Consider the following 42778-nt stretch of genomic DNA (forward strand, 5'->3'; position numbering starts at 1 on the left):
GCTGGTCGTGGCCCTGGGGGCAACCGCCGGACGGGCCCTGCTCGGGCCCTCCTTCCGGGTCGGCACCGACCGGGGCGTGCCGAGACCGCTGCCCGACGCGGAGGACGGCACCCGGGTCCTCGCGACCGTGCACCCCTCGGCCGTACTGCGCGCACCGGACCGGCAGGAGATGTACGCGGGGCTGGTCGCCGACCTCCGTACCGCCGCGGACTCCCTCTGAGCCCCACGTCGCCGCAGGTCGCCCGCGCCGCGGGGCCGGCCGTCGGGGTCCGGCTGATTCGGCTCCGCGACATCGGGCAGTCGCGGAGTGAGGGGGTACGACCGGAAGGAGGCGGACCCCATGAGAGGGGACGTCGAGGGCAGAGGGACGGCTCGGGGCCGAGGACTCAGCGACGAGGAGTTCCGGTCGCTGATGAAAGAGGCGCACGCCGAGGTGCGGCGCCGCTTCCTGGGCCGGCCGCCCCGGGCGGAGCCCGATTTCGCCCTCCGTACCCAGCACGCCGAGTTCGGGGCCGCCGCCCACTGAGGGGCGGCTCCGGGGCCCGGTGCGCAATGCCGTGACGACGTGAAGGAGGCCGCAGCATGAGCAAGGTCGAACAGACCATCGACGTGGACGTTCCGCTGCGGAACGTGTACGACCAGTGGACGCAGTTCGAGGAGTTCCCGCGCTTCATGGAGGGCGTCGAGGACGTCCGGCAGATCGACGACCGGCACTGTCACTGGCAGACCAAGATCGCCGGCGTCAGGCGGGAGTTCGACACCGAGATCGTCGACCAGCTCCCGGACCAGCGCATCGCCTGGCGCACCATGGGAGGCGACGTCCGGCAGATGGGCGTCGTCAGCTTCCAGCCGCTGGACGAGGCGCACACCCGGGTACGGCTCGCGATGGACGTGGAGCCCGAGGGCATGGCGGAGAAGGCCGCCGACGCTATGGGCGTGCTCGACCGCCGGGTCAAGGGCGACCTCAAGCGGTTCAAGGGCTTCATCGAGGAACACGGGGACGCGACCGGCGGCTGGCGCGGCCGGATCCGCCCCGAGGACGCTGGCACCGCGCCGGCCACGGGCACCGGGCCCATGGGAACGGAACGGCCCATGGGAGACCGGTCCATGGGATCCGACCCGTCCATGGGGTCCGACCGATCCATGGGCACTGACCCGTCCATGGGCGACCGGTCCATGGGGACCGACCCCTCCATGGAGTCCCCCCAGAAGGGACCGGACGCGATGAAGGAGCCGCCCGGGCCGGTGGAGACGCCCGGACGGACGCGCCCCGCCCGGGAGACGGAGTCCTGGTCGCTGCCGCCGGACGACGAGCCGGGCGCGCGCTGACGACCCCCTCCCGCCCCGCGGTGGAAAGGGCCGGCTCCCCGGAGCCGGTCCTTTCCCGTTCCGCGTCGTTTCGGACCCCGTGGTCGCGGCAAGTCGCCGGACATGATGCGTATCGGATACACGATGATGACCGAGCAGGCAGGCCCCCGTGAGCTGGTCGGGCACGTGGTCGAGGCGGAACGGGCCGGATTCGAGTTCTCCGTGATCTCGGACCACTCCTTCCCCTGGCTGGCCGAGCAGGGCCACGCCCCGTACGCGTGGAGCGTGCTGGGCGCGGCGGCGCAGGCGACCTCCGACATCCCGCTCATGACCCTGGTGACCTGCCCGACCTTCCGCTACCACCCCGCGGTGATCGCGCAGAAGGCCGCCACCCTGCAACTCCTGTCCGAGGGCCGCTTCCGGCTGGGCCTCGGCTCGGGCGAGAACCTCAACGAGCACATCGTCGGCAGGGGTTGGCCGTCGGCGCGCGTACGACTCGAGATGCTGGAGGAGGCGGTGGAGATCATCCGCGACCTGTTCGACGGGGAGTACGTGACCCGTCACGGCCGCCACTTCCAGGTCGACGGCGCCAAGCTCTGGGACGTCCCGCCCACGCCCCCGCCCATCGGCATCGCCGTCTCCGGGCCGCGCTCCTGCGCGCTCGCCGGACGCCACGCCGACCTGGTGGTCGCCACGGAGCCGAAACGCGAACTCCTCGACGCCTTCGACGCCGAGGGCGGCGCCGGAAAGCCCCGCCTGGGCCAGCTCCCCGTCTCCTACGACCCCGACCGCGACGCGGCCATCGCCCGCGCCCACGAGCAGTTCCGCTGGATGCTGGGCGGCTGGCGCCTCAACGCCGAACTCCCCCTGCCGGCGGGCTTCGCACAGGCCTCCCAGCACACCCGCCCGGAGGACGTGGCGAAGAGCATCCCCTGCGGGGACGACGTGGACGCCGTCGTGGAGGCGGCCCGCGCCTACGCCGAGGCCGGGTTCACCGACCTCGCCCTCGTCCAGATCGGCGGCGACCAGCAACTGCCCTTCCTCCGCTGGGCGGAGTCGACGCTGCTGCCCGCCCTCCGCGACCTGTAGGGAGCCCCCATGGACCGCGCCGCGCTCTTCGACATCGACGGAACCCTCGTGGACACCAACCACCTGCACGTGGTGGCCTGGTGGGAGGCGTTCCGGCAGGGCGGCCACCAGGTGCCGACGCACGCCGTGCACCGGGCGATCGGACTGCCCGGCGAGCAGCTCATCGAGCACCTGCTCGGCCGTTCCCGCGACCCGTCGGACGACGACCGGCTCAGCACCGCCCACGACACCCTCTACGCCACCTTCTTCGAGCGGCTCCAGGCCTTCGACAAGGCCGGCGACCTGCTCCGCGCCCTCGCGGGCGACGGATGGAAGGTCGTCCTCGTGACCTCGGCCAAGGACCGGGAACTGAGCGCCCTGCGCCGCGCCGTCGACGCCGACGAGGCCCTCGCGGACACCGCCACCTCCGACGACGTCGAGGAGGGCAAACCCGCCCCCGACCCGATCGAACACGCCCTCTCGCTCGTCGGCGTCCCCGCCGACCGGGCCGTCTTCGTCGGCGACAGCGTCTGGGACATGAAGGCCGCCCGCCGTGCCGGAGTGGTGAGCGCCGGCCTGCTGTGCGGCGGCATCCCCCGCGCCGACCTCACCGAGGCGGGCGCCGCCGCCGTGTACGCCGACCCGGCCGACCTCCTCGCCCACCTCGACACCAGCCCCTTCAAGACCGTCCCGGCCGACGGCGCCCCCTCGGGCGCCGGCGGGCCGTAGGGAGATGAACACCATGACCGGACCGAGCAACCCGGACCCGGACCCCCGCCGCACCCCGGGCGTCGAGGCCGGCGGGGGAGTCCCCACGGGCGAGACGCCGCCGGCCGAGTCCGGGACGGGCACGGGCACCGGCCCCTACCGGCCGCCCAAGCGCGGCTGGGCCACGGGCCCGCTCCTCGTCGTGTGGGTGCTGGTCATCGCGTGCGCCCTGTTCTTCCTCGTGTACGCGATCGTCCTCGCGGCCCGCTGAGCCGCACCGGCCGGCCCGGCACGCCTGACCCACCCGACCCACCCCACCCGACCCACCCCACCCACCCCACCCGACCCACCCCACCCGACCCACCCCACCCGGCCCGACCCACCCGGCCCGACCCGACCGATACGAGCCACCCGAAAGGAACCGTCCATGGCCCGCAACGAGCCCGACCCGCAGGCGGCCCGCGGCGACGACGTCTACCAGCCCGCCCACTCCGACGCGGGCAACCGCCCCAGCGGCGAACTCGACCCCGAGAACGCGATCGTCACGGACCCGCTCGACGACCCGGACGCCCCCGACCACTCCCCTCCGGACCGCCCCAGGGGCGTCGACCGGTACGGCACCACCCAGCGGGAGCAGCAGGAGGGCGAACCGCTCGACGAACGGCTGGCCCAGGAGGTGCCCGAGGCGCGGCCGCCCGCCGCCGAGGGCGCCGTACCCGCGGAGGAGGCCGCGGTCCACGTGGAGACCGAGCCGGAGAGGACCGAGGAGGAAGTCGATGAACGAGCGTAGGAACGAGCGGGCGAACGAGCCCGTGGACGCGCGCCTGAGCGAGGAAGACCTGAAGGAGCATCCCGCCGACGACCCGGTGCACCCGCCGTCGGAGCGGCCCGGCGGGGACCGGTCCCGCCACGCGCGGGGACGGCAGGACATGGACGACGTGCGGGGACAGACCACCCCGTCCCAGGCCGAAGGCGAGCGCCGCCCGGACGACGGGACGTGACCGCCCCGGGCGGGCCGTCGCCCGGCCCGCCCGCCGCCCCCACCGCGCCGTTTGCCCGTCGAGGCGATGGGCAGCCGCCGCAGAGGAGCCGTACGACCCACCCCTCCCCTCCTGGAGGAGCACTCATGAACACCCCCGACCGTGGCAGCAACAAGTCCGGCCCCCGCCTCGACGACGAGCGCAAGAAGGAGGTCGAGGGCCAGGTCAGGTCCGGCCGCCCCACCCGCGTGGAGGAGTGGCACGACCCCGAGCCGCCCGTCGACGAGCCCGAGCAGGGCCGGGAACGGAGCAGCGACACCTGACCGCCTCCCGTGACCGCTTCCCACCCCCTGGGGGACACCATGGACCTCGACTTCCTCAAACCGCTCCTGGAACGCCCCGGCCCCTGGGCCTCCGTCTTCGTCGAGACGAGCCGGGAGACCGAGGACGCGACGCAGATCCAGAAGCTGCGTGACCGCGCCGTCGCCCGGCAGCTCGTCGACGAGGGGGCGGATCCGGCCACCGTCCGCGCGGTCGCCGAACGGCTCCGCGACGAGCCGGTCTCCGGAGCACCCCCCGGCCGGGCCCTCTTCGCCGAGGCCGGGGAGGTCGTGCTCGACCTCCCCCTGGCGACGGCTCCGCCCGGCGTCGAGGCGACGTGGTCGAACCTCCCGCACATCGCGCCGCTCCTGCGCCTGCGGGGCGACGAACCGGTCTGCCACGTGGCCCTCATCGACCGCACCGGCGCCGACCTCGAACTGCGCGGCCCCCTCGGGGTGCAGGACATGGGCCACACGGAGGGGAAGACGTGGCAGGGCCGCGGCCACCGCGGCCTCCCCGCCGACCGGTACGAATGGCACTACAACAACAAGGTCGAGAACGCCTGGGAGGAGACGGCCGACATCATCGCCGCCGAACTCGCCCGGCGCTGCCCGCCGAACGGCTCCCTGCTGGTCCTGGCCGGGGACGCCCGCGAGCGGAAGGCGGTACGCGACCGGCTCCCCCAGCACCTGCGGAACAACACCGTCGAGGTGGAACACGGCAGCCGGGCGCCCGGCGCGTCCGCCGAGTCCCTCGACCGGGAGATCGAGGAGGCGCGTGCACGGCACGCGCGGGAACGGATCCGCAGCGCCCTCGACGATTTCCGCAGGGCACGGGGCCGTCCCGGCGAGCACCGCGCGGGATCCGTGGACGCCGCTCCCGGTCCGGCCGCCGAAGGGGTTCCGGCGGTGCTGGAGGCCGTGCGCGAGCACCGGGTCGCCACCCTGCTGCTCGGGCTCGACGCCGCCGACGCGGGCCGTTCGGTCTGGGTCGGCCCCGGCGCGTACGACATCGCCCTGGGCCGTACCGAGGCCAGGAACTGGGGCTTCCGCCGACCGAAGGAGGCACGCGCCGACGACGCGCTGCTGCGCGCCTGCGTGGCCGCGGACTCGGAGGTCCTCGTCGTCCCGGAGGAGGTGAAGGGCCCGGCCGGCGGCCTCGGCGCGGTCCTGCGCTGGAGCACCTGACCTCCGGCACGGAAGGCGCCGCCGCCCCCGACGGCAGAGCGGACGGCGCCGCCCCCGCACGCCCCGGCGGGCTTCGCCCCGCACGGCCCGCCGGGCCTGCCTCCCGCTCGGCCCGGCGAACGCCGTCCCGGCGGACAGGGCCCTCACTCGACCAGGCGCAGAACCGCCCGTTCCACCGCGCCGCGTGTGGCCGGGTGGCCGAAGCCGCCGTCTTCGCCCAGGCGGCCCAGCGACGGGGCGATGGTGACGCCCTCCTCGAAGCGTTCGACGACGAGCGGGTCGATGTACGAGGCGCGGCAGACGGCAGGCGTGTTGCCGAGGTAGCCGCTGACCTCCAGGACCGCCCGTCGTTCCGCCTTCGCCCGCGCCGTGCGCGAGTCGTCGGCCACCGGTGCCGAGACGGCGAGCGCGACGGCGGCGAGGACCGTGGCGTGCCAGGTCCGGAAGTCCTTGGCGGTGATGTCGCTCCCGGAGTGCTTCCGCAGATAGGCGTTGAGGTCCTCCGCGTGGACCTCGTGCCAAGCCCGCCCCTCCCAGTACGCGAACAGCCGGTCGCCCCCGCCCCGCCGCCGCAGCAGCGCGCGGACGACCTCGTACGCCGGCTCGTCCACGAGGGCCCGGGTCTGCCGGCGGCCCGACTTCGCCGGATAGCCGAGGCAGACCTCCCCGCCCGCGCAGCGCGCGTGCTCGCGGAGCAGGGTCGTGAGTCCGTACGAGGAGTTGTCCCGCCGGTACCGCTCGCCCCCGATGCGGAAGAAGCCGAGGTCGAGGAGGCGCACCGCGCAGGCCAGCACCCGGTCCCGGCACAGGCCGCGCCGCTCCAGATCGCGGGCGACGGCCCGGCGCAGCCGGGGGAGGCTGCGGGCGACCCGGCGCACGTGCGCGTGCTTCGCCTCCTCCTGCCGGCGCCGGAACTCCTGGTGGTACAGGTACTGCCGACGGCCCGCCGCGTCCGTGCCGATGGCCTGGATGTGCCCGTTGGGCCAGGGGCAGATCCAGACGTCCCGCCACGCCGGAGGGATGACGAGCGCGACGATCCTGGCCCGGTCCTCCGCGCCCAGGGGCGCGCCACCGGCGTCCAGGTAGCGGAAACCCCGGCCGTGGCGGACCCGCCACCAGCCCGGCCGGTCCGGATCGCTCGTCCTGAGTCGCACCCCTCCACTGTGCCGCCGGAAAGAACGTCCTGCCGGTCGGACGGTCCGACTGCGGGCGCCGGCCCCGGGTAGTCGCCCCACGGGCCGGCGGCCGAGAGGAGCCATCATGTCCGCGAGCTCGTACTGGATGGAGTCGGCGCCGCCCGCCGCCGCCCGGCCTCCCCTGGAGGGCGACCTCGCGGCCGACGTGGTCGTGGTGGGGGACGGGGTCGCCGGGCTGTGCACCGCCCGCGAGCTGGCCCGCGCCGGGCGCGAGGTCGTCGTCCTCGAAGCGGACCGGATCGCGGCCGGGGTCACCGGACACACCACCGGCAAGCTGACCTCCCTGCACGGGCTGTGCTACGAGCGCCTGCGCGCGGGCCGGGGGGAGGCGGCGGCCTCGGCGTACGCCGAGGCCCAGGAGGACGCCCTGCGGCAGGTGCTGCGCTTCTGCGGGGAGCGGGGGGTCGACGCGGAGATCGAGCACCGGCCCGCGTACACGTACACCCTCGACGAGGCGCGCGCCGGGACCGTCCGGGCGGAGGCGGCGGCCGCCGCCGGGGCGGGCCTGCGGGCCACGGCGGTGACCGGCACGGACCTGCCGTACCCGGTCGCCGCGGCCGTCCGGGTCGAGGACCAGGTGCAGTTCCACCCCCGCCGCTTCCTGCTGGCCCTGGCGGACGACCTGGTCGCGCTCGGCGGCCGTCTCCACGAGGGCACCCGGGTCACCGGCCTGCGGGAGGGCGCCGACTGCCGGCTCGCCCTGGAGGGCGGCGGCACGGTCCACGCCCGGGACGTCGTCCTCGCCACCCATTTCCCGCTGCGCTGCCACACCACCCTCCTCATCCGGCTCTCCGTCCGCCGCGAGCTGGTCGTCGCGGCCCCCGTGGCGGAACGCCACGCGCCGTACGGCATGTACCTGACCGACGAGCACGGCACGCGGTCGGTGCGGACCGCCCCGCTCGGCGAGGGGCGGCGGCTGCTGATCGTCGCGGGCGAACCCTTCACCCCCGGGGCCGGGCGCGTGACCGGTCGGTACGAGCGACTGGAGGCCTGGGCGCGCGCCCGGCTGCCGGGCTTCGCCGAGGCGCCGAGGGTCCGCCGGTGGTCGGCCCAGGACGTCCACACCACCGACGGACTGCCGTGCGTCGGCCACGAGCACCCCGACACCCAGCACGTGTACGTCGCCACCGGATTCGGCGGCTGGGGCCTCGGCAACGGCGTCGCCGCGGGCCGGCTCCTCGCCGCGCACCTGACGGGCGGTCCGCGCCCGCCCTGGACGGAGCTCTTCGACCCGCGCCGCCGACTGCCCACCCGCGAACTCCCCGAGGTCGTCCGCCGGCAGGCCGGCGTGGCCCGCAGCTACGCGAGCGGCCTGCGGACCGGCCGGCGCTGCACGCACATGGGCTGCGAACTCGGCTTCGACGAGGCCGGGCAGACCTGGGAGTGCCCGTGTCACGGCTCGCGCTTCGCCTCCGACGGCACGCTCCTCCAGGGCCCGGCCACCCGCTCCCTGGGCGGCTGAACCTCCCGCGCGCCCGCACCCGCACCCGTCCGTACCGGTACCGGCATCCGCACCCGTCCCGCACTCGTACCGTCCGTACCCGTGCCCGTACGCGCGCGTGCCGCCACTCGGCCGTACGCGCGCGTGCCCCCGCGCCGACGGGGGTACCGGACGAGGCATGATCCGACTGATCGAGGACCTGACGGAGGACCGCACCGCCGCCCTGCTGCTCCAGGGGTACGCCTGGCTGCCCGACGCGCGCCGCCGGGCGGGGGACGGCGAGGCCGTCCGGACCCGGCTGCTCGGCCGGCCCGCCGTCGCCCTGCACGGGCCCGGGGCGGTGCGCTTCTTCTACGACGAGAGCCATGTGCGCCGCACCGGCGCCCTGCCGGGACCGGTGCTCGACACGCTCTTCGGCCGGGGCGCCGTCCACACCCTGGACGGCGCCGAGCACCGCGCCCGCAAGGCGCTCTTCGTCGCCCGGCTGACCGACCCGGCGGCCGTCGCCTCCCTCGTCGAACACGCCGGGGCCGCCTGGCGGACGGCGTTCGCCGCCCCCGCCCGGCGCGAGGCGGTGCTCTTCGACGAGGCGGCGCTCGTGCTCGCGCGGGCCGTCCGCGACTGGGCCGGGCTGCCGTACGACGACACCCAGGTCCGCGGCCTGGCGCGGGACTGCGTCGCCATGGTCGACGGCTTCGCCACCCCCGGCCCGCGCCACCTGCGGGCCCGCCGCGCCCGGGCCCGGCAGGAGGAGTTCCTCGCGGACGCGGTCGGGAAGGCGCGGGCGACCGTGATGTCCGCCGAGGACACGCCGTTCGGGGCCGTCGTCCGCCACCGCGGGGCCGACGGGGCTCCGCTCGACCTCCACACCGCCGCCGTGGAGCTCCTGAACATCGCCCGCCCGGCGATCGCCGTCGCCTGGTTCGTGGCGTTCGCCGGCCACGCGCTGCACCGGTGGCCCGGGACCCGGGAGCGCCTCCGCGAGGACGGCTCCGGCGCCTACGCGACGGCCTTCGCCCACGAGGTCCGCCGCTTCTACCCCTTCGTGCCGTTCGTCGGCGGCCTCGCCGCCCGCGACCTGGAGTGGCACGGGGAGCGGATCCCGGAGGGCGCGCTCGTCCTGCTCGACGTGTACGGCCAGAACCACGACCCGGCCCTCTGGCCGGGCCCGTACCGCTTCGACCCCGAGCGCTTCCTCTCCCGGCCCCCGGACCCGGACGTCCTGATCCCGCAGGGCGGCGGCGACGTCCGTACCGGCCATCGCTGCCCCGGCGAGGACATCACCGTCGCCGTCCTCGCGGCCCTCTCGGGCGCCCTCGCCCGGCAGGAGTGGACGGTGCCCCCGCAGGACCTGCGGATCCCCCTGCGGCGGGTCCCCACCGCGCCGCGCAGCGGCTTCCGGATCGCCCTCCGGCCCGTCTGACCGGAAGGTTTGCGCGGCCGTGCTCCGGGCACCGCACCTCGCAGAGCGGGGCGGACGTGCCGAGCCGAGGAGGACGTCATGACCGTGACGAGACGCCTGACGGAGGCCGAGTGGCGCGTCGTGGAGGAGGAGACGGCGCGCCGGCCCCAGGTGTCACGTCCGCCGGAGGGCGGCGGGAAGCCGGTCGGCAGACGCCCGGAAGACGTCGGGGAACCGATCAACAGACGTCCGGAGGGCGCCCGGGAGCGGGTCAACAGACGGTGGCAGGAGGTCCTCCAGGAGACGCGGGTCGCCCAGACCGGCGTGCAGATCCTGTTCGGCTTCCTGCTCAGCCTCGCCTTCACGGCCCGCTTCCGCGAACTGGGCGGCTTCGACCACGGGCTGTACGTCGTCACCATCATCCTCGCCGCCTCCTCGACCGCCGCCCTGATCGCCCCGGTCTCCCTCCACCGCTGTCTCTCCGGACTGCGGCTGAAGGAGGAGGTGGTGATCGCCGCCGGGCGGCTCATGGTCTGCGGCATGGTCCTCCTCGCCCTGACCGTCGCCTGCACCCTCATGCTCATCCTGAACGTGGTCCTCGGCGGCGCCCTGGCCGCCGGGATCGTCGTCGGCGCCGTGATGCTGTGGTTCGCGATCTGCTGGTACGTCACCCCCTACCGGCTGCGACGCAGGGCGCTGGCACGGACCCGGGAAGGAGGGCCGCGGTGAACGGCGGCGAGAGCGAGTACCGGATCGCCCGCTTCAGGGAGCGCCTCGCCCGCGAGGACGTGGCCGAACTCGGCGTCCGCGTCGAGGTGCGCGGCGCGAGCATCCTCCTGACGGGCACCCTCCCCTCGGCCGACCGCCGCGACGAGATCCTCCGCCTCGCCGGCACCGAACTGGCCGGCATCCCCGTCCACGCGGACCTCCTGGTCGCCCGCACCGACCCGCCCGACCGTCCCGAGGAACTGTCGTGACCCCCGGCGCCGAGCGGAACGGAGCCGTCGCCCGGGTGGCCGCCGTGGGCGACATCCACCTGAGCCCGGACTGCCGGGGCCTGCTGCGCCCCTCCTTCGAGACCCTGCCGGACTGCGCGGACGTGCTCCTCCTCGCCGGCGACCTCACCCGGCACGGCACCGTCCCGGAGGCGGAGGTCGTCGCGGAGGAGGTGCGCGACCTCGGCGTCCCCGTGGTCGCCGTGCTCGGCAACCACGACTACCACTCGGAGCGGGAGGCCGAGGTCACCCGGGTCCTCACCGAGGCCGGGGTCACGGTCCTGGAGGGGGACCGGGTGGTCCTGCCCGTGGCGGGCCGCAAGGTCGGCGTCGCCGGGGCGAAGGGCTTCTGCGGGGGCTTCGCGGGCCGCAGCGCCGGGGAGTTCGGCGAGCGGGAGATGAAGGACTTCGTCCGCACCGCCCGCCGCAGCGCCGAGGGCCTGTACCGGGCGCTGGCCGACATGTCGGCCGACGGCTGCGCGGCCAGGATCGCCCTCACCCACTTCGCGCCCGTCCCCGACACGCTCGCCGGCGAACCGATCGAGATCTACCCCTTCCTGGGCAGCTACCTCCTCGCCGAGGCCATCGACGAGGCCGGCGCCGACCTCGCGGTGCACGGCCACGCCCATCTCGGCACCGAACACGGCATGACGGCCGGCGGGGTACGCGTGCGCAACGTGGCCCAGCCCGTCATCGGCCGGGCGTTCGCGCTCTACCACCTTCCGCTCGCCGCGAGCTGAGCGGCGGTCAGCGCCCCCGCGCGGTCCGGCCGCCCGCGCGTCCCGTCAGTTGGTCGGGATTCGGTGAAACCTTGTGGCTCCCCTTACCGTCCTCTCACCAGGGAGATGATCGGAACACGGGGAGTGGGGGAATCCATGGGGCAGGGCAAGTACACCGCGCACATAGCCGTGGTGGCTTCGGCGGTGGGGCTGAGCCTGGCGGTGTGGGGTGCCGCGGCGCTGATGGACAACGAGACCGCTGCGGGGATGGGGAAGGCGCCGTCCTCGCAGGGGCCCGCCGGGAAGCCCGGACAGCCGGAGCGCGTGCGGCCGCAGAAGGTGCCCGAGAGCATCGCGCACGCGGCCGAGGCGGGCGGCTCGGCGGTGAACATCACCATCGACGACGGGCCCGACCCGCGCTGGACGCCGCAGATGCTGGACATCCTCAAGGAGAACGGCGTCAAGGCCGTGTTCTGCATGGTCGGTCCGATGGCCAAGGACCACCCCGACCTCGTCAAGAGGGTCGTGGCGGAGGGCCACAAGCTCTGCGACCACACCGTGTCCCACGACACGACGATGGACAAGAAGTCCGTCGCGTACCAGAAGCAGCAGATCTTCGACGCGAAGAAGATGATCGAGGACGCGGCCGGGGGAGCGGAGGTCGAGTACTACCGGGCGCCGGGCGGGGCGTTCACCCCGGACAGCCGGCGGCTCGCCGCCGCCGCGGGGATGCGGCCGCTCGGCTGGAACGTGGACACGAAGGACTTCGAGCAGCCGGGCACGGCCTCGATCGTCGACACCGTCAAGAACGAGCTGTCGAACGGGCCGACGATCCTCTTCCACGACGGCGGCGGCGACCGCGGCCAGACCGTCGCGGCCCTGCGGCAGGTGCTGCCGTGGCTCAAGGAGAACGGACACACCTTCAGCTTCCCCGTCCGCACGGCCCCTTGAGCCCCGGCGAGGCGGGACCCCCGTTCGGGCGGTGAGGACGGCGGGAACGGTGAGAGCGGGAGGCGGGCCGTGACCGGCGGCGGGCCGGTCCGTTGTGAGGGTGTGACCTCAACACGACGCATCTCCTCGATCCTCGCCGTCGCCGCCGCCTTCTCGTGCCTCGGCGCCTCCGCGGCGTCCGCCGCGACCGCCGCCGACGCCACCGGGCCGCTGGGCCCCAAGATCAACCCGATCAGCGAGCTCGACGAACTCACCATGACCGGCATCCCCGAGGAGTCCCGCGGGCGGTTCCCGGGCATCGCCGGGCAGCTGAACAACGGCCTCGACCGGCTCAACGGGCTGGGGCAGCTGCACCAGCTCACCGATCAGGCGGCCCCGGTGGCCGGGCTGCTCCCCGTCTCCGCCTGACCGGCCGACCCGACCGAACCCTCCGAAGGCCCGGTGCCCCGACGGCACCGGGCCTTCGCCGTCCCCGGGTCAGGGCCTGGCAGGGGTCTCCCGTACGGGGTGCCCGCTCAGGATCGAGACCCGGTTGAAGGCGTTGATCGTGATCGCGACCCAGATCACCGCCGAGATCTCCTCGTCGCTCAGCACCCGGCGGGCGCTGTCGTAGGCGCGTTCCCGGGCGAGGGCGTCGGAGGGGTCGGTGGTGGCCTCCGCGAGGGCCAGGGCGGCGCGCTCCCGGTCGGTGAAGAGCTCGGTGTCGCGCCAGGCGGGGAGGACCCCCAGGCGGCGGGTCGTCTCGCCGGCGCGCAGGGCGGCCCTGGTGTGCACGTCGAGGCAGTACGCGCAGCCGTTGAGCTGGGAGACGCGGAGGTTGACCAGCTCCACCAGGATGCGGTCGAGCCCCGCCTCGGCGGCGGTCGCGCGCACGGCGTCCGCCGTCTGGACCAGCGCGTGGTAGGCCTTGGGGCTCTGCTTGTCGACGTAGATCCGTCCGTCCGCCGGGGCTCCTGCCGTGTCGCTCACCGTACGCTCCTTCCGGGCCGTGCCGGCCTCGTCCGCGAACGGTGCGTGTCACCGTCGCAGGGGCTATCATCGTCCATGATTGTTGAAAATGGAACTATCCATGGAGGGGTCGGCATGAGTATCGCGGAGATCGAGGTCCTGACCGCACGGGACGTCCCGCTGGGCGGACCCCGGGCGATGACCGTGCGGCGCACGCTCCCGCAGCGCGCGCGGACGCTGATCGGCGCCTGGTGCTTCGCCGACCACTACGGCCCCGACGACGTCGCCGAGTCCGGCGGCATGGACGTCGCCCCGCACCCGCACATCGGACTGCAGACCGTGAGCTGGCTGTTCAGCGGCGAGATCGAGCACCGCGACAGCCTCGGCAGCCACGCGTACGTACGGCCGGGGGAGCTGAACCTCATGACCGGCGGGCACGGCATCAGCCACACCGAGGTCTCCACCCCGCGCACCACCGTCCTGCACGGCGTCCAGCTGTGGGTGGCCCTCCCCGAGGAACACCGGAACACCGCCCGGGACTTCCAGCACCACGCCCCCGGGACGGTCCGCGTCGACGGCGCGGACATCAGGGTCTTCCTCGGGTCGCTCGCCGGCTCGACCTCCCCGGTGCGGACCTTCACCCCGCTGCTCGGCGCCGAACTCCTCCTCGACCCGGGCGCGACCGTCACCCTCCCCGTCGACCCCGCCTTCGAGCACGGCCTGCTCGTCGACGCCGGGGAGATCCGCATGGGTGAGACGCTTCTGCACCCGGCCGAACTGGGTTACGCCCCCACCGGGGCCGGGACGCTCACCCTGACGAACGAGTCGGACACCCCCGCCCGCGCGGTCCTCCTCGGCGGAACGCCGTTCGAGGAGGAGATCGTCATGTGGTGGAACTTCATCGGCCGCAGCCACGAGGACATCGTCGAGGCCCGCGAGGAGTGGGAGAAGGCCTCCGACCGCTTCGGCGAGGTCGAGGGCTACCCCGGCGACCGCCTCCCCGCCCCGGCCCTCCCCAACGCCCGGATAGCCCCGCGCGGGAACCCCGCGCACCGCTGACCCGGGGCCTTCTCCGCCGGGCCGGGCCGAGGCGGGGCGGGCCTTCGCCGCCGGCCCGCCCCCCGGGTGGTGGTCAGGGGCCGACCCGCCGTCGCGGCGCCGAGAGGGCGGGAGACGAAGCAGGCGCGGAGGGTCCGTCGGAGGTTCGCCCTCCGCTCCGTCGCCGCGTCCACCACATCGCGCAGACCACGCCCCCCGCCGCCCCGTACGCGGCGGTCACCCCCACGGTGCCGGTGACCGGGCCGGCGAGGTACGCCACCGCGCCGGCCAGGGCGACGCCGAGCCACTCCCAGCGGCCGTCCAGGGCGACGAGGGCGACGAGCAGCAGGGCGTACCAGGAGTAGCCGGGCGTCAGCAGGAGGAACGTCGTGCCCGCGGTCGACAGGGCGCCGTGCCACGGACGTTCGGGATCGCCGCGCCACCACACCGCCGCCGACACCGCCGCGGTGCCGAGCAGCGCCGCGGGCAGTGCCCACGCGTCGGGCAGCACGAGGCGGAGCAGGGCGTAGCGGCCGCCCGCGCCCGCGTCGTCGTAACCCTCCTCCCGGGCGTATCCGCTCAGGTAGCCCAGGACCGAACCGTCGGAGAGGAGTACGTACGGCAGGTACGTCAGCGCCACCGTCGCCGCGGCCGTCAGCGCCACGGCCGCGACCGTACGGGGCCGCCGGATTCCGGACAGCGCGCCGGGCAGGAGCACGGCGGGCAGCAGCTTCGCGGCGACGGCCAGACCGAGCAGCACCCCGCCCGTGACGTGGCGGCGGCGTGCCACCAGAGCGAGCGCGCCGACCGACAGGAGCACCGCCAGGACGTCGACGTGGGCGTTGTTCACCGCCTCGACGGGGACCGCCGGGCACCACGCCCACAGGGCGGCCCGGCGCGGATCCCCGCGCCGGCGCAGAACGCCGAGCAGGAGGCCGCTGACGGTCAGGGCGAGGAGCGCCGCCCCCGCCTGAAGCCCCTTGTGGCGGACCCCGTCCGGTGACAGGGCCTGGACGAGGAGGAACCAGCCCTCGGCCACCGGAGGGTAGATCGTGTGGACGGCGGGCCTGTTGATCCGGGTGCACCGGCCGTCGCCGATCGGCGCGAGGGCGGCGCCGTCCCGCCCGCACACCGCGGCGCTCGGGAAGAGCCAGTCGTCCCGGAGTCCGGCGAGCGCCGGGTCCGCGGGCGCGTGGTCGTACGGCGAGACGCCGGACGCCTGGACCCGGCCGTCCCACGCGTACCGGTAGGAGTCCGTGCTCGTCCGCGGGGCCGCCACCAGGCCCGTCGCCGTCACCGCGACCGCCCCGGCGAGGACGAGCGGGACGACGTGCCGGCGGGGGACGCGACGCAGGGCGGCCGCGGCCGCCGCGAACACCGCCCACGCACCCGTGTACCCGGCCGGGAAACCGGTCCCGTGCGCGCCCGCGCGGAGCAGCAGCACCAGCGATGCGGTCAGGAGCGACAGCAGAAGCGTGGTGACGACGACGGGAAGCGGGAGACGGCGGTCGCGGGTCATGGGCGCAGACTGGCAGTGCGCACGGCAGCGGTGGAGCAGACCCGGCGGGGCGTTCGGGTTTCGTAAGGTGTCGGACCGTCCACGCCGCCGCTCGCGGCGGTGTCATGGACGGCATGACGTTCCGCATGCCCCGGCTGCCCCGCCCCGCGTTCCGGCCCCCGCCCGTTCGGCCGCCCACGTTCACCGGGCCCCTCCACGACGCCAGGACCGCGACGGCCGTCGGCCGGTGGCTCGGCGCGGCCTTCGGCGTCTGCCTCGTCACCGGCCTCGTCAGCCACTACCTCCAGCGGCCGCCGGACTGGCTCGCCGACCGTCTGCCCGCCCGGCCGGTGTGGGGGTACGCCTTCACCCAGGGCCTCCACGTCGCCACGGGGCTGGCGGCGATCGTGCTGCTCCTCGTCAAACTGTGGGCGGTGTACCCCCGGTTGTTCGTGTGGCCGCCGGTGCGGTCCGTGCGGCACGCCCTGGAGCGGCTGTCCGTCGCGGTCCTCGTGGCCTCGGCCGTCTTCGAGGTCCTGACGGGACTCCTCAACATCGTCGAGTGGTATCCGTGGCCGTTCTCCTTCGTCCCCGTCCACTTCGCCGTCGCCTGGGTGGCGACCGGATCGATCCTGCTGCACATCGCCGTCAAGGCCCCCGAGATCAGGGACCACTGGGGCCGGCGCTCGGCGGGGACCGGAACCCTGCCGGCGCGGGACGCCGTCGACCGCCGCTCGCTGCTCCTCGCCACCGGCACCGCCGTCGGCGTGGTGACGCTGACGACCGTCGGCCAGTCCTTCACACCCCTCGCGGCGCTCGACCTGCTCGCGCCCCGGCACCCCGACCACGGCCCGCAGGGGCTGCCCGTGAACCGGACGGCCGCCGCGGCCGGCGTGACGGCGCCCGGACCGGCGGGCTGGCGTCTGGAGGTCGTGGGACCCCGCCCGTACGTCCTCGATCTCGCCGCCCTGAGAGCGATGCCCCGGGCCGGAGCCCGGCTGCCGATCGCCTGTGTCGAAGGCTGGAGCGTCGACGCCGACTGGGGCGGGGTACGCCTCCGGGACCTGATCGGGCGGGCCGGCGGACGGCCGGGCCGGGACGCCGTGCGGGTGACGTCGCTGGAGGTGAGAGGTGCCTACCGGGTCATGGAGATGGGCGCGGAGTACGCGGACGATCCGCTCACCCTCCTCGCCCTCACCCTCGACGGGCAGCCCCTCACGCTCGATCACGGCTTCCCGGCGCGGATCATCGCCCCCGGCCGCCCCGGGGTCCTGCAGACCAAGTGGGTGCACAGGCTGGAGGTGCTGTGAGGACGGTGAGCGTGCTGCGGTACGGACTCGGGGTGTCGGGTGTCGCCCTCGTGGGGCTCGGAGCGTGGCTGGTGGTGGACCAGCCCGATCCGCTCGGTGTGTTCGTGTGGCTGGCGGGCGCCCTCGTCCTGCACGACGGGATCCTCGCCCCGCTCGTCCTGACCGTGGGGCTGCTGCTCGCGGGACGGCGCCGACGGGGCCTGCTGCGCGGGGCGTTGCTGGTCGCGGGCAGCGTGGTCCTGGTGACGCTCCCTCTCCTCGTACGGCCCGGGGCACCGCCCAACCCCTCGGCGCTGCCCCTCCCGTACGGGCGGAATCTCGCGATCGTCCTGGTGGCCGTGACCGTGGTGACGGGCCTGCTGATCGCCGTACAGCGGTGGCGGGAACGCCGTCAGGGGCGGGCGGCGGCGGACGGCTGAGGGGCGAGCGACAGGAACGTACGCCCCTCCAGGGTCCACTGCTCGGAGACCTCCCAGCCAGCACGTCTCGCGTGCACCGCCAGGGCGCGGCTGCCGGCCCGCGCCCAGGGGAACGGCGCCCCGTGTCCGCCCCGGCCGTCCTCCACCCGTACCTCGCAGCACTCGTCGACGTCCACGGGCGCGCATTCCGCGATGACGCGCCCGGAAGGCGACACGACCCGGCGGAGCCGGCGGAGCAGCGCGGTCGGGTCCCCTCCGATCCCTGTGTTGCCGTCGATCAGCAGCGCAGTGTCCCAGCGCCCCTCGGCGGGCAGCGGTTCGAAGACCGACCGGCACAGGGCCGACCCGCCCAGCCGCAGGGTGCGGGCGACGGCCTCGGGGCTGATGTCGACGCCCAGGGCGCGCCGGCCCTCGGCGGCCAGCGCGGCGACGAGCCGGCCCGGTCCGCAGCCGATGTCGAGGACGGTGCCACGACAGCGGTCGAGCACGGAGCGGTCGGCGCTGTCGGGTGCCGTGCACCAGCGCTCGATCTCCAGGGGCAGGAGCCAGCCGTCGTGCCGGCGCAGGAAGAGCGGGCCCCTGCCGGTGCGCAGGGCGCAGTCGTACGGGTCGGCCCGCCATGCCGTGGTCGTGGTCAACGGCCCGCTCCCGTGGTCGTGGAGGTCAGTTCGGCGTACCGGGCGGCGAAGCGGCTCCCGGGCGCGGCGGCCGCCACCTGCCGGGCGTCCGACGCGGTGTCCACGTCCCGCAGGACGGGCAGCTCTCCCACGCGCAGCCCGGCCGCCCGCAGCCGGGCGTACTGGACGGCGCCGGTGTCAGGCGTGGACATGGGGACGCCGAGCAGGAGGGAAGGGGCGGGACGAGCGAGGCCGAGGGCCCAGAAGCCCCCGTCGGCGGCGGAGCCGAACCAGGCGTCGTACGCGTCCCAGCGCAGGGCGGGGGCCAGCAGCTCCGGTGTGACGTGCGGGGTGTCCATGCCGATGAGCAGGGCCGGCCCCGGGCAGCCGGCGAACGCGGCCGCCAGGCGCACGTCGAGCCCGCCGCTCGCCTGGGGGACGACCTCGAAGCCCGGCGGCAGCCACGGGCCCGGCCGCCCGTCGAGCACGAGGACGTGCCGGTCCGCGGGGACGCGCCCTGCGGCCGAGAGCGTGTCGGCGAGGGCGGCCTCGGCGAGCGCGGCCGCCTCCTCGGGGGTGAACGGGGGAGTGAGCCGGGTCTTCACGCGGCCGGGCCGGGGCTCCTTGGCGATGACGAGGAGGGTGGTCACGGGCGGCCACCGCCCGCCGGCGCCGGTTCGTCCAGCACCCTGCGCATGTCGTGGACCGCCTGCCACGTGCCCTTCCACGTGCCCGTGACCTTCGACCGGCCCGTCCGGGGCAGGTACGGGACGTCGACCTCGCGCACCCGCCAGCCGGCGTCGGCCGCCCGCACGACCATCTGCAGCGGGTAGCCGCTGCGCCGGTCGTCGAGACCGAGGCCGAGCAGCGCCTCGCGGCGGGCCGCCCGCAGGGGGCCGAGATCGTGCAGCCGCAGGCCGGTGCGCCGGCGCAGCAGCCAGGACAGGGCGAGGTTGCCGGCCCTCGCGTGGGCCGGCCACGCGCCGCGCTCCGTGGGGCGCCGACGGCCCAGCAGGAGATCGGCGGAGCCGTCGGCCACCGCACCGACGAGGCCCGGCAACAGGCCGGGGTCCAGGGAGGCGTCACAGTCGCAGAAACAGACGAACTCGGCGTCGGAGGCGAGCAGCCCGGCGTGGCAGGCGGCGCCGAAGCCGCGACGGGGCTCGTGCACGACGGTGGCGCCGAGCGCGGCGGCGACGGTCGCCGATCCGTCGGAGGAGCCGTTGTCGACGACGATCGCCCGCCATCCGGCCGGAACGCGTGCCAGGACCCAGGGCAGGGCATCCGCCTCGTCGAGGCAGGGAAGGACGACATCTACGGTCATGGGTGTCACATGCCTCACCGTAGGAACCGCGGGGCCTCCCGGGGCCGTTCCACTCCTTACGAAACGCGAACGTCCTCCCTCGTACGCCCGGGTGGCCGTGACCGTCCGGCGGACGGATGCGACGCTGTGCGGCATGAGCGAGCACAGCGTCCCGCCGCCCCCGGCCAGGATCCTGGTGGTGGACGACGATCCGACCGTCGCCGAGGTGGTGACCGGATACCTCGGCAGGTCCGGCTTCGCCGTGGAGCACGCGGCCGACGGTCCCGACGCCCTGCTGCGGGCCGGGGAGCGGCGGCCGGACCTCGTCGTGCTCGACCTGATGCTGCCCGGTCTGGACGGTCTGGAGGTGTGCCGGCGGCTGCGGGAGGCCGGGCCGGTGCCGGTGATCATGCTGACCGCGCGGGGCGACGAGGAGGACCGGATCACGGGACTGGAGGTGGGCGCGGACGACTACGTCACGAAGCCGTTCAGCCCGCGCGAACTCGTGCTGCGCGTCGAGTCCGTGCTGCGCCGCAGCCGCGGAGCCGGGCCGACGGCCGTCCGGACGGTCCTGCGCGACGCGGACCTCACCGTCGACCCGGTCACCCGGCGGGCCACCCGTGCCGGTCGCGAGCTCGCCCTCACGCTCCGGGAGTTCGACCTCCTCGCGTACTTCCTGGAGCGGCCCGGCGCCGCGCACACCAGGGAGGAGCTGATGCGGCGGGTCTGGGGCTGGGACTTCGGCGACCTGTCCACGGTCACGGTCCATGTGCGGCGCCTGCGCGCCAAGATCGAGGACGATCCGGCGCGGCCCCGGCTCATCCGGACCGTATGGGGCGTCGGATACCGCTTCGAGCCCCGGAAGGACGGGGAGTGACATGAGGGACGTCCTGCTGATCGCCGGTTTCGCCCTGGCGGGAGCCGTCTGCGCCGGTCTCGCCGGAGCGATCGTCCTCCGTCTCGTACGGCACCGTTCGGTCGCGGTCTCCTTGACGGTGGTCGCGGCCGTCACGGTGACGGCGATGCTCGCGGGGACGCTCGCCGTCGCGCAGGCGATGTTCCTGTCCGCGCACGACCTGTGGGTGGTGACCGTCGTCGTCGCCATGGCGGCCCTCGTCTCCCTCGGCACCGCCCTCGTCCTGGGCCGCTGGGTGGTGGCCCGCAGCCGGGCCCTCGCCCGCGCCGCACGCGACTTCGGCGACGGCGGCCGCTTCTCCGCTCCCGGCGGCGCCGCCACCGCCGAACTCGCCGCGCTCGGCCGTGAACTGGCGGCGACCAGTGCCAAGCTCGACGCGTCCCGCAGGCGCGAGCGTTCCCTGGAGGCGTCGCGCCGCGAGCTCGTCGCCTGGATCTCCCACGATCTGCGCACCCCGCTGGCGGGGTTGCGAGCCATGGCGGAGGCCCTGGAGGACGGCATGGCCGACGACCCCGCCCGCTATCACCGGCAGATCCGCACCGAGGTCGAACGCCTGACCGCCATGGTCACCGACCTCTTCGAGCTCTCCCGCATCCACGCCGGCGCCCTGGTCCTCAGCCCGAGCCGCATGTCCGTGTACGACCTGGTGGGCGATGCCCTGAGCGGCGCCGACCCGCTGGCCCGCGAGCACAGGGTACGGCTCGTGGGAGAGGGGGTGGCGGCCGTGCCCGTCGAGGTGGACGGCAAGGAGATGACCCGGGTCCTCGCGAACCTCCTCGTCAACGCGATCCGTCACACGCCGGCCGACGGGACCGTCGCGGTCGCGGCCGAACGCCGCGAGGACGCCGTCGTCCTGTCCGTCACCGACGGCTGCGGCGGCATCCCCGACGAGGACCTCACACGCGTCTTCGACACCGGCTGGCGCGGGACCGAGGCCCGCACCCCGCCGGCCGGTGCCGGGCTCGGCCTCGCCATCGTCCGTGGCATCGTGGAGGCCCACGCGGGCCGCGCCGAGGTCCGCAACGTCCCCGGCGGCTGCCGCTTCGAGGTCACCCTGCCGGCGGCGGCGAGCTGACCCCGGTCAGGCGAGGGCCGCCGAGGCCCGTTGTTCCGCCCGGGCGAACTCCCTCATGCCCTCGGCGAAGCCGACCTCGGGCCGCCAGCCCAGCTCCCCGCGCAGTCGGGACGAGTCGGCGGTGACGTGGCGGACGTCGCCGAGGCGGTACTCGCCCGTGATCACGGGCTCGGGGCCACCGCACGCGCGGGCGAGCGCGAGGGCCATGTCGCCCACGGTGCGCGGTTCGCCGCTGCCGGTGTTGTACCTGCTGAGCGCACCGGCCGGCAGACCGTCGGCGGCCTCCAGCGCGACCAGGTTCGCCGCCGCCACGTCCCGTACGTGCACGAAGTCCCGCCGCTGGCCGCCGTCTTCGAACACGCGGGGCGCCTCGCCCCGGGCGAGGGCCGAGCGGAAGAGGGAGGCCACCCCGGCGTACGGGGTGTCGCGGGGCATCCCGGGCCCGTACACGTTGTGGTAGCGCAGCGAGACCGCCGTGCCGTTCACCGCACGGGCCCACGCCGCCGCCAGGTGCTCCTGGGCGAGCTTCGTCGTGGCGTACACGTTCCGGGGATCGACCGGCGCGTCCTCGCCGACCGGGCCGGGAGCGAGTGCGGCGCCGCAGACGGGGCAGCGCGGTTCGAAGCGGCCGGCGGCGAGGTCCTGGGGGAGGCGGGCTCCCGGTCGTACGACACCGTGCGCGGGGCACTCGTACCGCCCCTCCCCGTACACGACCATCGATCCGGCGAGGACGAGTCGCCGCACGTCGGCCTCCGCCATGGCGGCGAGCAGGACGGCCGTGCCGAGGTCGTTGCAGCCCACGTACTCCGGGGCGTCCGCGAAGTCCTTGCCGAGACCGACCATGGCGGCCTGGTGGCACACCGCGTCGACACCCCGCAGGGCGGCGCCGACCGCCGACGGATCCCTCACGTCCGCGTGGAGGAACTCCACGGCCGGCACCTCGGGAGCCACGCGGTGGGCACCGGGCAGCAGAGCGTCGAGAACCACCGGCTCGTGCCCTGCCTCCGTGAGCGCGGTGACGATGTGCGAGCCGATGAACCCGGCTCCTCCTGTGACGAGTACACGCATGGGCGCGAGGCTACGGACCGGAGCCGGGATCGGGAGGAGCCCGCGCCGGTCCGTAAGACTTCCGTCATCGGGCCGGGGCTGTCCGGCGGCGGGCGGATCGCCTTGGATGGCGGACGCAGGCGAACAGGAGCGTGGAAGGGGGGGGCGTCGTGGAGCGCGTCACGAGGAGGCGGCGGCGGGCCGCGGTGGTTGTCGCGGGTCTGGTGGCGGCGGTGGCCGGGTCGGTGTGGTTCGAACCCTGGGCGCTGTGGGTGGACGAGACGGTGAACGAGGCGCTGCCCTCCGCGAGCGCGACTCCCCGCGGGCCGACGACGGACGAACCCTCCTCCGCGTCGCCCGTTCCCGTGCCGTCCGGCCCGGTCACCGTCGCACGGGGCACCTTCGTCAGCCACGAGCACGCCACCACGGGTGTGGTGAGGATCGTCCGGCTCGCCGACGGCACCCACACGCTCCGCATCGAGGGCCTGGACACGAGCAACGGCCCGGACCTGCACGTCCGGCTGAGCGACGCGCCCGTGAAGGAGGGCAAGGCGGGCTGGGACGTCTTCGACGACGGGAAACACGTCGACCTGGCCGAGCTGAAGGGCAACAAGGGCGACCAGAACTATCCGCTGCCCGCCGGCTTCGACTGGTCGGCGTATCCGAGCGTCAGCATCTGGTGCGACCGCTTCGACGTCTCCTTCGGCGCCGCGGCGCTCACCCGCACCTGACACCGGGGCCGGCGGCCACCACACGATCGTCACCGGCCCGCGGGCCGGCCGGTGACCACGGGGTGGCCGCGCCCGGGCGCCCGGCAGGCGTGGAAGGGCAGGAGCGAGGCGTCTGCGCCGATGCCGGCCCCTTGCTGATCCCTGCCTGGCGCAAGGGTTGCTGACCTGCGATGATGCGGTGCCCACGCGGGTTGGGCGGAGCTTCGTCGGCCGCGGCCGCGAGGGCCTCGTCGAAGCCCGCGAGGAGTGGGGAGGGACTCCGACGGCTTCGGCGAGGTCGATGGCGACCCCGGCGACCGCCCCGGCGCCCGGATCACCCCGTGCGAGAACCCCGCGCGCCGCCGGCCCGTGACTCTCCCCTCACCGATCCACCCCTCGCCCGAAAGGCACTCCCATGACCGAACAGCAGGCCACCACCCCCGTCGTCCGCCGCGTGGACCCCCGGCACCGGTACGAGATCCTCGTCGACGGCGAGCGCGCGGGCCTGACGGCCTACCGCGACCGCGACGACCGGCGGGTCTTCTTCCACACCGAGGTCGACGAGGCCTACGCGGGCCAGGGCCTGGCCTCGATCCTCGTCGAGCAGGCCCTCACCGACGTCCGCGCCTCCGGGATGCGCATCGTCCCCGTCTGCCCCTACGTGGCGAAGTTCCTGAAGAAGCACGACGAGTTCGCGGACATCACCGACCCGGTGACGCCCGAGGTCCTCCAGTGGCTGGACGGACAGCTCAAGCGCTGACCCCCGGTCAACACGACGCACGCGAAGGCGAACACTTCCCCCGTACGGAGCAGTCGCGCGCGCCCGGGTCCGCGGGCTCCCCGTCCCGGGGAGCCGAACGGGTGACCGAGCCCGTGGATCTGTGGCGCGGCGATGGCCGACTCTCCGTCAGTTGGCCGGAACCGGGTCGATCACCAGGCTAAACATCATTTCGAGCAAGATCACTGCAAGGAGTTAATGCCCTCGGACTCTCTGAGCGAGGCGGGCTCGGCGGCCGTTACTGTTCCCCGAGATCTGGACGGATTCCCGGATCTTCGCCCCCCTTCATCTTCTTTCGCCGGTTTTCGGCGCATCCGTGTGCCGAAAACCGCCCTCGCCAAGGAGAGCTCGTCCGATGACCGTTGACGACCGCCCGGACGTACAGTCGGCGCCGCCCAGGCAGTCCAGTCTGAGCACCGCGGCCGCTCGCAACCTCGCCACCACCACCAAGTCCGCCCCCCAGATGCAGGAGATCAGCTCCCGCTGGCTGCTGCGGATGCTCCCCTGGGTGGAGACCAAGGGCGGCGCCTACCGGGTGAACCGCCGGCTGAGCTACACCGTCGGCGACGGACGCATCGAATTCGTCCAGGACGGCTCCCGCGTCCGCGTCATCCCCCGCGAGCTCGGCGAACTCGCCCTGCTGCGCGGTTTCGAGGACGTCGACGTGCTCAACGCGCTCGCCGACCGGTGCGTCCAGCGCGACTTCAACGCCGGCGAGGTGCTCGTCCAGCGCGGGACGCCCGCCGAGCAGATCCACCTGATCGCCCACGGCCGCATCAGCCAGACCTCCGTCGGCAAGTACGGCGACGAGGTCGCCGTCGCCACCCTCGCCGACGGCGACCGGTTCGGCGAGAACGCCCTGCTCGACGGCGACGCCGGCTGGGACTACACCGCGACCGCCGAGACCTCCGGCACCCTGCTCACCCTCTCCCGCGCCGACTTCGCGAACATCCTCGCCTCGGCGCCGAGCCTCCAGGCCCACATCCACGAGTTCAGCTCGCTGCCCGAGCAGCGGCAGAACAAGTACGGCGAGGCCGAGATCGCGATGTCGGCCGGCCACAAGGGCGAGGCCGAGATCCCCGGCGCCTTCGTCGACTACGAGCTCAAGCCGCGCGAGTACGAACTCTCCGTCGCCCAGACCGTCCTCAAGGTCCACACCCGGGTCGCCGACCTCTACAACGGCCCGATGAACCAGACGGAGGAGCAGCTCAGGCTCACCATCGAGGCGCTCCGCGAGCGCCAGGAGCACGAGCTCATCAACAACCCGGAGTTCGGCCTGCTCCCCAACGCCGACTTCAAGCAGCGGATCCAGCCGCACTCCGGCCCGCCCACCCCGGACGACCTCGACGAGCTGCTCTGCCGCCGCCGCAGCACCAAGCTCTTCCTCGCCCACCCGCGGACGATCGCGGCGATCGGGCGCGAGTGGAACCGCGCCGGCCTCTACCCGGACACCATCGAGCTCCAGGGGCACCGGGTCCCGGCCTGGCGCGGAGTGCCGATCCTGCCCTGCAACAAGATCCCCATCAGCAAGGAGAACACCAGCTCGATCCTCGCCATGCGCCTCGGCGAGGACAACCAGGGCGTCATCGGCCTGCGCCAGACCGGACTGCCCGAGGAGTACGAGCCGGGCCTGTCGGTGCGCTTCATGGGCATCAGCGAGCAGGCGATCATGTCGTACCTCGTCACCACGTACTACTCCGCCGCCGTCCTCGTCCCGAACGCGCTCGGCGTCCTGGAGAACGTGCAGATCGCGCGCCGACGCGACTAGATCTCCCCCCGCAGGCCACCACCACCCGGACCGACCGGGCCGGGTCGGCGTGCCCGGAACCCGGGACGGCCCACCCCTCTTCCCAAGGAGTCACGGATGCCCGATCCCGGGCTTTCCCCTCTGCAGTCCAGCCTGCCCGGCGCCGCGGCCCACTTCGGGACCCACGTCCTCGCCGCGGCGGCGGCCCGCGCCGAGGCCCTCGCCCTCGGGCACCCGCAGCCGGCCGCCGGCGACGTCCCGACCGGGACGCCCGCGGGAACCGGCACGGAAGCCCCCGTGGCCGAGCCCGCCGCCCGCCCGGCCCTGCCCTCCCCGCCCCCCTCGCCGTTCGGCACCCCGCCGGTCACGACGGCCGCACCCGTGGACGCACAGCCGCGCGTCCAGGGCACCGCGGAGCCCGGTCCCGGGTGGGTCCTGCGCGGCCCCACCGGGCTCGGCACGGCCGGCCTCTCCCTGGTCCCGCGCGACGAACCCCCGGCGGCGGGGCCGCGGTCGGCGCCCCCGGCCGCGGCGCCGGCGGACGCCCTGATCATCCCGGGCCTCTACTGGCACCCGATCCCGGAACCGGACCCGGTGCGCGTGGAGGAGGTCAGCGTCCGCATCAAGTCCTGGGCGCTCGACGAGATCCAGCTCTACCCCGAGGACTGGGAGGGCGACTTCGACGGCTTCCACGTGGGGCGCTACATGGTGGCCTGCCACCCGGACGCCCCGACCGTCGAACACCTGATGGTCGCCGCCCGGCTGATGGTCGCCGAGAACGCCGTCGACGACTGCTACTGCGAGGACCTCGGCGGTTCGCCCATCGGCCTGGGCGGCCGGCTCCTCCTCGCGCACACCGCCCTGGACCCGCTGCACTCCACGGCGGAGTACCAGCCGGCGTGGGCGGAGTCGCTCCACGCGGACGCGCCCCGGCGCTCCTACCGCTCCGCCATGGAGTACTTCGCCCGGCTGGCGACCCCCTCCCAGGCCGACCGGTTCCGGCACGACATGGCCCGGCTGCACATGGGCTACCTCGCCGAGGCCGCGTGGGACGAGACGAACCACGTGCCGGAGGTGTGGGAGTACCTGGTGATGCGGCAGTTCAACAACTTCCGCCCCTGTCCCACCATCACCGACACCGTCGGCGGCTACGAACTCCCCGCCGACCTGCACGCCCAGCCGGCCATGCAGCGGGTCCTGGCCCTCGCCGGCAACGCCAGCACCATCGTCAACGACCTGTACTCGTACACCAAGGAACTCGCCAGCCCCGGGCGGCACATGAACCTGCCCGTGGTGCTGGCCGACCGGGAGTCCCTCTCGGAGAAGGACGCCTATCTGAAGGCCGTCGAGGTCCACAACGACCTCATGCGCGACTTCGAGGCCGCGTCCGCGGAACTGGCCGCCGCCTGCCCCGTCCCCAGCGTCCTCCGCTTCCTGAAGGGAGTCGCCGTGTGGGTGGACGGCAACCACTACTGGCACCAGACCAACACGTACCGCTACAGCCTGCCCGATTTCTGGTAAGAACGGATTCATCTGTGACCAACACCGAGCTCCCCACCGTCAACGGCACCTCCGCGTTCGTCCCCGGCCCGGCGACGCCGTACCAGGGAGACATCGCCCGTTACTGGAACGCCGAGGCGAGGCCCGTGAACCTGCGCCTCGGTGATGTCGACGGGCTGTACCACCACCACTACGGCATCGGCGCCGTCGACCACGCCGCCCTCGGGGACGTCGAGGACAGCGAGTACGAGAAGAAGCTGATCGCCGAGCTGCACCGGCTGGAGTCGGCGCAGGCCGAGCTCCTCCTGGACCACCTGGGCCCCATCGGCCCCGAGGACACCCTCGTCGACGCCGGCTGCGGCCGCGGCGGTTCGAGCGTCATGGCCCACCAGCGCTTCGGCTGCAAGGTCGAGGGCGTCACCCTCTCCTCCACGCAGGCCGACTTCGGCAACAAGCGCGCCAAGGAGCTGGGCATCGAGAGCCACGTCCACGCCCAGGTCTGCAACATGCTCGACACCCCCTTCGAGAAGGGCAGCATCGCCGCCTCGTGGAACAACGAGTCGAGCATGTACGTCGACCTGGACGACCTCATGGCCGAGCACTCCCGGTTCCTCAGGGTCGGCGGCCGCTACGTGACCATCACCGGCTGCTGGAACCCGAAGTACGGCCAGCCCTCGAAGTGGGTCTCCCAGATCAACGCGCACTTCGAGTGCAACATCCACTCGCGCCGTGAGTACCTGAAGGCGATGGCCGACAACCGGCTCGTCCCGCAGGCCGTCATCGACCTCACGCCGGACACCCTGCCCTACTGGGAGCTGCGGGCCACGTCCTCGCTGGTCACCGGCATCGAGGAGGCGTTCATCGAGTCGTACAGGGACGGCTCCTTCCAGTACGTCCTGATCGCCGCCGACCGCGTCTGACCCGACGGCGGTACGCGCACGGGAAGGAGGGCCGGGCCCGTCGTCCGACGGGCCCGGCCCTCCTTCCGTCATGCCGCGGCGACCTTCTCCTTCTCGGCGGCCGGTGCGCTCACCCGCTCGGTACGGGGCGCCTGGCCGGCCCGCAGGCCGAGGCGGGCGATGACGGCGACGAGCGCGAAGGCGACGGCGCCGACCCCGAAGGTGAGGGTGAAGCCGGACTCGGCGGGCAGGGCCGGGACGCCGGCGGGCAGGTGCTCGATCGTCTTGGAGGCCAGGATCGTGGTGACCACGGCGCTGCCGATCGCGCTGCCGGTGGAGCGGGAGATGGAGTTGATGCCGTTGGCGATGCCGCTCTGGTGGTGCGGGACGCTCGCCATGATGACGGCGGGCATGGCCGCGTAACCGAAGCTGACGGCCGCGCCGACGATCACGCCGGCGCCGATCACCGAGGCGGTGTGGCCGTGGTCGAGGCCGAGCCAGCCGAAGCCCACGGCGCCCAGGACGGCGGCCAGGGTCAGCGCGGTGCGCGGACCGCGGTGCCGGACGATCCGGCCGCCGATCGGCGAGGCGAGCAGGGAGACGATCGCGCCGGGCAGCAGGAACTCGACGGAGGCCCGCAGGATGGACGCGCCGAAGCCGTAGCCGGTGAGGGCCTCGGGCATCTGGACGAGGTACGAGACGCCCAGGAAGTTCGCGAACATGCCGAAGCCGACGAGGACGCCGGCCAGGTTGGCCATGAGCACCGGCCGGTGCACGAACATCCGCATGTCGACGAGGGGCTCGCGGACCTTGAGCTCGGTGAGGACCCAGACGACGGTCACGACGGCCGCGCCGGCGAAGCTGCCGAGGGTGCGGCCGGAGGTCCAGCCCCACTCGTGGCCCTGCGAGATCGGCAGCAGGAGCAGCAGCAGGGTGGCGCCGAGGGTGAGCGCGCCGAGGAAGTCGGTGCGGCCGCCGGTCTTGTGGCGGGTCGCGGGGACCAGGAACACGACCGCGAGCAGGGCGATCACGGCGAAGACCGTGGCCATCCAGAAGGCGCTGCGGTAGTCGGCGTCGGAGCCGGAGGTGAGCAGACCGGTGGCGACGAGCGCGAGGCCGCTGCCGAAGGCCAGGGTGCCGCTGACGAGGGACATCGCGCCGGGCAGCTTCTGCGGGCGGACCTCCTCGCGCAGCACGGACAGGGCCAGCGGGAAGATCGCGGTGGCGGCGCCCTGGAGGACGCGGCCGAGGATCAGCAGGGGGAGCGAGGTCGCCAGGGCCGCGACGACGGAGCCGGCGACCATGACGCCGAGGACGGCGACCAGGGTGGGCTTCTTGCCGTGCTGGTCGCCGAAGCGGCCGAGCAGCGGGGTGAAGACGGCGGCGGAGAGCAGCGTGGCGGTGGTCACCCAGCTCACGTTCGCGGCCGAGGTGCCGAGGTCGGCGCGGATGAGGCCGAGGATCGGGACCGGCAGGGTCTGCATCATCGACACGACCATGGCGGCGAGGCTCAGTGCGAAGACGACGAGCGTCTCGCGCCGGGGATCGGCGGCGGGCGGGGTGGTCTCGTGACTCATGTGTGGGTGGCCTTCTCGGTGCTTCACGTCGTAGATCTTTGATGTCATCAAGTAATAGGACGAAGGTAGGCCGCGATGCTTGAGGAGGTCAAGTAAATGGTTGAGGTTCTTAAGTAAATAATTGATAATATCAAGGATCTTGAGTACGCTCGAAGCATGAGCGCGACCACCCCCGAGACGCCCACCAAGCTCCAGCTCCTCGAGCTCCTCGCCGCCATCGGCACGGCCCAGTGGCGCGACTTCGCCGCGGCCGCCGCCCACCACGGACTGACCTCCACCCAGGCCAAGGTGCTCGCCCAGCTGAACGGCCCGCTGCCGATGCGCGCCCTCGCCACGCTGCTGGTCTGCGACGCCTCGAACGTCACCGGGATCGTGGACCGCCTGGAGGGACGCGGCCTCGTCCGCCGCGAGGCCGACGCCTCCGACCGGCGCGTCAAGAACGTCGTGGCCACCGACGAGGGCCGGGACGTCATCCGACGGGTCCGCGAGGAGATGCAGGCGACCCACGGCGCCCTCGACACGCTCGGCGCGGAGGACAGCGCCACCCTGTACGCCCTGCTCGCGAGGCTGCGCCCGGGCATGGAGAAGGACGCCTGACGGGAAGTCCCGCACAGGCGTCCACGACGGAGCCCCGGAGGGGCCGGCGGCTCAGTCCCGGCGCTCCCCGAAGGCCCTCAGGATCTCCTCGGCGGCCAGCGTCGCCGTCAGCTCGCCGGCCCTGACCCGCCGCTCCAGCGCGGGCGCGGCCTCCTGGACCGCCGGGTCGGTGTGCAGCCGCCGCAGCAGCTCGTCACGGACCATCGACCAGGTCCAGTCGACCTGCTGGTCCTGGCGCTTGGCCGTGAGGCGGCCGGTCGAGTCGAGGAGCGCCCGGTGCTGCTTCAGACGGTCCCAGACCTCGTCGAGGCCCGCCGACTCCCGCGCGCTGCAGCTGAGGACCGGCGGTGTCCAGACCGCGTCGGCGCCGTGCATGAGGCGCAGGGCGCCCGCCAGCTCACGCGCGGCGGCGCGGGCGTCGCGCTCGTGCGGGCCGTCCGCCTTGTTGACGGCGACCACGTCGGCCAGCTCCAGGACGCCCTTCTTGATGCCCTGCAGCTGATCGCCCGTACGCGCCAGGGTGAGCAGCAGGAACGAGTCGACCATGTTCGCCACGGCGGTCTCGGACTGGCCGACGCCCACCGTCTCCACGAGCACCACGTCGTACCCCGCCGCCTCCATCACGACCATCGACTCCCGCGTCGCCTTCGCGACGCCGCCGAGCGTGCCCGCGCTGGGGGAGGGCCGGACGAAGGCCGCCGGGTCGACGGCGAGCCGCTCCATCCGCGTCTTGTCGCCGAGGATGGAGCCGCCCGTACGGGTCGACGACGGGTCGACGGCGAGCACCGCCACCCGGTGACCGAGCCCGGTCAGCATCGTCCCGAACGCGTCGATGAAGGTCGACTTCCCGACCCCCGGCACCCCGCTGATCCCGATCCGCACGGCCTTGCCGCTGTGCGGCAGGAGCTCCGTGAGGAGCTCCTGCGCCAGCGCACGGTGCTGGGGGCGGGTCGACTCGACGAGGGTGATCGCACGGGCGATCACCGCCCGCTTCCCGTCGAGCACGCCCTTCACGTACGTGTCGAGACCGATCACAGGTCGTGTCCGAGGTCGGCCGCCAGCCGGGTCACCAGGTCGTGGGCCGCGTCGGGGATCACCGTCCCCGGCGGGAACACGGCCGCCGCGCCCATCTCCAAGAGCGTCGCCACGTCCTGCGGGGGGATGACACCGCCGACCACGATCATGATGTCCTCGCGGCCCTCCGCCGCCAGCTCCTCCCGCAGCGCCGGCACGAGGGTGAGGTGACCCGCGGCCAGCGACGAGACCCCGACGATGTGCACGTCCGCCTCCACGGCCTGACGCGCGACCTCGGCCGGGGTCTGGAACAGCGGGCCGACGTCCACGTCGAAGCCCAGGTCGGCGAAGGCGGTGGAGATCACCTTCTGGCCGCGGTCGTGCCCGTCCTGGCCCATCTTGGCGACCAGGATGCGCGGCCGGCGTCCCTCGGCCTCGCCGAAGGCGTCGACCAGGGCCCGGGTGCGCTCCACGGAGGGGGACTCGCCTGTCTCGTTGCGGTACACACCGGAGATCGTACGGATCTGCGCCGCGTGCCGGCCGTACACCTTCTCCAGGGCCTCCGAGATCTCGCCGACGGTGGCCTTCGCGCGGGCCGCGTTCACCGCGAGCTCCAGCAGGTTGCCGTCGCCGCCCGCGGCCCGGGTGAGCGCGTCGAGCGCGTCCCGGCAGGCGGTCTCGTCGCGCTCCTCGCGCAGCCGCCGCAGCTTGGCGATCTGCTGGGCGCGGACGGAGGAGTTGTCGACCTTGAGGACCTCGATCTGCTCGTCGGAGGCCACCCGGTACTTGTTGACGCCGATCACCGGCTGCCGGCCGGAGTCGATCCGGGCCTGGGTGCGGGCCGCGGCCTCCTCCACGCGCAGCTTCGGGATGCCCGCGTCGATGGCCTTGGCCATGCCGCCGGCCTGCTCGACCTCCTGGATGTGCTGCCAGGCGCGCCGGGCCAGGTCGTACGTCAGCTTCTCGACGTACGCGCTGCCGCCCCACGGGTCGATCGTCCGGCAGGTGCCCGACTCCTGCTGGAGGAGCAGCTGCGTGTTCCGCGCGATGCGCGCCGAGAAGTCGGTGGGCAGCGCGAGCGCCTCGTCGAGGGCGTTGGTGTGCAGCGACTGGGTGTGGCCCTGGGTGGCCGCCATCGCCTCCACGCACGTCCGCGTGACGTTGTTGAACACGTCCTGAGCGGTCAGGGACCAGCCGGAGGTCTGCGAATGCGTGCGGAGCGACAGGGACTTGGCGTTCTGCGGGTCGAACTGCCTCACCAGCTTCGCCCAGAGCAGCCGCGCGGCCCGCAGCTTGGCGATCTCCATGAAGAAGTTCATGCCGATCGCCCAGAAGAACGACAGCCGCGGCGCGAACGCGTCCACGTCCAGGCCCGCCTCACGGCCCGCGCGGATGTACTCCACGCCGTCCGCCAGCGTGTACGCCAGCTCCAGGTCGGCCGTCGCGCCCGCCTCCTGGATGTGGTACCCGGAGATGGAGATGGAGTTGTAGCGCGGCATCCGCTGCGAGGTGTACGCGAAGATGTCGGAGATGATCCGCATCGACGGCCCGGGCGGGTAGATGTACGTGTTGCGGACCATGAACTCCTTGAGGATGTCGTTCTGGATGGTCCCGGCCAGCTTCTCGGCCGGCACGCCCTGCTCCTCGGCGGCCACGATGTACAGCGCCAGCACGGGCAGCACCGCGCCGTTCATCGTCATCGACACGGACATCTTGTCCAGCGGGATGCCGTCGAACAGCTGCCGCATGTCGTAGATCGAGTCGATGGCCACGCCGGCCATGCCGACGTCACCGGTGACGCGCGGGTGGTCGCTGTCGTAGCCGCGGTGGGTCGGCAGGTCGAAGGCGACCGACAGGCCCTTCTGCCCGGCCGCGAGGTTGCGCCGGTAGAAGGCGTTCGACTCCTCGGCCGTGGAGAAACCCGCGTACTGACGGATCGTCCAGGGCTGGTTGACGTACATCGTCGGGTACGGGCCGCGCAGGTACGGGGCCATGCCCGGGAGGGTGTCCAGGAAGTCCAGGCCCTCCAGGTCCTGCCCGGTGTAGAGCGGCTTGACGGCGATGCCCTCCGGGGTCTCCCACAGCAGGTCGTCACCGCCCGCCGCCTTCTTCACGGCCGAGCGCCACTCGTCGGGACCACCGGCGGCGGCCTGTGCCCCGAGCTCGATCCCGGAGAAATCGGGGATGGACATCAGGACACTCCCATGCGGTCGAGGGCGGTGGAGAGCAGGGCGACGGCGTCGCAGCCGGCGAAGACGTACGTGTCGACACCGGCGTACGCCCCGGGGCGCCCCGCGAGGAGGACGTGCTCGGCCCCGGCCGCGCGCAGCTCCCCGGCGGCGGCCTCCGCCTGCTCCTCGTACAGCGCGTCGCTGGAGCACAGGCAGGCCTCGCGGGCGCCGCTCTCCTCGAACGTGCCCTCGGTGACGGCCTCGATGCCGCCCGCCTGGAAGAGGTTCGCGGCGAAGGTGAGCCGGGCCGAGTGCGCGGCCGCCGGGCCGAGCGCGGCCAGGTAGACGCGGGGCCGGGCGCCGGTCGCCGCGAGGTGCGCGTCGGAACGGGCCCGCAGCGCCTCGTACGCCTCGTCGCGGCGCACGCGCGGCAGACCGCCCGACAGCGGTTCGGGCGCGGGCGCGCGGTCCACGGGCTTCTCCGCGAGGTGCGGGAACTCGCTGACGCCGGTGATCGGTTCGCGGCGGGTGGCGAGCTTCCTGCTGCGCGCGGCCCAGGTCTCGGCGAGCCGCTCGCCGAGGGAGCCGGAGCGCAGCGCGGCGGCCTGGCCGCCCTCCCGCTCGATCTCCTGGAAGAACTCCCAGGCGGCGTGCGCGAGTTCGTCGGTGAGCCGCTCCACGTACCAGGAACCGCCCGCCGGGTCGATCACCCGGGCCAGGTGGGACTCCTCGATGAGGACGCCGGAGGTGTTGCGGGCGATCCGGCGGGAGAACGCGTCCGGCAGGCCCAGCGCGTCGTCGAAGGGCAGCACGGTGACGCTGTCGGCACCGCCCACGCCCGCCGCGAGCGTCGCGATGGTCGTGCGCAGCATGTTCACCCACGGGTCGCGGCGCGTCATCATCACCGGCGAGGTCACCGCGTGCTGGCGCTGGGCGCCCGCCTCCGGGGCGCCGCAGGCCTCGGCCACCCGCGCCCACAGGCGGCGCGCGGCGCGCAGCTTCGCGATCGTCAGGAACTGGTCGGCGGTGGCCGCGTAACGGAACTCCAGCTGGCCGCACGCCTCCGTGACGCTCAGTCCGGCCTCGGTCAGCCCGCGCAGGTACGCGACGCCGGTCGCGAGCGAGCAGCCCAGCTCCTGCGCGGCCGAACCGCCGGCCTCGTGGTACGGCAGGGCGTCCACGGTCAGGGCCCGCAGCCCCGGGTACCGGTCGGCGCAGCGGCGCGCGAGACCGGCCACGGACGCGAGGCCGTACGCCGCGCGGCCGGTGCGGGCCTCGTGGCCCAGCGGGTCGGCGCCCAGGTTGCCCCGGGCCGCCTCCGGGGCGACGCCCCGCTCCTCGTACAGCCGCAGCAGCCGCTCGGCGGCCGCCTCCGTCTCGTCGCCCGCGTCGAGGACGACGGGCGCGAGGTCGAGGTAGACGCCCTCCAGGACGCCGTCGAGCGAGGAGACCGGGATGCCGGCGCCGCCGACACGGAGCCAGAGGGAGGTGACGCCGTTCTCCAGGTCGGTGAGGACGGCCTCGCCGTCGGCCGCCGCATGGAGCTGGCGCACGTCCCAGCCGTCGGTCGTGTTGCCCTCGGCGCGCCCGCCGCGCACGAAGGGCGCGAAGCCGGGCAGGCCGGGGTCGGGCGCGGAGTCGCGCGCGGTGTACAGCGGGCGGGTGCGGAGGCCGTCCTCCAGCAGAGTGGACAGGGCGTCCTCGGCGGCGTCGCCGGAGACCTCCTTGCCCGACTTGCGCAGGACGCCCGCCACGAGGTTTTGCCACTGCTCATGTGGCGCGTCTGGGAATTCGGACGCCAGGGAGAGCCCGTCGTCAGGCAGGACCGTCATGGCTCGGATGCTAGGGGAGATCCACAAAGGAGCAGGAGGGCGTACGACTGTGACCTTCTTCTCTTCCGCATCCCGAGACGGCCGCCCGAACGGCGAGAAACCCGCCGGCGGGGATCAGACGCCCCCGTCGCCGGGCCGATCGGGGCGCCGCGCGAAGCAGAACAGGTGCTCCTCCGGCACCGCGCTCTCGTCGTCCGGCCGGAAGACCGACACCTCGTGCCGCAGGACGTCCAGACCGCAGTCCTCCCGCAGCGTCCGCACGTACTCCTCGGCCGAGAAGCTGGAGACCCTGACCGGCCGGCCCATGAACTCGATCTCCACCCCGTCCACGTCCGCCGGCACCGTGGCGGACACCAGATAGCCGCCGGGCGCCACCCAGCCCGCCATCCGCTCCAGGGCGGCGGATGCCTCCGCCCGGCTCATCATCAGCAGCGGGAAGAAGGCGCACACGGCGTCGAAACCCCCCGGCGGGGCGTCGTAGTCACGCACGTCCACCTGCTCGAACACGGCCCCCGGCACCTGCGCGCGGGCCAGCCCGACCATCTCCCCGGACACGTCGATGCCCGTCACCACGCACCCGGCCCGCACCAGACGGTCGGCGACCGGCCGCCCCGTACCGCTGCCGACGTCGAGGACCCGGGCCCCCGCGCCCAGGCGCTCCGTGAGCCAGTCCACCGCCGCCGCCTGCTCCGGCAGACGCCCGAAGGCCCGCTCGTACGCCAGGCCCAGATCGTCGAACAGTTCCGCCGCCGACAGCGGCTTCCGCCCGGCACCCTCGTCCCGCATGCTGCTCCCCTTTCCCGGACGTCACGGGCCGACCGCCCGTCCCGGGCGGCTTCCTACCCGCTCGCCGCCCACTTCCCACCGCCCCCTCCGACCGGTTTCCCCCGGCTTCCCACCGGGCCTTCCCCGGCCGAGATGCCGGAGTGCGGAGCCGGGCGAAGAATGGACGAGGCAGGCCCGCACGACGCGGGTGCCGGAACCGCTCGGGGACTTCCCTATCCGGACACGGGCACGCCATGAACGCAGGAAGCCCGGCCCACGGCCGGCCAGCATCCCCCCAGGGCGCCCTCTACCGACTCGGCCACTGGTGCGCCCGCCACTTCCTCGTCGTCATCGCCCTCTGGCTGGCGGCCGTCGCGGGCCTCCAGATCACCGACCGGGCCGTCGGCGGAATGTTCTCCGACGACTTCGCGCTCCCCGGCGTGCAGTCGGCCGAGGGCCTCGACGTCCTCAAGGCGCACGATCCCGCCGCCGGCGGATACAGCGCCCAGGTCGTCCTGAACGACCCCTCCAAGCCCCTCACGCAGGAGTCGTCCGCGGTCAACTCCGCCGTCACCGCCCTGGGGAAGCTCCCCGACGTCATCGGCGCCCAGAACCCGCTGCCGCCGCCCGGCACCACGCCGCCCGCGCTCCCGGCCGGCACGCCCAACACCGGCCCGCTCTCCACGGACGGCAAGACCGCGTACATCACCATCCGCTTCAGCGTGCCCCCCTCCACCCTCGGCACCGACTACCTGAACGGCGTCGACAGCGCCGTGAAGCCCCTCCGGGACGCCGGCGTCACCGTCGAGTACGGCGGCTCGCTCGGCGAACTCGCCCGGCCGACGGCCGACGACCGCAGCAGCGAGGCCATCGGCTTCGCCGTCGCGATCGTCGTCCTCCTCATCGGCTTCGGCAGCGTCATCGGCGCCGTCATGCCGCTGGTCACCGCACTCCTCGGAGCGGTCTGCGGGCTCGCCCTGCTGGGCCTGATGGCGGCCGCCTTCACCTTCGGGACCGTCTCGCCCACCCTGGCCACCATGATCGGCCTCGGCGTCGGCATCGACTACGCGCTGTTCCTCATCACCCGCCACCGCCAGAACCTCATGCACGGCCACGATCCCGCCGACTCGGCCGCCCGCGCGACCACCACCAGCGGCCGCGCGGTCCTCGTCTCCGGCTGCACCGTCATCATCGCCCTCTCCGGGCTGTGGGTCTCCGGCGTCACCTTCATCGGCAAACTCGGCCTCGCGGCCGCCTTCACGGTCGTCACCGCCGTCATCGCCGCGCTCACCCTCGTCCCGGCCATGCTCGGACTCGTCGGCCACCGGATCGACCGCTACCACGTCCGCAAACCCGTGGCGGAGACCGACGCCGAGCCCGGCGCACCCGCGCACGGCACCTGGCACCGCTACGCGCAGCGGGTCGAGAAGCGCCCCTGGTGGTTCCTCACCGGCGGCGTCCTGGTCCTGCTCGTCCTGGCCTTCCCGCTGCTCTTCATCCAGCTCGGCCACATCGGCGACGGCGCCGACCCGAAGTCGTTCACCGACCGGCGGGCCTACGACCTGATCTCCACGGCCTTCGGCCCCGGCGCGAACGGACCGCTCACCCTCGTCGTCGACCAGTCGGCCGTGCCCGCCGCCGACCGGGCCGCCCTCGGCACCAAACTGCAGCAGTCGCTGACGGGCGTCCCCGACGCAGCCTTCGTCACCCCGCTGCAGACCACCTCCGACGGCGACGTCCTCGTCGGCACCGCCTACTCCGTGGCCTCCCCGCAGGACGAGAAGACGACACAGCTGACCAACCGCCTCGTCGACGACGTCCTCCCGCAGGCGGTGGCCGGCACCGACGCGCACACCTACGTCACCGGGAACACGGCCGCCCAGGTCGACTTCCTCGACATCGTCTCCAGCCGCCTGCCGCTGATCATCGCCGTCGTGGTCGCGCTCGCCTTCCTCGTCATCCTGATCGTCTTCCGCGGACTCCTCGTCGCGGTCAAGGCGGCCGTGCTCAACGTGCTCTCCATCGCGGCCTCGTACGGCGTCGTCGTGGCCGTCTTCCAGTGGGGCTGGGGCGGACCCGCGCTCGGCGTCTCCGGCAAGGTGCCCATCGAGAGCTACGTGCCGATGATGATGTTCGCCATCGTCTTCGGCCTGAGCATGGACTACGAGATCTTCCTGCTGTCCCGCGTCCGCGAGGCATGGCTGCGCACCGGGGACTCGAAGGCCAGCGTGGCCCACGCCCTGGAGATCACCGCCCGGGTCATCACCTGCGCCGCACTGATCATGGTCAGCGTCTTCGCCGCCTTCATCGTCTCGGACAACATCGTCGTCAAGATGCTCGGTCTCGGCCTCGCCGCCAGCGTCCTCATCGACGCCACCGTGGTGCGCCTGCTGCTCGTGCCCGCCGTGATGACCCTCCTCGGCCGCCACGCCTGGTGGACCCCCGCCTGGCTCGACCGGATCCTGCCCCACCTGGACACCGAGGGCGAGGAACCGGCCGGGACCGAGGCGGTGCCCCAGGGCGCGGGCAGGCGCTGAGCAGCCGTGTCAGGGCCCGCCCGGCGCCCCGGGCGACCGGACGGGGACGGGGGCGGGCCTCAGCCGCGTGACAGTTCGCCGAGGAGCTTCCAGGTGCGGCGGCGGTCGTCCTCGCCGCCCAGGTCCGTGGCGGTGAAGACCACCTCCGTCGCCCCCGCCTCGCGGTAGCGCCGCACCTCGGCGGCGACCGCCTCCTCGTCCCCGATCGCGGCCAGACCGGCCGCCCGGTCGGCGCCGGAGAGCTCGATCGCACGCCGGTACGAGGGGATCCGCTCGTAGAGCGCCAGCGCCTCCGCCGCCTTCTCCCGTACGCCCTCCGCGTCCGCCGTCACCACGCCCGGCACGAGGGCCACGATCCGGGGCGCGGGCCGGCCCGCCGCCTCGGCGGCGGCGGTCACGGCCGGCACGACGTGCTCGGCCAGCGCACGCGGCCCCGCGAGGAACGGCAGGATGCCGTCGGCGAGTTCACCGCTGACGCGCAGGGCCTGCGGGCCCATCGCGGCGACGAGCACCGGCACCGGCGGCCGGTCCGCCCCCGGCACCGCCGCCGGGTACGGGGTCGTCGCGGTCAGCAGCTCCCCGTGGAAGTCCGCCTCGCCCGTCTCCAGGAGCGGCCGCAGGGCGGTGAGGAACTCCCTGAGCAGCCCGATCGGCCGCTGGTACGGGAGGCCGAACGCGGTCTCGGTCAGGTGCCGGGTGCCGAGGGCGAGCCCCAGGTGGTAGCGGCCGCCGGTGGCGGCCTGCGCGGTCTGCGCCTGGCTGGAGACGAGCAGCGGATGGCGGCCGAAGACCGGGATCGCGGACGTCCCGACCTGCAGTCCGGGCACCTCGCGCCCGACGATCGCGGCGAGCGAGGGAGAGTCGTACGCGAAGGACTGGCCGAACCACGCCGAGTGCAGGCCGGCGTCGTGCGCCTCCCGCGCGAGCCGCACGGTGTCGTCGACCGGAAGCTGCCGGGAGGTCGAACTGAGCGTCACTCCAAGAGTCATGCATCCGGCAACCGGGGGCCGCGGGGCGGGCATTCCCGGTTCCGTGTGAACAGCGTGTGACGGCCGGCCGCGTCCACCGCCGGGCCCGGCGATGATGGGGGCATGAAGACCCTCGCCGAAGTGGACGAACTGGCCGACCGCGCGCACGCCGGACAGGTCGACAAGGCGGGCGTGCCCTATGTCGCCCACGTCCGGGCCGTCGCCGCGGGCCTGGAGCCGTTCGGCCCGCACCTGGCCATGGCCGGGCTGCTGCACGACGTCATCGAGGACACCGGGTGGACGGCGGAGCGGCTGCGCGCCGCCGGGATCCCCGCCCGGGTCGTCGCCCTCGTCGAAGCCGTCACCCATCACCCGGGCACGGCCTACGAGGAGAAGCTCCGCCGGATCGCGGAGGACCCCGACGCCACCCTCGTGAAGATCGCCGACAACGCGCACAACAGCCGCGCGGACCGGGCCGCCGCCCTGCCGCCCGCCCAGCGGGAACGGCTGGCCGCCAAGTACCGCGCGGCCAGGGCCGTCCTGTGGCCGGCGGCCGATCCCGGCGACATCGCGACGATCCTCCGGGTGGTCAACCCCGGCCTCCTGCGGGAACTGACCACCCGCTGACGGGCCGCCCGGCGCCGCTCAGCTCGTCCGGCCGGACGACCAGCCGCCCAGCTCGGTGGGACGGTTCGTGATGACGCCGTCCACGCCGAGCGCGTCCAGGGCCTTCCAGCGCGCCGGGGCGTCGACCGTCCACACGTTCACGGCGACGCCGGCCGCGTGCAGGTCGCCGACCAGCTGCGGACGGGTGGCGAGCGCGGCGTCCGAGACGTTGTACGCGGCGAGGTCCAGCTCCCGGGCGAGCGCGACGGGATCGGCGTCCAGGGTGCCGCGCAGCAGGCCGAGCGGCAGTTCGGGCGCCAGCTCGTGGGCGTACCGCAGGGACGGGATGTCGAAGCTCTGCACGAAGACCCGGTCCGCCATGTCCTGCTCCCGGACCTCCCGGACGATCCGGTCCACCTCGGCGCGACTGTGCCGGCCCTTGATCTCCAGGAGCAGCTTCCCGCCGCGCTCCCTGAGGTCCGCGAGCTGGGCGGCCAGGGTCGGGACCCGGGTGCCGGCGTAGGCGGGCGCGAACCAGGAGCCGGCGTCCAGGGCGTCGAGCTGCTCGGAGGTCAGCGAGCGGATCGGCCCCGTGCCGTCCGTGGTCCGGTCGACGGTGGTGTCGTGCAGGATGTACGGCACGCCGTCCTTGCTGGGCTGGACGTCGTTCTCGATCCAGACGGCCCCGCCCCGCCGGGCCACCTCGTCGGACACCAGGGTGTTCTCGGGAGCCGCGGACGGGGCGCCCCGGTGGGCGATCACCGTCAGCGGCGCCCCGGCCGCACGCATCCAGGGGCTCGCCGCCACCGTGGCCCTCGCCGCCGGGCGGGGCGCGGACTCCGAGGGCGGTGCGGCGACGACGAACGCGGTCGCGAGCCCCGCGACCACGGTGGCCCCGGCGACCAGTCCGACGGTCCTGCGACGACGGGACCGGGCGGCGGGCGGTTGAGCTTCTCTCATGGCCGACCACCCTAAGGGGTCCCCCACCGGGCGGGCCGGGCACGAGGCGACACGACCGGGCGCGCAAGCCCTTCGTCGTAATGGTCCGGTCTGCGGCATCGTGGACCCGTGCCCGCAGCCGCGCCATCGGGGGACCGCGGCCGGGCGTGGCGAATCAGGGGGATCCATCCATGGACACCGGAACGGCACGGAGAACGGGCGGCGTCGCGAAGACGGCCGCGCCGGAGCGCCAGGAGCGCGGCCGGGGAGTGCTGGAAGGCGCGTTCGCGCTGCTCGACGCCCTGCGCCGGAACGGCGACGAGGCGGGCGTGACCGAACTCGCGCTCGCCTGCGGAGTGCCCAAGGGCACCGTCCACCGGCTGCTCGACCAGCTGGTCGGAGTCGGCGCCGTCGAACGCAGGGGCAACCGCTACCGGGTCGGCCCGCAGCTCTACCGCCTCGGCCAGGCCTGGGAACCCCACCCCGGTCTGCGTCCCGCCGCCCGGCTGCCGCTCCAGCGCCTCCGGGCCGTCACCGGAGCCAGCGTCGTCCTCGCCGTGCTGCGCGAGGACATGGCGATCACCGTGAGCTCGGTGCCCGGCGACCTGGAGCCGCTCCTCCCCGTGCGCGACGGCATCGCGTTCCGCCTCGACACCGCCGCCGGGAAGGCACTGCGCGGACCCCTCCGCGGCGGACCGGTCCTCGACCGGGAGGACGTGATGGAGGGGGTGTGCTGCGCCGCGCTGCCCGTCCGCGCCCCGGACGGCCGCACGGTCGCGGCGCTCGCCGGCATGGTTCCCGCGGGCCGCGGCCTCGACGCGCTGGCCCAGGCCGTCGCCGAGGCGGGAGCCGCGGTCACCCGCGCGCTCGCCCGGGGCGGCCGGCGGACACCGGTCCCGACGACCGCCCTCGTCCTGTAGTTTCCCGCGCGTTCCACCCAGCGGAACGCGCGTAGAGGAAGGGCGGGGCCGCCGGGCACAGTGAATGTCGTGCCGAGGGGAAACGGCACACCGGGCCGCCGGGGAAGGCGGACCGGGCACCACGTCACACCAGTGACCCGATGTGTGGGGGGACCACATGCGCAAGAACCGAGTCGTCCGAGCCGCCGCCACCGCCCTGCTCGGACTCGGCAGCCTGGGAGCCTTCGCCGGCACCGCGCACGCCGAGCCGATCGACTACGTGAAGATCGAGCTGTTCGAGCTGCACTGCCAGCAGAACAGCGAGGGCGACCACGACGAGGCCTACCTCAAGATCACCGACGCCAACGGCAACGCCGTCAAGGTCTGGCCCGGCAACGGCATCAAGTACCAGACCATGGGAACCGGTTACGTCCGCTCCATGGCGGACGGCAACGGCAACGCCGCGCTCATCCTCGGCAAGGAGCAGGCCCGCACCCTGACCCTGTGGGACTACGACTCCACCAGCAGCGACGACAAGCTCGGCGCCACGCTCGTCACCGGCAGCGAGGTCGGCGCCGAGACCCAGTGGCGCACCGTCGAGGGCTCCGGCGGCGTCTACGTCATCGGCTACCGCGTCGTCGACATCTGACGGGTGACCAACCCCTGAGGGGAGGGGGGGGGGGGGGGGGGGGGGGGGCGCGGCCCCCCCCCCCCCCCCCCCCCCCCCCCCCCCCCGAACCCCTACTCCGCCGACCGCAGCACCGGGAAGCTGCCCGTGTTCGTCGGCGCGTG

At 74.0% G+C, this 42778-nt stretch carries 45 protein-coding genes and 1 pseudogene (1 of these 46 only partly in view); 32 read left to right on the plus strand and 14 right to left on the minus strand.

Features of this window, described 5'->3' with window-relative positions; all coding sequences use genetic code 11:
• The 10 genes and pseudogenes from ACIGW4_RS13520 to ACIGW4_RS13565 all read left to right on the plus strand — a co-directional run.
• Positions 1–220, plus strand: partial view of a UdgX family uracil-DNA binding protein gene (locus tag ACIGW4_RS13520; RefSeq protein WP_399580302.1) — the 3' end only. It extends 437 nt beyond the left edge of the window; only the last 220 of its 657 coding nucleotides appear in the window; the start codon falls outside the window, past its left edge; it ends in the stop codon at positions 218–220.
• Positions 221–340: 120 nt separating this feature from the next.
• Positions 341–526 carry a hypothetical protein gene (locus ACIGW4_RS13525; protein ID WP_398709248.1) on the plus strand — a complete coding sequence of 62 codons (186 nt, stop codon included), beginning with the start codon at positions 341–343 and terminating at the stop codon, positions 524–526.
• 56 nt (positions 527–582) lie between these two features.
• Positions 583–1041 (plus strand): annotated as a pseudogene (locus tag ACIGW4_RS13530) (SRPBCC family protein); the annotation flags it as partial.
• Positions 1042–1431: 390 nt separating this feature from the next.
• Positions 1432–2397, plus strand: coding sequence for an LLM class F420-dependent oxidoreductase (locus tag ACIGW4_RS13535; protein WP_398709246.1), 966 nt, complete (start codon positions 1432–1434; stop codon positions 2395–2397).
• A gap of 9 nt (positions 2398–2406) precedes the next feature.
• Positions 2407–3105, plus strand: a complete 699-nt coding sequence (locus ACIGW4_RS13540) for an HAD family hydrolase (protein WP_398709245.1) — start codon at positions 2407–2409, stop codon at positions 3103–3105.
• 13 nt (positions 3106–3118) lie between these two features.
• Positions 3119–3355, plus strand: a complete 237-nt coding sequence (locus ACIGW4_RS13545) for a DUF6480 family protein (protein WP_398709243.1) — start codon at positions 3119–3121, stop codon at positions 3353–3355.
• Positions 3356–3511: 156 nt separating this feature from the next.
• Complete coding sequence (locus ACIGW4_RS13550) at positions 3512–3874, plus strand: hypothetical protein (RefSeq protein ID WP_398709241.1); 363 nt, start codon at positions 3512–3514, stop codon at positions 3872–3874.
• The gene (locus ACIGW4_RS13555; protein ID WP_123456438.1) at positions 3861–4085 is read left to right on the plus strand and encodes a hypothetical protein; all 225 of its coding nucleotides are present in this window, start codon (positions 3861–3863) and stop codon (positions 4083–4085) included. Before ACIGW4_RS13550 ends, ACIGW4_RS13555 begins: the two co-directional genes overlap by 14 nt.
• A 125-nt stretch (positions 4086–4210) precedes the next feature.
• Complete coding sequence (locus ACIGW4_RS13560) at positions 4211–4387, plus strand: hypothetical protein (protein WP_185094695.1); 177 nt, start codon at positions 4211–4213, stop codon at positions 4385–4387.
• Positions 4388–4396: 9 nt separating this feature from the next.
• Positions 4397–5572, plus strand: a complete 1176-nt coding sequence (locus ACIGW4_RS13565) for a hypothetical protein (protein ID WP_311319321.1) — start codon at positions 4397–4399, stop codon at positions 5570–5572.
• Between the two features lie 143 nt (positions 5573–5715).
• Here the strand turns inward: ACIGW4_RS13565 and ACIGW4_RS13570 are convergent, their stop codons facing one another.
• Positions 5716–6726, minus strand: a complete 1011-nt coding sequence (locus tag ACIGW4_RS13570; RefSeq protein ID WP_398709239.1) for a DNA topoisomerase IB — start codon at positions 6724–6726, stop codon at positions 5716–5718.
• Between the two features lie 106 nt (positions 6727–6832).
• Here ACIGW4_RS13570 and ACIGW4_RS13575 point away from each other — a divergent pair, with 106 nt between their 5' ends.
• From ACIGW4_RS13575 to ACIGW4_RS13605, 7 genes are all read left to right on the plus strand, one after another.
• Positions 6833–8230, plus strand: coding sequence for an FAD-dependent oxidoreductase (locus ACIGW4_RS13575; protein WP_399580308.1), 1398 nt, complete (start codon positions 6833–6835; stop codon positions 8228–8230).
• A gap of 157 nt (positions 8231–8387) precedes the next feature.
• The gene (locus ACIGW4_RS13580; protein ID WP_398709237.1) at positions 8388–9632 is read left to right on the plus strand and encodes a cytochrome P450; all 1245 of its coding nucleotides are present in this window, start codon (positions 8388–8390) and stop codon (positions 9630–9632) included.
• Between the two features lie 78 nt (positions 9633–9710).
• Positions 9711–10340: a DUF6328 family protein gene (locus ACIGW4_RS13585; protein ID WP_399580309.1), complete on the plus strand. Its 630-nt coding sequence runs from the start codon at positions 9711–9713 to the stop codon at positions 10338–10340.
• Positions 10337–10588 (plus strand): hypothetical protein, encoded by a 252-nt coding sequence (locus ACIGW4_RS13590; protein ID WP_123456442.1) that lies wholly within the window; start codon positions 10337–10339, stop codon positions 10586–10588. The genes ACIGW4_RS13585 and ACIGW4_RS13590 overlap by 4 nt, the downstream gene beginning before the upstream one ends.
• Complete coding sequence (locus ACIGW4_RS13595; protein ID WP_123456443.1) at positions 10585–11346, plus strand: metallophosphoesterase; 762 nt, start codon at positions 10585–10587, stop codon at positions 11344–11346. The genes ACIGW4_RS13590 and ACIGW4_RS13595 overlap by 4 nt, the downstream gene beginning before the upstream one ends.
• A 135-nt stretch (positions 11347–11481) precedes the next feature.
• Positions 11482–12276, plus strand: a complete 795-nt coding sequence (locus ACIGW4_RS13600) for a polysaccharide deacetylase family protein (protein WP_123456444.1) — start codon at positions 11482–11484, stop codon at positions 12274–12276.
• A 102-nt stretch (positions 12277–12378) separates the two neighbouring features.
• Positions 12379–12684 carry a hypothetical protein gene (locus tag ACIGW4_RS13605; RefSeq protein ID WP_123456445.1) on the plus strand — a complete coding sequence of 102 codons (306 nt, stop codon included), beginning with the start codon at positions 12379–12381 and terminating at the stop codon, positions 12682–12684.
• 69 nt (positions 12685–12753) lie between these two features.
• Here ACIGW4_RS13605 and ACIGW4_RS13610 read toward each other — a convergent pair whose 3' ends face one another.
• A complete protein-coding gene (locus ACIGW4_RS13610) occupies positions 12754–13245 on the minus strand; it encodes a carboxymuconolactone decarboxylase family protein (protein WP_123456446.1) in 492 nt (163 codons plus the stop codon).
• A 114-nt stretch (positions 13246–13359) separates the two neighbouring features.
• Here ACIGW4_RS13610 and ACIGW4_RS13615 point away from each other — a divergent pair, with 114 nt between their 5' ends.
• Complete coding sequence (locus tag ACIGW4_RS13615; RefSeq protein ID WP_399580312.1) at positions 13360–14283, plus strand: pirin family protein; 924 nt, start codon at positions 13360–13362, stop codon at positions 14281–14283.
• Positions 14284–14356: 73 nt separating this feature from the next.
• Here the strand turns inward: ACIGW4_RS13615 and ACIGW4_RS13620 are convergent, their stop codons facing one another.
• On the minus strand, positions 14357–15781 hold the full coding sequence (locus tag ACIGW4_RS13620; RefSeq protein WP_399580313.1) for a glycosyltransferase 87 family protein: 1425 nt from the start codon (positions 15779–15781) through the stop codon (positions 14357–14359).
• A gap of 113 nt (positions 15782–15894) precedes the next feature.
• On the opposite strand from ACIGW4_RS13620, the gene ACIGW4_RS13625 reads away from it, so the two are divergent.
• Together ACIGW4_RS13625 and ACIGW4_RS13630 are read left to right on the plus strand one after the other, a co-directional pair.
• The gene (locus ACIGW4_RS13625; protein WP_399580315.1) at positions 15895–17070 is read left to right on the plus strand and encodes a molybdopterin-dependent oxidoreductase; all 1176 of its coding nucleotides are present in this window, start codon (positions 15895–15897) and stop codon (positions 17068–17070) included.
• Positions 17067–17489 carry a hypothetical protein gene (locus tag ACIGW4_RS13630; protein ID WP_399580317.1) on the plus strand — a complete coding sequence of 141 codons (423 nt, stop codon included), beginning with the start codon at positions 17067–17069 and terminating at the stop codon, positions 17487–17489. Before ACIGW4_RS13625 ends, ACIGW4_RS13630 begins: the two co-directional genes overlap by 4 nt.
• On the opposite strand, the gene ACIGW4_RS13635 is transcribed toward ACIGW4_RS13630, so the two are convergent.
• Genes ACIGW4_RS13635 through ACIGW4_RS13645 form a run of 3 tightly spaced genes read right to left on the minus strand, consistent with a single transcriptional unit; the run spans position 17462 to position 19430 of the window.
• Complete coding sequence (locus ACIGW4_RS13635; RefSeq protein WP_399580319.1) at positions 17462–18127, minus strand: class I SAM-dependent methyltransferase; 666 nt, start codon at positions 18125–18127, stop codon at positions 17462–17464. The genes ACIGW4_RS13630 and ACIGW4_RS13635 overlap by 28 nt on opposite strands.
• On the minus strand, positions 18124–18756 hold the full coding sequence (locus ACIGW4_RS13640) for a DUF2064 domain-containing protein (RefSeq protein WP_399580321.1): 633 nt from the start codon (positions 18754–18756) through the stop codon (positions 18124–18126). Before ACIGW4_RS13640 ends, ACIGW4_RS13635 begins: the two co-directional genes overlap by 4 nt.
• A complete protein-coding gene (locus ACIGW4_RS13645; RefSeq protein WP_123456451.1) occupies positions 18753–19430 on the minus strand; it encodes a glycosyltransferase family 2 protein in 678 nt (225 codons plus the stop codon). Before ACIGW4_RS13645 ends, ACIGW4_RS13640 begins: the two co-directional genes overlap by 4 nt.
• Before the next feature lie 133 nt (positions 19431–19563).
• Between ACIGW4_RS13645 and ACIGW4_RS13650 the strand changes: the two genes are divergently transcribed.
• Together ACIGW4_RS13650 and ACIGW4_RS13655 are read left to right on the plus strand one after the other, a co-directional pair.
• The gene (locus ACIGW4_RS13650) at positions 19564–20286 is read left to right on the plus strand and encodes a response regulator transcription factor (protein ID WP_398709219.1); all 723 of its coding nucleotides are present in this window, start codon (positions 19564–19566) and stop codon (positions 20284–20286) included.
• Between the two features lies 1 nt (position 20287).
• Positions 20288–21400: a sensor histidine kinase KdpD gene (locus tag ACIGW4_RS13655; RefSeq protein WP_123456452.1), complete on the plus strand. Its 1113-nt coding sequence runs from the start codon at positions 20288–20290 to the stop codon at positions 21398–21400.
• A gap of 6 nt (positions 21401–21406) precedes the next feature.
• On the opposite strand, the gene ACIGW4_RS13660 is transcribed toward ACIGW4_RS13655, so the two are convergent.
• Complete coding sequence (locus ACIGW4_RS13660) at positions 21407–22468, minus strand: NAD-dependent epimerase/dehydratase family protein (RefSeq protein WP_399580325.1); 1062 nt, start codon at positions 22466–22468, stop codon at positions 21407–21409.
• Between the two features lie 149 nt (positions 22469–22617).
• Here ACIGW4_RS13660 and ACIGW4_RS13665 point away from each other — a divergent pair, with 149 nt between their 5' ends.
• From ACIGW4_RS13665 to ACIGW4_RS13685, 5 genes are all read left to right on the plus strand, one after another.
• Positions 22618–23178, plus strand: a complete 561-nt coding sequence (locus ACIGW4_RS13665; RefSeq protein WP_399580328.1) for a DM13 domain-containing protein — start codon at positions 22618–22620, stop codon at positions 23176–23178.
• A gap of 394 nt (positions 23179–23572) precedes the next feature.
• Positions 23573–23917, plus strand: a complete 345-nt coding sequence (locus tag ACIGW4_RS13670) for a GNAT family N-acetyltransferase (protein WP_359590360.1) — start codon at positions 23573–23575, stop codon at positions 23915–23917.
• 373 nt (positions 23918–24290) lie between these two features.
• The gene (locus tag ACIGW4_RS13675) at positions 24291–25703 is read left to right on the plus strand and encodes a family 2B encapsulin nanocompartment shell protein (RefSeq protein WP_399580330.1); all 1413 of its coding nucleotides are present in this window, start codon (positions 24291–24293) and stop codon (positions 25701–25703) included.
• 96 nt (positions 25704–25799) lie between these two features.
• Complete coding sequence (locus ACIGW4_RS13680) at positions 25800–27203, plus strand: family 2 encapsulin nanocompartment cargo protein terpene cyclase (RefSeq protein WP_399580333.1); 1404 nt, start codon at positions 25800–25802, stop codon at positions 27201–27203.
• 14 nt (positions 27204–27217) lie between these two features.
• Complete coding sequence (locus ACIGW4_RS13685; RefSeq protein WP_123456457.1) at positions 27218–28102, plus strand: geranyl diphosphate 2-C-methyltransferase; 885 nt, start codon at positions 27218–27220, stop codon at positions 28100–28102.
• 68 nt (positions 28103–28170) lie between these two features.
• On the opposite strand, the gene ACIGW4_RS13690 is transcribed toward ACIGW4_RS13685, so the two are convergent.
• The gene (locus ACIGW4_RS13690) at positions 28171–29658 is read right to left on the minus strand and encodes an MFS transporter (RefSeq protein ID WP_399580336.1); all 1488 of its coding nucleotides are present in this window, start codon (positions 29656–29658) and stop codon (positions 28171–28173) included.
• Between the two features lie 156 nt (positions 29659–29814).
• On the opposite strand from ACIGW4_RS13690, the gene ACIGW4_RS13695 reads away from it, so the two are divergent.
• Complete coding sequence (locus ACIGW4_RS13695) at positions 29815–30255, plus strand: MarR family winged helix-turn-helix transcriptional regulator (RefSeq protein ID WP_123456459.1); 441 nt, start codon at positions 29815–29817, stop codon at positions 30253–30255.
• Between the two features lie 51 nt (positions 30256–30306).
• Here ACIGW4_RS13695 and meaB read toward each other — a convergent pair whose 3' ends face one another.
• The 4 genes from meaB to ACIGW4_RS13715 all read right to left on the minus strand — a co-directional run bounded on the left by meaB (position 30307) and on the right by ACIGW4_RS13715 (position 36058).
• On the minus strand, positions 30307–31290 hold the full coding sequence (meaB, locus tag ACIGW4_RS13700; RefSeq protein WP_398709209.1) for a methylmalonyl Co-A mutase-associated GTPase MeaB: 984 nt from the start codon (positions 31288–31290) through the stop codon (positions 30307–30309).
• Positions 31287–33461 carry a methylmalonyl-CoA mutase gene (gene scpA / locus ACIGW4_RS13705; RefSeq protein WP_123456461.1) on the minus strand — a complete coding sequence of 725 codons (2175 nt, stop codon included), beginning with the start codon at positions 33459–33461 and terminating at the stop codon, positions 31287–31289. The genes meaB and scpA overlap by 4 nt, the downstream gene beginning before the upstream one ends.
• Entirely contained in the window at positions 33461–35272 is a 1812-nt protein-coding gene (locus tag ACIGW4_RS13710) for a methylmalonyl-CoA mutase family protein (protein WP_398709207.1), read from the minus strand. The genes scpA and ACIGW4_RS13710 overlap by 1 nt, the downstream gene beginning before the upstream one ends.
• A gap of 114 nt (positions 35273–35386) precedes the next feature.
• Complete coding sequence (locus tag ACIGW4_RS13715) at positions 35387–36058, minus strand: bifunctional 2-polyprenyl-6-hydroxyphenol methylase/3-demethylubiquinol 3-O-methyltransferase UbiG (protein ID WP_123456463.1); 672 nt, start codon at positions 36056–36058, stop codon at positions 35387–35389.
• Between the two features lie 233 nt (positions 36059–36291).
• Between ACIGW4_RS13715 and ACIGW4_RS13720 the strand changes: the two genes are divergently transcribed.
• The gene (locus ACIGW4_RS13720) at positions 36292–38574 is read left to right on the plus strand and encodes an MMPL family transporter (RefSeq protein WP_123456464.1); all 2283 of its coding nucleotides are present in this window, start codon (positions 36292–36294) and stop codon (positions 38572–38574) included.
• Positions 38575–38633: 59 nt separating this feature from the next.
• Here the strand turns inward: ACIGW4_RS13720 and ACIGW4_RS13725 are convergent, their stop codons facing one another.
• The gene (locus ACIGW4_RS13725; protein WP_359590357.1) at positions 38634–39563 is read right to left on the minus strand and encodes an LLM class F420-dependent oxidoreductase; all 930 of its coding nucleotides are present in this window, start codon (positions 39561–39563) and stop codon (positions 38634–38636) included.
• Positions 39564–39665: 102 nt separating this feature from the next.
• On the opposite strand from ACIGW4_RS13725, the gene ACIGW4_RS13730 reads away from it, so the two are divergent.
• Complete coding sequence (locus tag ACIGW4_RS13730; RefSeq protein WP_398709199.1) at positions 39666–40169, plus strand: HD domain-containing protein; 504 nt, start codon at positions 39666–39668, stop codon at positions 40167–40169.
• Between the two features lie 18 nt (positions 40170–40187).
• Here ACIGW4_RS13730 and ACIGW4_RS13735 read toward each other — a convergent pair whose 3' ends face one another.
• The gene (locus ACIGW4_RS13735) at positions 40188–41108 is read right to left on the minus strand and encodes a glycerophosphodiester phosphodiesterase family protein (protein ID WP_123456467.1); all 921 of its coding nucleotides are present in this window, start codon (positions 41106–41108) and stop codon (positions 40188–40190) included.
• 170 nt (positions 41109–41278) lie between these two features.
• On the opposite strand from ACIGW4_RS13735, the gene ACIGW4_RS13740 reads away from it, so the two are divergent.
• Together ACIGW4_RS13740 and ACIGW4_RS13745 are read left to right on the plus strand one after the other, a co-directional pair.
• A complete protein-coding gene (locus tag ACIGW4_RS13740) occupies positions 41279–42007 on the plus strand; it encodes an IclR family transcriptional regulator (protein ID WP_123456468.1) in 729 nt (242 codons plus the stop codon).
• A 157-nt stretch (positions 42008–42164) separates the two neighbouring features.
• Positions 42165–42635 (plus strand): hypothetical protein, encoded by a 471-nt coding sequence (locus tag ACIGW4_RS13745; protein WP_123456469.1) that lies wholly within the window; start codon positions 42165–42167, stop codon positions 42633–42635.
• Positions 42636–42778: the final 143 nt, after the last annotated feature.

The sequence above is a fragment of the Streptomyces sp. NPDC053513 genome (genome assembly GCF_044544765.1).
Lineage (GTDB): Bacteria > Actinomycetota > Actinomycetes > Streptomycetales > Streptomycetaceae > Streptomyces > Streptomyces litmocidini.

Coding starts and splice junctions, on each gene's coding strand:
- ACIGW4_RS13660 (WP_399580325.1), bottom strand. CDS start 22,468: ATGCGTGTACTCGTCACAGGAGGAGCCGGGTTCATCGGCTCGCACATC.
- ACIGW4_RS13730 (WP_398709199.1), top strand. CDS start 39,666: ATGAAGACCCTCGCCGAAGTGGACGAACTGGCCGACCGCGCGCACGCC.
- ACIGW4_RS13550 (WP_398709241.1), top strand. CDS start 3,512: ATGGCCCGCAACGAGCCCGACCCGCAGGCGGCCCGCGGCGACGACGTC.
- ACIGW4_RS13560 (WP_185094695.1), top strand. CDS start 4,211: ATGAACACCCCCGACCGTGGCAGCAACAAGTCCGGCCCCCGCCTCGAC.
- ACIGW4_RS13725 (WP_359590357.1), bottom strand. CDS start 39,563: ATGACTCTTGGAGTGACGCTCAGTTCGACCTCCCGGCAGCTTCCGGTC.
- ACIGW4_RS13575 (WP_399580308.1), top strand. CDS start 6,833: ATGTCCGCGAGCTCGTACTGGATGGAGTCGGCGCCGCCCGCCGCCGCC.
- ACIGW4_RS13715 (WP_123456463.1), bottom strand. CDS start 36,058: ATGCGGGACGAGGGTGCCGGGCGGAAGCCGCTGTCGGCGGCGGAACTG.
- ACIGW4_RS13675 (WP_399580330.1), top strand. CDS start 24,291: ATGACCGTTGACGACCGCCCGGACGTACAGTCGGCGCCGCCCAGGCAG.
- ACIGW4_RS13615 (WP_399580312.1), top strand. CDS start 13,360: ATGAGTATCGCGGAGATCGAGGTCCTGACCGCACGGGACGTCCCGCTG.
- ACIGW4_RS13545 (WP_398709243.1), top strand. CDS start 3,119: ATGACCGGACCGAGCAACCCGGACCCGGACCCCCGCCGCACCCCGGGC.
- ACIGW4_RS13600 (WP_123456444.1), top strand. CDS start 11,482: ATGGGGCAGGGCAAGTACACCGCGCACATAGCCGTGGTGGCTTCGGCG.
- ACIGW4_RS13745 (WP_123456469.1), top strand. CDS start 42,165: ATGCGCAAGAACCGAGTCGTCCGAGCCGCCGCCACCGCCCTGCTCGGA.
- ACIGW4_RS13540 (WP_398709245.1), top strand. CDS start 2,407: ATGGACCGCGCCGCGCTCTTCGACATCGACGGAACCCTCGTGGACACC.
- ACIGW4_RS13735 (WP_123456467.1), bottom strand. CDS start 41,108: ATGAGAGAAGCTCAACCGCCCGCCGCCCGGTCCCGTCGTCGCAGGACC.
- ACIGW4_RS13710 (WP_398709207.1), bottom strand. CDS start 35,272: ATGACGGTCCTGCCTGACGACGGGCTCTCCCTGGCGTCCGAATTCCCA.
- ACIGW4_RS13620 (WP_399580313.1), bottom strand. CDS start 15,781: ATGACCCGCGACCGCCGTCTCCCGCTTCCCGTCGTCGTCACCACGCTT.
- ACIGW4_RS13655 (WP_123456452.1), top strand. CDS start 20,288: ATGAGGGACGTCCTGCTGATCGCCGGTTTCGCCCTGGCGGGAGCCGTC.
- ACIGW4_RS13650 (WP_398709219.1), top strand. CDS start 19,564: ATGAGCGAGCACAGCGTCCCGCCGCCCCCGGCCAGGATCCTGGTGGTG.
- ACIGW4_RS13525 (WP_398709248.1), top strand. CDS start 341: ATGAGAGGGGACGTCGAGGGCAGAGGGACGGCTCGGGGCCGAGGACTC.
- ACIGW4_RS13670 (WP_359590360.1), top strand. CDS start 23,573: ATGACCGAACAGCAGGCCACCACCCCCGTCGTCCGCCGCGTGGACCCC.
- ACIGW4_RS13580 (WP_398709237.1), top strand. CDS start 8,388: ATGATCCGACTGATCGAGGACCTGACGGAGGACCGCACCGCCGCCCTG.
- ACIGW4_RS13740 (WP_123456468.1), top strand. CDS start 41,279: ATGGACACCGGAACGGCACGGAGAACGGGCGGCGTCGCGAAGACGGCC.
- ACIGW4_RS13625 (WP_399580315.1), top strand. CDS start 15,895: ATGACGTTCCGCATGCCCCGGCTGCCCCGCCCCGCGTTCCGGCCCCCG.
- ACIGW4_RS13555 (WP_123456438.1), top strand. CDS start 3,861: ATGAACGAGCGTAGGAACGAGCGGGCGAACGAGCCCGTGGACGCGCGC.
- ACIGW4_RS13690 (WP_399580336.1), bottom strand. CDS start 29,658: ATGAGTCACGAGACCACCCCGCCCGCCGCCGATCCCCGGCGCGAGACG.
- ACIGW4_RS13695 (WP_123456459.1), top strand. CDS start 29,815: ATGAGCGCGACCACCCCCGAGACGCCCACCAAGCTCCAGCTCCTCGAG.
- ACIGW4_RS13645 (WP_123456451.1), bottom strand. CDS start 19,430: ATGACCGTAGATGTCGTCCTTCCCTGCCTCGACGAGGCGGATGCCCTG.
- ACIGW4_RS13680 (WP_399580333.1), top strand. CDS start 25,800: ATGCCCGATCCCGGGCTTTCCCCTCTGCAGTCCAGCCTGCCCGGCGCC.
- scpA (WP_123456461.1), bottom strand. CDS start 33,461: ATGTCCATCCCCGATTTCTCCGGGATCGAGCTCGGGGCACAGGCCGCC.
- ACIGW4_RS13535 (WP_398709246.1), top strand. CDS start 1,432: ATGATGCGTATCGGATACACGATGATGACCGAGCAGGCAGGCCCCCGT.
- ACIGW4_RS13585 (WP_399580309.1), top strand. CDS start 9,711: ATGACCGTGACGAGACGCCTGACGGAGGCCGAGTGGCGCGTCGTGGAG.
- ACIGW4_RS13720 (WP_123456464.1), top strand. CDS start 36,292: ATGAACGCAGGAAGCCCGGCCCACGGCCGGCCAGCATCCCCCCAGGGC.